Origin of the sequence: Pseudomonas migulae NBRC 103157, from assembly GCF_002091715.1 — a bacterium.
GTDB classification, from domain to species: domain Bacteria; phylum Pseudomonadota; class Gammaproteobacteria; order Pseudomonadales; family Pseudomonadaceae; genus Aquipseudomonas; species Aquipseudomonas migulae_A.
In genome coordinates this window covers 115,344-170,417 of record NZ_BDAG01000003.1, presented here as the reverse complement: position 1 = coordinate 170,417, position 55,074 = coordinate 115,344, and the positions used below count along the sequence as shown (strand labels likewise).

Below are 55,074 nucleotides of genomic sequence, written 5' to 3'. Positions count from 1 at the left end.
GCACAGGCTCATTCATTGGGGGACTCCAGCAGGCCAAGGGACAATGAGTCCGAGTCTCAGGCAAGGCGCTGCGGGTCACAATGAACACAGCTGAGGCTGAATGGTGCTCGATAAGGCTGGGGGATGATGAGTGCGTGGACCGAGTCACGGCCCATCGCCAGCAAGCCGGCGCCTACAGGACCGGGGGGCTCCAAACTCATCTGACACCACAAAAACACTGTAGGAGCCGGCTTGCTGGCGATGGCGATCTGACAGGCACCACAAGCTCCAGCAAGTTTGCGGTGATGCCTACGAGCAGGCCGCCTTCAGCGGCAGCGAAACCAGCCGGTCGCGAAACGCCAGATAGTGTTTCAGCACTTGCGCTGGCGCTTCCGTTTGCGGGTAATGGCCAATGCCGGGCAACAGCACCGTATCCGGTTCAGGGATCAACTCCCGATAGCGCTCGACCATGTGCGCGCCGGAGATCGGATCGTCCTCGCCATCGATGACCCGCAACGGCACATCACCGCGCTGCATCGCGCTGATCCAACGATCGCGCTGGACGCGTCGTTCGGGAATGTAGGCAATCAGTTTATGCAGGATTCGTGGCCCGTGATTGCTGTCCACCAGGCTCCAGAAGTCATCCATCTCACTCTCGGTAGGACGGCTCTGCGGTCCGAAGATCTGTCGGAAACTCTTCACCAGTGCATCCCGGGAAAAGGCTCGGCCGATCATCCATCCCAGCGGGCTGAGCAACAGTTTCTGCATCAGTACCGGGCGGTGGGTTTCCGGAAACAGGCCGCCATTGAGGAACACGCAACTGCCAAGATGAATACGCGACTCGTAATGCCGGGCCAACAGTTCCTGAGCCACGCTGTCACCATAATCGTGGGCCAGCACGTGCACCGTTTGCTCCACATTCAAATGCGCCAGCAATGCCTGTTGCAGATCGGCTTGCTCCAGCAGGCTGTATTCGTGGTCCACCGGTTTGTCGGAATCACCGAAGCCAAGCATGTCGCAAGCGATCAGCCGATAGCGCTGGGCCAGAGGCTGCCACAGGTAATGCCAGTCCCAACTGGCGGTCGGGAAGCCATGGATCAGCAGCAGCGGTTCACCCTGCCCTGCTGTCCAGTAACGAACGGCCCGGCCACGAAATACGAACGTCTGGCCGCGTTTGCGCCAGACACACAGAGGGATCTCGGGAAGTGGCATCAGAGTCTATAACCCGGGTCTTGTTGATCGAGTTTGCGCAGCAACGCTGGCCAGGCCAGTGCGCCGCCCATGCCTTGTGCACTTTTGGTGACGCCGGCGATCATCGCCTTGGCGCCCGCCAGAATCTGCGGTTCGATAGCGATCAGTTCAGCGCCACCGCTCTGCGCCATCACCTGGATATCGCAGGCGCGCTGAAAGGTGAACATCATCAGGAACGTATCGGCGATGGTGCCGCCACAGGTCAGCAGACCGTGGTTGTGCAGCATCAGGAAATTGTTTTCACCGAGGTCGGCTTGCAGCCGCGCCTTCTCTTCATGGTTCAGCGCAACGCCTTCGTAGCCGTGGTAGGCCAGGCTGGACAGGACAAACAGCGACTGCTGACTGATTGGCAGAATGCCTTGCTTCTGCGCCGACACCGCAACCCCCGACGCCGTATGGGTATGCAGCACGCACACCACATCGTGACGAACTTCATGCACGGCGCTGTGGATGGTGTACCCCGCCGGGTTGATCTCGTAAGGGCTGTCCATCAGCTTGTTGCCGGCCTGATCGACCTTCACCAGGCTCGACGCCGTGATCTCGTGAAACATCAGCCCGAACGGGTTGATCAGGAAGTCTTCGGTGCCGGGCACCTTGGCGGAAATGTGGGTGAAAATCAGATCGTCCCAACCATGAAGGGCGACCAGGCGATAACAGGCCGCCAGATCGACGCGGGTCTGCCACTCGGCGGCGCTGACCTGGTCTTTGACGCTGGGGGACGATTGGAGGGGGGCTACGCTCACGGCAGGAACCTCGTTTTTATTATGGAGTGCATCCAATGACTACCGAGTCTAGTCAGCCCTCGAGGTTCGTGTAGTTGCATTGGCAGCCAGCTTGATGACCTAGCGAGTCAGTGCGCAGACAAGCCTGGATCCATGTCAAAACACCGACGCCAGCAACGGCGCAGCGCCCCCGTTCAACCGCCCCGTCAGAACCATGCCCCCCTCTCCGTCAAGCGATCAGCAAGCCTGACTTGCACGGCTCAGCGAACCACCAGTCAACCGCGCAGGGCCGTGACCAGTTCCGCCAGCCAGGGCTCGGCATCGGTTTCCGGTGTAACGCTTTCGCTGGCGTCCAGACGCAACATCGGCAGCACTTCGCGGATGCCCAGCTCGCCGAACAGTTCACGCATCAGTTCGCCACCGCCGCAGAACGTATCGCCATAGCTCGCATCGCCCAAGCCGATGACCGCGCCCGGCAAACCACGCCAGGCCGCCGGCAATTGATCGCGGATGGCGAAATACAAGGGTTGCAGGTTGTCCGGCAGTTCACCCATGCCGGTGGTCGAAGTCACCGCCAGAAAGGCTTCGGGGCCGAAAGCCTGGACATCGGCGAGGCTCGCACGCGGGTTGTGAAAGGTTTCGAATCCCGCAGTTTTCAAAATGTTCGCAGCGTGGCGGGCGACTTCTTCTGCCGTGCCGTACACCGAGCCGGAAAGGATGGCGACTTTCATCAATCTGATCCTGAAGCTGAATAAAAGACCGGGATATTAACAGCACAGACCCCATTGTTCTTTTAGAATGCTGAACGTCAATCAATAAGGAAGGGATTCTTCAATGATCAACGCGCAACTGCTGCAGATGGTGATTAACGCGTCCAACGACGGCATCGTGATCGCCGAAAAGGAAGGCGAACAAGACAACATTCTGATTTACGTCAACCCGGCGTTCGAACGCCTGACCGGTTATACCAGCGAAGAAATCCTCTACCAGGATTGCCGCTTTCTGCAGTCAGGCGACCGCGATCAGGAAGCACTGCCATTGATTCGCGAGGCGCTGGCCAGCGGCGGTTCCTGTCGGGAAATCCTGCGCAATTACCGCAAGGACGGCACCCCATTCTGGAATGAGCTGTCGCTTTCCACGGTGAAAAACCCGAACGACGGTCAGACTTATTTTGTCGGCGTGCAAAAAGACGTGACCGTTCAAGTCAAGGCGCAGCAGCGGGTGACGCAGTTGGAGGCGCAAGTGGCCGAGCTTCAAAAAGAGCTTGCCGCGCTAAAAGCGACGAACGGCGAAAACAAAACCGTGAATTGATTGTCATTAACTACAATCACCGTTGGCTTTGTAACTATTTCTTTCGAGCAGATCATGCAGCGCGACGCACTCCTGACCCAGGATGAGCTGGATTTCATCCAGACCATGCAACATAACCCGCAACTCAATGTGCGGGATGCGACGTCGAGCCTGCTCGTCAACGGTGGTTCGCAAATCCGTGATTTGCTCACGCGCCTTGCCGCACATGAGCAGGTCACCATCCAGGCCAATTTCGAAAATCAGCAAATGACCTTCCCGTTGCATCTGGTGGAAGACGAGTTTCATGCGCTGCATTTACGTCTTGGCGTCCCCAGCATCTATGAAGACGGGCCAATGGTACGACCATGGCGCCTGGTACTCGACGAACCGGTTGCCCTGGAAAATGCCAGTGGCCAGCCCGGTACGATGTGGGTGCACGAAGTGTCGTTCAAAGGCGTCTTGCTGGAAGTTCGCAACAGGACCAAACCGCCCAAACATTTCGCGTTGTGGTTCAGCCCGTCAGGCTATGAACGGATCGCGATGCGTGGCACCTTCGAGAAGGAAACCGACAACGGTTTCTACGCGTATCAGTTGAGTCAGAGCGACACCGACGAAACCGAGCGCCTGCGCCAGTACATCCTTCAGCAGCATCGGCTGACGCATCCCGCCATGCACCTTTGATTCAGGTATCCAGGCTACCCGCCAGGAACTGTTTCAGACGCTGCCGCATCATCATTCCCTCCTTACCCAGACAACCAATGGACGATCCGCTCAGGCTCTCCTGCGCCAGATCGGACGCATCGCCGGCAAGCATCAACTGGCAATCCAGGCTCATGGCCAGCCGATTTAAACGCCGCGCCAGCTCAGGGGCGGGTGCGTGGTTGGACACCAGCACCAACGCCTGGGGCCTGACTCTTTCGCAGACAAGGGTCAATTCGTCGAAGGGCTGACCGAGCGCCAGCACTTGAATCGCCGAATCGACACTGCTCAGAAAAAGCGCCGTGAGGAGCACTTCAAGCTCACGACTTTGATCGTTCAGGGCAGCGACAATCACGCGACGCGGCTGCATGACACGCACCAGCAGCAGGCGCTGCAACACGCGAGAACGCAGGAAGCCATCCAGGAAAAGCCACTCGCTTGTCTGACCGAACCCTTCATGGCGTTGAAGCAATTGCTGCCAGAGCGGAATCAGAATGTCCTGGAACGCCACCGTCAGGGGGTAGCTGGAAAAGATCTGTCCATAGACCTGCTCCAGCTGGACCTCATCGAATGCGCTGACGGCCGCTTTGACCTGTTCCTGCCACTGCGCGTAATCCACTTGCACCAGTTCATTGGGGATGAGGTGCGACAGCGCCTGAAGCGGCGCGGTCCTGGCCAGGATCTTGCCGACCTTGCTGACGGCAACGCCGCGGTCGAGCCAGGCGAGGATACTGTGGACCCGCTCGATATCGGCCACCGCGTATAACCGATGCCCGCTTTCGGTGCGCTTAGGCTGGATCAGGCCATAACGGCGCTCCCATGCCCGCAGCGTAACCGGGTTGACGCCCGTCAGCCGAGATACCTCGCGAATCGGAAACAACTCCTCCTGTTCAATCGGAACAGAGGTCTGAGTACCAGCGACATCGTCAGTCAGGACAGGCATGTGTCAGATCAACGTCCGTATCTAAATTGGATCCTATTCTAACTCTCTTGCCCCATGATCATTCAAGGCTTAGATGAGCAACGATTATCAGGGGCATAACCTGTAGAATCCGGAATAATCCTTGCTTGTTCCGAGACGCAGCCCACCACCCCGGCGCTGCGCCTGGCGAAACTCCTATCCGGAGTGACGCGTTGTCCATACGGAGATACATAATGTCTACCTCACCCGTCACGCTGATGGTTGCGCGCCGCGTCGCCGATGGGCGTTATCAGGACCTGATGGCCTGGTTGCGCGAAGGCGAACAACTGGCTACCGATTTCCAGGGTTATCTCGGCTCAGGCGTGCTCGCCCCGCCGCCCGACGATGACGAATTCCAGATTATTTTCCGCTTCGCCAACGAGCAGACCATGCACGCCTGGGAGCATTCCGCTTCGCGTACCGCCTGGCTTGCACGCGGCAGCGACCTGTTTGCGCATAAGACAGAACATCGCGTGAGCGGCATCGAAGGCTGGTTCGGCGCTGCCGGCCAACGTCCGCCACGCTGGAAACAGGCCGTGGCAATCTGGCTGGCGTTCTTCCCGGTGTCGTTGTTGTTCAACTTTTTGCTGGGGCCGCTGCTCGGCGAAATGAGCCTGCTGCCTCGGGTGTTGATCAGCACGTTGTGCCTGACGCCGTTGATGGTTTACTTCTTCATCCCACTGTCGACCCGGATGTTGGCCAGTTGGCTGCAAGGCGCGCCGACACGGCGATTGCCAGCCAAACCCACCACCCAAAATCAATGAGTTCTCTTGTGGGAGCGGGCTTGCTCGCGAAGGCGGCCTTTCAGTCAAAATATGTAGTGACCGATGCACCGCCTTCGCGAGCAAACCCGCTCCCACACGAGCCGGTTTTGCACAATAGGTGAACGCGGCCGCTCGCTGGTATAGTTTTGCTCTTACCGCGACGCGAGCCGTTCATGACTTCTTCATCCGCCCCGATCCTCATTACCGGTGCCGGCCAGCGTGTCGGCCTGCACTGCGCGCAGCGTTTGCTCGAAGACGGTCATGCCGTGATCTTCAGCTATCGCACTGAACGCCCCGGCGTACAGGCATTGCGTGACCTGGGCGCGACGGCGGTATTTGCGGACTTTTCCACCGAAGCCGGGATCCTGGCCTTCATCAGTGAACTGAAAAACCACACAGACAGTTTGCGCGCGATCATCCACAACGCCTCCGAATGGCTGGCCGAAACGCCGGACACCGACGCCGCAGCGTTTACCCGCATGTTCAGCGTGCACATGCTGGCGCCCTACCTGATCAACCTGCACTGTGCCGACTTGCTGCAACGCTCGACCCCGGCGGACATCGTGCACATCACCGATGACGTCACACGCAAGGGCAGCAGCAAGCACATCGGCTACTGCGCCAGCAAAGCCGGGCTCGACAGCCTGACCCTGTCCTTCGCGGCGAAGTACGCGCCTGACATCAAGGTCAACGGCATCTCCCCCGCCCTGCTACTGTTCAATCCTGACGACGACGCGGCGTACCGCGCCAAGGCTCTGGCCAAATCCGCATTGGGTATCGAACCCGGTAGCGAAGTGATCTACCAAAGCCTGCGTTACTTGCTCGACAACCCTTATGTCACCGGCACGACCCTGACCGTCAACGGCGGACGGCACCTCAAGTAAGGTGCCCCGCGAGGATATTTCATGACGTTATCCCGGCCCCAGAATGCCCTGTCCCAGAACTACCGCGAGATCCTCATCGGCCTCGGTGAAAATCCCGACCGCGAAGGCCTGCTCGATACACCGGCGCGCGCAGCCAAAGCCATGCAGTACCTGTGTCATGGTTATGAGCAATGTGTCGAAGAAATCGTCAACGGCGCGTTGTTCGCCTCCGATAACGATGAAATGATCATTGTCGACAACATCGAGCTGTACTCGCTGTGTGAACATCACCTGTTGCCCTTCATCGGCAAGGCGCATGTGGCTTATATTCCGACGGGTAAAGTGCTGGGCCTGTCGAAGATTGCGCGGTTGGTGGACATGTTCGCCCGTCGTCTGCAAATCCAGGAAAACCTCACCCGGCAAATCGCCGACGCGGTGCAACAGGTGACCGGTGCCGCGGGTGTCGCGGTGGTCATCGAAGCACAGCACATGTGCATGATGATGCGCGGCGTCGAGAAACAGAATTCGACCATGAACACCTCGGTGATGCTCGGCGCCTTCCGCGAGTCGAGCAACACCCGCCAGGAGTTCCTGCAATTGATTGGACGGAGCAAGTAGCAATGCCACAACTTCAACCAGGAATGGCACGCATCCGGGTCAAGGACCTGTGCCTGCGGACGTTCATCGGGATCAACGAGGATGAAATCCTCAACAAGCAGGATGTGTTGATCAACCTGACCATCCTGTACGCCGCTCAGGAAGCGGTGCGTGACAACGACATCGATCACGCGCTCAATTACCGGACCATCACCAAGGCGATCATCGCTCACGTGGAAGGCAATCGCTTCGCCCTGCTCGAGCGTCTGACCCAGGAAATTCTCGACCTGGTCATGGCGAATGAATCGGTGCTGTACGCCGAGGTCGAAGTCGACAAGCCCCACGCCCTGCGTTTCGCCGAGTCGGTGTCGATCACCCTGGCTGCGAGCCGCTGACCGCGTCTGGCGCATCGTGCGCCAGGCTTTTATCATCTCGCGCACGACTTATTCCCACAGAGCCCATCATGACTGACCAACAACGCCTCGAACTTGAAGCCGCCGCTTTCCGCCGGCTGGTCGCGCACCTGGACAGCCGCAAGGATGTGCAGAACATCGACCTGATGAACCTCTCGGGTTTCTGCCGCAACTGCCTGTCCAAGTGGTACAAGGCCGCGGCAGATGAACGCCAGATCGAGGTCAGCCTCGACGACGCCCGCGAAGTGGTCTACGGCATGCCGTACGCCGAGTGGAAAGCTCAATACCAGCAAGAAGCCAGCGCCGAACAACAAGCGGCGTTCGCCAAAGGAAAACCCAATGAGTGATTTGAACACCCTGCGCGCCAGCCTCAAAAGCGGCGAACACGTTTTTGCCGACACCCTGGCGTTCATCGCCACGGGCTACGACTACCAGCCCCAGGCCTTCAACAACGGCGGCGTGGAAAATGCAGCCGGGCAGAACGAAGGTTCGTGCAAGACCTTGGGTCTGGCGCTGCTGGAAGGCCTGAGCGATGAAGAAGCGCTGTTGGCGTTTGGCGAGCATTACCGCTCGGTTGTGGCCACGCCTGAAGGCAGTGATCACGGCAATATCCGTGCGTTGATCGCCCATGGATTGGCTGGTGTGAAGTTCTCGCAGCAACCGCTGACACGCCGCTAAATTGTCACCTGCACCAATCCCGTAGGAGCCGGCTTGCTGGCGATGGGGCCTTGAGCCTTGCATCGCCCCTGCGGACGCCATCGCCAGCAAGCCGGCTCCTACGGGGGTTAACGTTTTTCCATCCACATCCCGACTTTTAAGATTGACCCGCCAACTTTATTTCGTTTGCCGGACACCGCTGCTCGCGGCTTAGATAAAAAGAAGAATCCCTTCTTCAGAGTCGGTCATCCATGAGCAGCGAATCCATCAGTCGGTCGATCAACATCGTTCATCCCGTCACCCTCAGCCACGGCAAGAATGCCGAGGTCTGGGACATCGATGGCAAACGCTACATCGACTTTGTCGGCGGCATCGGCGTGTTGAACCTCGGCCATTGCCACCCGCGCATCGTCGAGGCCATTCGCGAGCAAGCCACCCGGCTGACGCACTACGCGTTCAACGCGGCGCCGCACGTGCCTTACCTCGACTTCATGGATCGCCTGGCCGCGTTCATTCCGGTGGATTACCCGGTCAGCGGCATGCTCACCAACAGCGGTGCGGAAGCGGCGGAAAACGCCTTGAAAATCGTCCGGGGCGCGACCGGTCGTACAGCCGTCATTGCCTTCGACGGCGCCTTTCACGGACGCACACTCGCCACGCTCAACCTGAACGGCAAAGTCGCGCCCTACAAACAGAAAGTCGGCGTACTGCCCGGTCCGGTGTATCACCTGCCCTTCCCCAGCGAAGACAACGGCGTGACCTGCGCCGAAGCGCTGAAGGCGATGGATCGCCTGTTCAGTGTCGAAATCGATGTCGACGACGTGGCGTGTTTTATCGTCGAACCGGTGCAGGGCGAAGCCGGCTTCCTGGCCATGGACGTCGAGTTCGCGCAGGCACTGCGACGCTTCTGCGACGAAAAAAACATTCTGCTGATTGCCGATGAAATTCAGTCCGGGTTCGGCCGCACCGGCCAGCGCTTTGCGTTTTCTCGCCTGGGCATCGAGCCCGACCTGATCCTGCTCGGCAAAAGCATCGCGGGCGGTGTGCCGCTGGGTGCGGTGGTTGGGCGCAAGTCGCTGCTCGACACGTTGCCCAAGGGCGGACTGGGCGGCACTTACTCGGGCAATCCGATTGCTTGCGCTGCCGCGTTGGCGACGCTGGATGAAATGACCGACGCCAACCTGCACGCCTGGGGTTCGCAGCAGGAAGAAACGATCGTCAGCCGCTATGAAGCCTGGCGCACCAACAAGGTTTCCCCTTATCTCGGACGCCTGACCGGTGTCGGCGCCATGCGCGGCATCGAACTGGCCAACGCAGACGGCACACCCGCCCCGGCGCAGCTGACACAACTGTTGGCCCTGGCGCGAGAAGCCGGGTTGCTGCTGATGCCCAGCGGCAAGTCGCGCCACATCATCCGGCTGCTGGCGCCGTTGACCACGGAGCCGGTGGTGCTGGAAGAAGGCCTCGACATCCTGGAGGCGTGCCTGAAAAAGCTGACCTGATCCCTGTAGGAGCCGGCTTGCTGGCGATTCAGTCGACTCGGTATGACAGGAGCACCGCGTCGTCTGGATCGCCAGCAAGCCAGCTCCTACAGGTAAAACCAAATGAGCTGCACAAAAAAACCGGCCGAAGCCGGTTTTTTCATTTCAACAGAATCAGAACGAAGCGTTCTGCAGACCGTCGAGGTAACGCTCGGTGTCCAGTGCCGCCATGCAACCGGCGCCGGCCGAGGTGATCGCCTGACGGTAAACGTGGTCAGCCACGTCACCGGCCGCGAAGATGCCCTCAACGTTGGTCGCCGTCGCATTGCCTTCACGACCGCCGTGCACCACCAGGTAGCCGTCTTTCAACGTCAGCTGACCTTCGAACAACGAGGTGTTCGGGGTGTGGCCGATGGCGATGAACACGCCGTCGACTTTCAGCTCGTCGAAGCTGCCGTCGTTGTTTTTCAGGCGAGCACCGGTCACGCCCATGTTGTCGCCCAGGACTTCGTCCAGGTTCGAATTCAGCTTCAGAATGATCTTGCCTTCGGCAACGCGGGCATTGAGCTTGTCGATCAGGATCTTCTCGGCGCGGAAGGTTTCGCGACGGTGGATCAGGGTCACGGTGCTGGCAATGTTGGCCAGGTACAGCGCTTCTTCGACAGCGGTGTTACCGCCACCGACCACGGCCACTGGCTTGTTGCGGTAGAAGAAACCGTCGCAGGTTGCGCAGGCCGAAACGCCTTTGCCCATAAACGCTTCTTCCGATGGCAGGCCAAGGTAACGAGCGCTGGCGCCGGTGGCGATGATCAGGGCATCGCAGGTGTAGGTCGCGCTGTCGCCAGTCAGGGTGTAGGGCTTGGCAGCGAAGTCCACGGCATTGATGTGATCGAAAACGATCTCGGTTTCAAAGCGCTCGGCGTGCTCTTTCATGCGTTCCATCAGCGCCGGGCCGGTCAGGCCGTGGACGTCGCCCGGCCAGTTGTCGACTTCGGTGGTGGTGGTCAGTTGACCGCCGGCCTGCATGCCGGTGATCAGCAGTGGCTTGAGGTTGGCACGGGCGGCATAGACCGCTGCGCTGTAACCGGCAGGGCCGGAACCGAGAATAATCACTCGCGAATGACGGACTTCAGACATGACCTGCTCCTGTTGACCGGCCCGGAACACCTGGCGCGGAACGCCGGGTTGCCGGCGGGAATAAAAAAGGACCGTTGAAAGCACTTGGGGAAGGCTTGAACTCGACAGTCCTGTAAAAAGATTGGGTGCAGCGTATCGAGGGGGCGAAGATTAAGGAAATACGGTTTAACAATCCAGCTCATAGGCGGTCTCTATCCGGTTGCCGCTTATATATAGGCGCCTTTGTTACAGTTGATGTCGATGCTGCGACCGCGCTTTCGCCCGTCAGGCAAAGCCGGTAAGGTCGGCGCGTTTCCCCTCTGCTCGGAGCACGATATGCCCGCCCCTGTTCTGTCCGGCCCGCAATACCTGCGCGAAGGCCTCAAGCTGGTCCTGAGTCCCAGCCTGCGTTTGTTCGTGTTGTTGCCGCTGGCAATCAATCTGGTGCTGTTCGTCGGATTGATCTATCTGGCCGGCCATCAATTCAGCCTGTGGGTCGATACGCTGATGCCGTCCCTGCCCGACTGGCTGAGTTTTCTCAGTTACGTGCTCTGGCCGATCTTTGTCGTGCTGGTGGTGTTGATGGTGTTCTTCACCTTCACCATGCTGGCCAACGTCATCGCCGCGCCGTTCAATGGCTTCCTGGCGGAAAAAGTCGAAGTGGTGGTACGCGGTACCGACGACTTTCCCTCTTTCAGCTGGGGCGAACTGATCGCCATGATCCCACGCACCCTGGCTCGGGAAATGCGCAAACTCGGCTACTTCCTGCCGCGGGCGCTCGGGCTGTTCATCCTCTCGTTCATCCCCGTGGTGAACATCATCGCCGCGCCGTTGTGGCTGCTGTTCGGGGTGTGGATGATGGCGATCCAGTACATCGACTACCCGGCGGACAACCACAAACTCGGCTGGAACGAGATGCTCGCCTGGCTACGCGAGAAACGCTGGCAGAGCATGAGTTTCGGCGGCAGTGTTTATCTGGTGTTGCTGATTCCAGTGGTCAACATTTTGATGATGCCGGCAGCCGTGGCGGGTGCGACGTTGTTTTGGGTAAGGGAGCGTGGCGCTGAAGCCATCACGGTGGAGCAGCGCTGAAAGGCGCCCTCCAGCCCTGTGGGTGATTCAACGGTGGATAACCCACACGCCGAAAAGAGCCAGTGCCCAAAGCAACGCCCCCGGAACCATAAACAGATAATTCAACGCGCTGAAGCGTGAATTGCTCAGGCCCTCTGGATCATTGGCGGCTAAGTTGATCATCGGTTGCCCTTTGCTCACGACAAAGGCCCTCAACGGGATCATCAACAGCAACCAACCGCCCAGAAATGCGAATTCATCGACGCGCCTTGCTACGGCATCGAGCAGGTTGGCACCGACCGTCAATACGACGAAAACGGTCGCCCACTGCTCAAAGTCCCAGTCAACGGTGCGACCGCCGCCACGAATTTTTTCATTCGCACGACGGTACAACTGGTGAATGAAAAAAATGCACAACAGACCCCGTGCCCACGGCCAGATATCCGCCTGCGTGGCGCGCTTGTACAGGCTCCAGTTCTTGTACGACCAGTAATAAAAATAGAGGCCGAACGTGAGCGTGGCCAGCGTCATGAGCTTGGCGGGCGACACGACATAAAAACCGCAAGGCTGCTCGACGACGCGTTCAAGGGGGGCCAATGGCGGGGCATAAACATTGTCGGACACGGTTGCTTCCCTGATAAATGTGTAGACCAAGGCTAACGACCTGCCGACCGAAAAATTGAGTACGTCGCCCTGGAATCTTCGTCACAAATCCATCATCGAAATGCCACAACGACGACACGGCCTCAGCCGACACTGAGGTCATGACGACAGCTCTGCATATCACCCTGATCACTGAAACTTTCCCTCCCGAAATCAACGGCGTGGCCAATACCCTTGGCCGCTTGTGCGACGGTTTGCGCGCGCGCGGGCATCAGGTGGAACTGGTGCGGCCACGGCAAGGTTGCGATCAGCAACTGGGCAGCGATGATGAATTGCTGCTGTGCCGAGGCTGGCCGTTGCCGGGGTATCCGGGGTTGCAATGGGGCCAGTCGTCGATGCACAAGCTGCTGCGGCGCTGGAAACGTCACCGCCCGGACGTGCTGTACATCGCCACGGAAGGACCGCTGGGCCTGTCGGCGCTGCGCGCGGCACGGCGTCTGGGCATTTCGGTGGTCAGCGGCTTCCACACCAATTTCCAGCAGTACTCCAATCAGTACGGGCTCGGCTTGCTCACCCGCCTGCTGACTCACTACCTGCGCTGGTTTCACAATCGCTCGACCCTGACCCTGGTGCCGAGCGTCAGCCAGCGACTGGAACTGGAGCGCCGGCATTTCGAGCGCCTGGCGTTGTTGTCTCGCGGGGTCGACAGCCAGTTGTTTCACCCGACCAAACGCCTGCCATCGCTGCGCGAACAGTGGGGGCTGGGCGAGAAAGACATTGCGCTGATTCACGTAGGACGTTTGGCGCCGGAGAAAAATCTTGGCTTGCTCAAGCGCTGTTTCGACACGCTGGCAGCGACTTATCCACAGCGAAACATAAAACTGATCATCGTCGGCGACGGCCCGCAACGAGCGGCGCTGGAGCAGGCACTGCCCGGGGCGATTTTCTGCGGTTCACAACGCGGCGAAGCCCTGGCCAGCCACTATGCGTCCGGGGATGTTTTTCTGTTTCCAAGCATGACCGAAACCTTCGGCAATGTGGTGCTTGAGGCATTGGCTTCGGGGCTGGGCGTGGTGGCTTACGATCAGGCTGCGGCGGCGCAGCATATCCGTCACGGCTACAACGGCGTGCTGGCGATGCCAGGGGATGAAGAGGCGTTCAGCGATGCAGCGGCGTGGTTGCTGGAGGAGCGCGAAACCTTGAGGTGCATAAGGCTCAATGCACGTCAGCATGCGAGTCGTCAGGGTTGGGCGGCGATTATCGAGCAGTTCGAGGGGCAGTTGCGGGGGGCTTGCGTTGGGGAGTCAGCGATACCGAATGCACGGACCATCCCCTGAATCTTCGGTGATTTTCAGTCAGTCATCGCGAGCAAGCCCGCTCCCACATTCGACCGTGTATCACTGAAGGAACTCGGTTAAATGTGGGAGCGGGCTTGCTCGCGAAGAGGCCCTTCCAGACGCTACTTAAACCAGCGTCATCAACGCCTCACGGCTGAACGGCAGGATGTCCTCCTCGCGACCATCACGCACTTTCTGCGCCCAGTCCGGGTCCACCAGCAGCGCACGCCCTACCGCCACCAGATCAAACTCATCATTGTTCAAACGCTCCAGCAGCTTCTCCAGGCTGGCCGGCTGCGCGATCTTGTCGGTGTTGACCATGAACTGCAGGAACTCGCCATCCAGGCCAACGCTGCCCACGGTAATGGTCGGCTTGCCGGTCAGTTTGCGCGTCCAGCCGGCCAGGTTCAGCTCCGAACCGTCGAACTCCGGCTCCCAGAAACGGCGCGTCGAGCAGTGGAAAATGTCCACGCCGGCGTCGGACAGCGGCTTGAGAAACTCACCCAACGCTTCCGGGGTTTGCACCAGACGCGCGGTGTAATCCTGCTGCTTCCACTGGGAAAAACGGAAGATGATCGGGAAGCCTTCACCGACCGCTGCACGCACCGCCTGAATCAGCTCGATGGCGAAGCGCGAACGGTTGGCCAGGCTGCCACCGTATTCGTCGGTACGCTGGTTGCTGCCTTCCCAGAAGAACTGATCCACGAGATAGCCGTGTGCACCGTGGATTTCCACACCGTCCATGCCGATGCTTTGCGCGTCTTTGGCGGCTTGGGCGAACGCGGCGATCACGTCCTGGATGTCTTGTTTGGTCATGCCGTGAACCACGACCTGGCCATCCTTCAATTTTTCCGACGGACCGTAACCCGGCACACTCGCGTCCGGCTCGGTGCCGATGCGACGCACGCTGCCGACATGCCACAGCTGCGGAACGATCTTGCCGCCTTCGGCGTGCACCGCGTCGACGACTTTCTTCCAGCCGGCCAGCGCGGCCTCACCGTAGAAGTGCGGCACGTTCGGATAGCCGTTGGAGGCCTTGTGGCCGACAGTGGTGCCTTCGGTGATGATCAAGCCAACGCCTGCAGCGGCGCGACGACGGTAGTACTCGATCACTTTGGAATTGGGTACGCCGCCCGGCGAGAAGGAGCGGGTCATCGGGGCCATGACAACACGAGTCGGCAGTTCGAGGGTGCCGAGGTGGAACGGTTTGAACAGGGCTTTTACTGGCATGGAGCGCTCCACGAAAACGATATCGACGGGATGAGATTTTATGACGGCGATAATATGCGCAGTGGTTAGCGATGCACAGCACTATTGATTTCAGTGATTAAGATCTAAAAGATTAGACGTACTGTAGGAGCCGGCTTGCTGGCGATGGACTCGATAACACCGCGGGGGATCAGGCTGTGCGCGTTATCGTTGACGACCATCGCCAGCAAGCCGGCGCCTACAACGGGGATTTCAGCTCAGGGCTTTTTCAATCGCCTGAATGACACTCGGATCATCCGGCGCCGTACGCGGCGAGAACCGCGCCAATACGCGACCGTCCTTGCCCAGCAGGAATTTTTCGAAATTCCAGGTGATGTCACCCGGGAACTCGGCACCCTCGCCCGCCAGCAGACGGTACAGCTGATGACGATCATGACCGTTGACTTCCAGCTTGCTGGACAACGGAAAGGTCACGCCATAGTTGAGGCTGCAGAACTCCTGGATCTCCTGCTCGGTGCCCGGCTCCTGTCCGGCAAACTGGTTGCACGGCAGGCCCAGCACGCTGAAGCCTTTACTTTTGTATTGTTGGTAGAGGTTTTCCAGCGCCGCGTACTGTGGGGTCAAGCCACATTTGGAGGCAACGTTGACCACCAGCACGACGTTCCCCTTGAAGGGCGCCAGCGGAAGCTCCTGACCATCCAGGGCTGTCAGTTTAAGGTCGTGAAAAGCACTCATGACGAACTCCAAATTCCCGTGTTCTTCTCGAAACAGCCTCTTGGCGGTGTCACCAGGGACAGCCGCGGACTAAAAAGGCGCCCTCGGGCGCCTCTCCAGTTCTCGAAAGCTTAGCGCAGAAAATCAGTGGTGATGGCCACCTTCGCCATGGACGTGACCATGAGCGATTTCTTCCTGGCTGGCGTCACGGATTTCGATGATCTTGACCTGGAAATTCAGGCGCTGACCGGCCAACGGGTGGTTGCCGTCGACGGTGACATCGTCGCCGTCCAGATCACGAATGGTGACGATCTGCATCTGGCCGTCCGGAGCGGAAGCGTGGAACTGCATGCCCACTTCCAGTTCGTCGACGCCTTCGAACATGCTGCGGCTCAGGGTGCTGACCAGTTCGGCAGCGTATTCGCCGTAAGCATCTTCAGGTTCAACGGCTACGGTCAGCTCGTCGCCGACTGCTTTGCCTTCCAGTGCCTTTTCCAGGCCCGGGATGATGTTGCCTGCACCTTGCAGGTAGACCAGCGGCGCGCCGCCGGCGGAGCTGTCGATGACCTCACCAGCGTCGTTGGTCAGGGTATAGTCGATGGAGACAGCCTTATTGGCGGCGATCAGCATGGGGCGAGACCTTTTGCATAAGAATTTAGAAAGACCAAGTTTAGCGAAGCAATCGTCCGAAAGCGAACACAACCCGGACAGACGGATCGCGGCGAAAGACTCGACGGTCACCGGTTTTCATCAGGACGAGGACGGGCACTGGGTGGCCGAGCTTTCCTGCGGCCACACCCAGCACCTGCGCCACCAGCCACCCTGGCAATCCCGGGCCTGGGTGCTGGACCCTTTGCAGCGTAATGAAAAAATAGGCCAGCCCTTTGAATGTGGTTGGTGCGCACAAGGCTCGGTTAGCGATAACCTTGGCGACTGAAGTTCGGTAGATCGTCAAATATAGATGATCACCTGGCGGCCCGTACGGCCTTTGCGTCAGATCAAACTCGGATGCCTGAAGTCCATAGCCAAGGCGCTGTGACGAGTCATAGCTCGCTATGGGGAGGAACAGCAACGCAGGGTATGGATTTCAGGCGCCGAATTTGACTGACAGCAAAGGCCACACGGGCTGCCCACATGCACCCTTAGAGAATCCGCATGCAAACTTTTTTTATCGCGCCCACCGATTTTGGTGTGGGTCTGACCTCCATCAGCCTCGGGCTGGTGCGTACCCTTGAGCGAGCCGGCCTCAAGGTCGGCTTTTTCAAACCGATCGCCCAGCCCCATCCGGGCGACACCGGGCCTGAGCGCTCCACCGAACTGGTGGCACGCACTCACGGTTTGAAACCGCCTCAGCCGCTGGGACTGGCTCACGTCGAGCGCATGCTCGGCGACGGTCAGCTCGATGAACTGCTCGAAGAAATCATCACGCTCTATCAGCAAGCCGCCATCGGCAAGGACGTGCTGATCGTCGAAGGCATGGTCCCGACCCGCAGCGCCAGTTACGCCGCGCGGGTCAATCTGCATTTGGCCAAGAGCCTCGACGCCGACGTGATCCTGGTCTCGGCGCCGGAAAACGAAGTGCTCACCGAACTCTCCGGCCGCGTGGAATTGCAGGCGCAATTGTTCGGCGGTCCGAAAGACCCGAAAGTCCTCGGCGTAATCCTCAACAAGGTCAAGACCGACGAAAGCATGGACGCCTTCGCCGCGCGCCTGAAGGAGCATTCGCCCTTGCTGCGCAGCGGTGATTTCCGTTTGCTCGGCTGCATCCCATACCAGCCGGAACTGAACGCGCCACGTACTCGCGACGTCGCCGACCTGATGGGCGCGCAGATTCTCAATGCCGGCGATTACGAAACCCGGCGCATGACCAAAATCATCATCTGCGCCCGCACCATGCGCAACACCGTGGAGCTGCTCAAGCCCGGCGTGCTGGTGGTGACGCCTGGCGATCGCGACGACATCATCCTCGCCGTCAGCCTCGCCGCCATGAACGGCGTGCCGCTCGCCGGCCTGTTGCTGACCAGCGACACCCTGCCCGACCCGCGCATCATGGACCTGTGCCGTGGCGCATTGCAGGCCGGTTTGCCCGTGTTGTCGGTGAGCACCGGCTCCTACGAGACCGCCAACCAGTTGAATGGCCTGAACAAGGAAATCCCGATCGACGACCGCGAGCGTGCGGAGATCATCACCGACTTCGTCGCCAGCCACCTCGATGCCAACTGGCTGCACCAGCGTTGCGGCACGCCAAGGGAAATGCGCCTGTCGCCGGCAGTGTTCCGCTACCAGCTGATCCAGCGCGCCCAGGCCGCCAACAAGCGCATCGTGCTGCCCGAAGGCAGCGAACCGCTGACCGTGCAAGCGGCAGCGATCTGTCAGGCGCGTGGCATCGCCCGTTGCGTGCTGCTGGCGAAACCGGAAGATGTCGAAGCCGTCGCTCGTGCGCACGATATCGAGCTGCCGCCAGGCCTGGAGATTCTCGATCCGGACCTGATTCGCGAACGCTACGTCGAGCCCATGGTTGCCCTGCGCAAAAGCAAAAGCCTCAATGCGCCGATGGCCGAGCAACAACTGGAAGACACCGTGGTCATCGGCACGATGATGCTGGCGCTGGATGAAGTCGACGGCCTCGTGTCCGGCGTCATCCACTCCACCGCCAACACCATCCGCCCGGCCCTGCAGCTGATCAAGACTGCGCCGGGCTGCACGCTGGTGTCGTCGGTGTTCTTCATGCTGTTTCCCGAAGAGGTGCTGGTCTACGGCGACTGCGTGATGAATCCGCATCCAAGTGCCAGCGAGCTGGCCGAGATCGCCCTGCAAAGCGCTGACTCGGCGGCCGCGTTTGGCATCACCCCGCGCGTGGCGATGATCAGTTACTCCAGCGGCGAATCGGCCAGCGGCGAGGAAGTCGAGAAGGTGCGGGAAGCGACGTTGCTCGCCCACGAACAACAGCACTCGCTGCTGATCGACGGTCCGTTACAGTACGACGCCGCCGCCAACGAAACCGTCGCCCGGCAACTGGCGCCGAACAGTCAGGTCGCCGGTCGAGCCACGGTGTTCGTGTTCCCCGACCTGAACACCGGCAACACCACGCACAAGGCCGTGCAGCGCAGCGCCGACTGCGTGAGCCTCGGGCCGATGCTGCAAGGCCTGCGCAAACCGGTGAACGATCTGCCGCGCGGCGCGCAAGTCGATGACATCGTCTACACCATCGCGTTGACCGCGATTCAAGCTGCCAACCGACCTTTGGATCTTTAAATGCTGGATTCCCTGCCTGCCGCCGTGCGCGGCGTGATTGCATCGTTGTTGCTGGCCCTGAATACGATTTTGCTCTGCTCGTTTCTGTTTTGCGTGGCGATTTTCAAGGTGTTGCCCTTCGCCCTCACCCAGCGCTTCACGCGCTGGCTGATGAGCCATACCCATGAGGCCTGGATCAGCAACAACAAGGCCTGGATGAACCTGGTCTGCCGCACCCGCTGGCACCTCAGCGGTCTTGAAGGTCTGGACTATCAACATTCGTACCTGATCACCAGCAACCATCAGAGCTGGGTCGACATCATGGTGCTGCAGTACGTGCTCAACCGTCGCATTCAGCCGCTGAAATTTTTTCTCAAGCAAGAGCTGATCTGGGTGCCGGTGATAGGTCTGGCATGGTGGACGCTGGGCTTTCCGTTCATGAAACGCTACTCCAAGGCCTACCTGGAAAAGCACCCGGAGAAGAAAGGCAAGGACCTGGAAACCACCCGCAAGACCTGCGCGAAGTTTCGCAACAACCCGGTGGGGATTTTCAATTTCGTTGAAGGCACACGCTTCACCGAAGGCAAACATGCCCAGCAGAAATCACCGTTCAAGTACCTGCTCAAACCCAAGGCCGGCGGCATTGCGTTTGTGCTGGATGCGATGGGCGAGCAGCTGGAGTCGATCGTCAACGTGACGATTCACTATCCCGGCGGGCGTCCTGGGTATTGGGATTTGCTCTGTGGGAACGTGAAAGATGTAGTGGTGCATTTTCAGGAACTGAAGATTCCGCCGCAGTTCATCGGCAAGAACTACGACCAGGATGGGGAGTATCGATTGCAGTTTCAGGGGTGGATCAATCAGCTGTGGCTGGACAAGGATGCGTTGCTTGAGCAGATGCATCGGGAGTATCCCGGAAAGTAATTGGTTGGCTGTACCGGCCTCTTCGCGAGCAAGCCCGCTCCCACATTGGATCTTCATGAGACACCAATGTTGTGTACGACAATAATCCAATGTGGGAGCGGGCTTGCTCGCGAAAGCGTCCTTCCAGTCACAAAAAAAACCGCCGATGATCACTCATCGGCGGTTTTTTTATTGCGCGGCTAACGCTTAGATCGCGCCACGCTTGCGCAGCAGATCCAGCACTTGCTTGACGCTTTCTTCCAGTGTCAGAGACTGGGTGTCGACCACGAGGTCGGCGTCCAGCGGCACGTCGTACGGGAAGGAATCGCCCGGGATGTTATCCCCGCCCGCGGCGTACAGGCCTTGCGGGTCACGTTCGGCACAGACCGTCGGCGAGGCCTGGACGTAGACCGTCAGCAGACGCTCCTTGCCGATCAGCTCCCTGGCTTGCTCACGACCTTCGGCACTCGGCGCAACGAAGGCTGCCAGCGTCAGCAAACCGGCTTCGTTGAACTGACGCGCAACGTGCGCGGCACGGCGCCAGTTCTCGGTGCGCCCGGCGCGATCCTGTGGCAGACCTTTGTTCAGGTCATGACGCAGGTTCTGGCCATCGAGCACGAATACCGCACGGCCCATGTCGAACAGTTTGCGTTCAACCGCGTAGGCCAGGGTGCTTTTGCCTGCGCCCGACAAGCCGCTGAACAACACGGTGGCTGGCTGCTGGCCGAAACGCTGAGCGCGCTCTTCGGTGGCAACGTGCGCCAGTTTGCCGTGGTGCGTGCTGCTGCCATGCGCCAACGGCTGAGCGATGATCATGCCAGCGGCAACGGTGCCGTTGGTCAGACGATCGATGACGATGAACGAACCGGTGGTGCGGTTGCTCGCGTAACCGTCCAGTGCGATGGCGGCGTCGAGGCTGACCTTGACCCGGCCGATCTCGTTCAGTTGCAGCGCACTGGCCGGACCTTCTTCCAGGGTGTTCACGTCAACGCGGTTGACGATGCTGGTGATCGAACCCGGCACGTAACTCGTGGCGCGCTTGATGTCGTACTTCTTGCCCGGCAGCATCGGTTCTTCGGCCATCCACACCAGCATGGCATCGAAGGCGTCAGTCACTTGCGGCTGGTTGTCGGCGTGCACCAGCAAGTCGCCGCGAGAGATGTCGATCTCGTCTTCCATGGTCAGCGTGACCGCTTGACCAGGACCGGCATGCTCCAGCTCACCCTCGAAGGTGACGATGGATTTGACACGGCTGCTCTTGCCCGACGGCAGCACAACGACTTCATCGCCCTTGTGCACGACGCCGCTGGCCAGGGTGCCGGCGAAACCACGGAAGTTCAGGTTCGGACGGTTGACGTACTGCACCGGGAAACGCAGGTCGGTGTAGTTGCGGTCGCTGGCGATCTCGACGGTTTCAAGAATTTCCATCAGCGACTGGCCGGTGTACCACGGCGAGCGATCGGACTTGTTCACCACGTTGTCGCCCTTCAGCGCCGACATCGGCACGAAGGCCATGGTGGTCGGCTTGAACGCGATGCCTTCGGCGAACTTCAGGTAGTCGGCCTTGATCGACTCGAACACGGTTTCATCGAAGCCGTTGAGGTCCATCTTGTTGATGGCGACCACGATGTGCTTGATGCCGAGCAACGAGGCGATGAAGCTGTGGCGACGGGTCTGGGTCTGCACGCCGTAACGGGCGTCGACCAGGATGATCGCCAGGTCACAGGTGGACGCACCGGTGGCCATGTTGCGGGTGTACTGCTCATGGCCAGGGGTGTCGGCGATGATGAATTTGCGCTTGGCGGTGGAGAAATAGCGGTAAGCGACATCGATGGTGATGCCCTGCTCACGCTCGGCCTGCAGGCCGTCGACCAGCAACGCCAGGTCGATGTCTTCACCGGTGGTGCCGACTTTTTTCGAGTCACGGGTAATGGCTTCCAGGTGATCTTCGTAGATCATCTTGGAGTCGTGCAGCAGGCGCCCGATCAGGGTGCTCTTGCCGTCGTCGACGTTGCCACAGGTCAGAAAGCGCAGCATTTCCTTGCGTTCGTGCTGGCCCAGGTAGGCGAGGATGTCCTCGCTGATCAAATCAGATGCGTGCGACATGACAACCCCTTAGAAATAACCCTGACGTTTCTTTTCTTCCATCGAGCCTGCGCCATCGTGGTCGATGACCCGGCCCTGGCGTTCGGAAGTTCGCGTCAGGAGCATTTCCTGAATGATGTCGGTCAGGCTGGTGGCCTCGGACTCGACCGCACCGGTCAACGGGTAGTCACCCAGTGTACGGAAACGGACTTTCTTCTTGACGATGCGCGCCTTGTCTTCGTCGCTCAGGTGATTGAGCAGGCGTTCGTCGTCGATCATGATCCAGGTGCCATTCATCTCGATGACGTCGCGCTCGGCGGCGAAATACAGCGGCACGATCGGGATGCCTTCGAGGTAGATGTACTGCCAGATGTCCAGTTCGGTCCAGTTCGACAACGGGAAAACGCGGATCGATTCGCCCTTGTTGACGTTGCCGTTGTAGACGTTCCACAGCTCAGGACGCTGGTTTTTCGGGTCCCAGCGGTGCTTGGTGTCGCGGAAGGAATACACGCGCTCTTTGGCACGGGACTTCTCTTCGTCGCGGCGAGCGCCACCGAAAGCGGCGTCGAAACCGTACTTGTCGAGAGCTTGTTTAAGGCCTTCGGTCTTCATGATGTCGGTGTGCTTGGCGCTGCCGTGGGTCAGCGGGTTGATGCCCTGCGCGACGCCATCGGGGTTCACGTGCACGATCAGGTCCAGGCCGAGTTCTTCGACCATGCGGTCGCGGAACGCGTACATTTCCTGGAACTTCCACCGGGTGTCGACGTGCATCACCGGGAACGGCAGTTTGCCCGGGAAGAATGCCTTGCGCGCAAGGTGCAGCATCACGGCGGAGTCTTTACCGACGGAGTACAGCATCACCGGGTTATCGAACTCGGCGGCGACCTCGCGGATGATGTGGATGCTTTCGGCCTCCAGCTGTTTCAGATGCGTCAGTTTGTCGACCATGGCTACTCACGAAAACGATCTTATGGACGGCCAGCGGGCCGTGTTCGAGCGAGGAATCCTAGCACAGCGACCTCTTCTAATCAGGACGCCGACTAGATCGAAAGGGTATATGAATATACCCCCTCGTTTGGGCTACACGGCCTACTGCAGGAGCGGAGCTTGCTCGCGATGGCGATCTCCAGGACGCCATCGCCGGCAAGCCGTGCTCCTACAGGGGGAGCGAAAATCAAATCGGGTTGGGACAATCGATAAAGATGTGCTCCAGCGCGAAACGTCGCGCCAGGTAATCGCCTAACGCCTGTACACCATAACGCTCGGTGGCGTGGTGACCGGCGGCGATGAAGCTGATGTCGTTCTCCCGGGCGCTGTGGAAGGTCTGTTCGGACGCTTCACCGCTGAGGTACAGATCGACACCCGCCAACACAGCCTGATCGATGTAACCCTGGCCGCCACCAGTGCACCAGCCGACCCGGCGGATCATCTCGCTGCCTTCGATCAGCAGCGGTTCGCGGCCCATGACTTCCTGTACGCGGCGGGCGAAATCACGCGGCGTCACCGGTTCGCTCAGAGAGCCCACCAGACCGACAATTTTAAGGTTATCCGGATCGAGCGGGCCTTCGACGGTGATGTCCAGCTGACGCGCGAGCTGCACGTTGTTACCAACTTCGGGATGCAGATCCAGCGGCAGATGGTAGGACAGCAGGCTGATGTCGTGCTTGAGCAGAGTTTTCAGCCTGCGCTGCTTCATGCCGGTGATGCACGGGTTCTCGCCCTTCCAGAAATAACCGTGATGCACCAGCACCAGATCGGCCTGGGCCTCGACCGCAGCGTCCAGCAACGCCTGACTGGCGGTGACGCCACTGACGATGCGCATCACCTGCGGCCGACCTTCAACCTGTAACCCGTTGGGGCAATAATCGGCAATCTTTGCACTGTTCAGATAGCGGTCGGCTTCTTCGACCAGGGTGCTCAGGGCGACGGCCATAAAAGACTCCTAAATATCCCGTTCAGAGGCGCGCGCGGCCTCGTATAATGCGCGACATTATGGGCGGTCTCATACCGCCTGCAACCTTCCAGGACGTGCTTAATGCTCAAAGCGCTGCGTTTTTTCGGCTGGCCGCTGTTGGCCGGCGTGCTTATCGCTTTATTGATCATCCAGCGTTACCCGCAGTGGGTCGGGCTTCCGAGCCTCGACGTCAACCTGCAGCAAGCCCCACAAACCACCACGATGCAGCAAGGTCCGGTGTCATATGCCGACGCGGTCACCACCGCCGCGCCGTCGGTGGTGAACCTGTACACCACCAAGGTCATCAACAAACCGAACCATCCGCTGTTCGAGGACCCGCAGTTCCGCCGCTTCTTCGGCGACAATGCGCCCAAGCAGAAGCGCATGGAATCGAGCCTCGGCTCCGGCGTGATCATGAGCCCGGAAGGTTATCTGCTGACCAACAACCACGTGACCAGCGGCGCCGACCAGATTGTGGTCGCGTTGAAGGACGGCCGTGAAACCCTGGCTCGGGTCATCGGCAGCGACCCGGAAACCGACCTCGCCGTCCTTAAGATCGATCTGAAGAACCTGCCGTCGATCACCGTCGGCCGCTCCGACAACATCCGCATCGGCGACGTGGCCCTGGCCATCGGCAACCCGTTCGGCGTCGGCCAGACCGTGACCATGGGCATCATCAGCGCCACCGGCCGTAACCAGCTGGGCCTGAACAACTACGAAGACTTCATCCAGACCGACGCCGCGATCAACCCCGGCAACTCCGGCGGTGCGCTGGTGGACGCCAACGGCAACCTGACCGGCATCAACACCGCGATCTTCTCCAAGTCCGGCGGCTCGCAAGGCATCGGTTTCGCGATCCCGGTGAAACTGGCCATGGAAGTGATGAAGTCGATCATCGAACACGGCCAAGTGATTCGTGGCTGGCTGGGGATCGAAGTGCAGCCGTTGTCGCAGGAACTGGCGGAGTCGTTTGGTCTGTCGGGGCGCCCGGGTATCGTGGTCGCGGGGATTTTCCGTGACGGCCCGGCACAGAAGGCGGGCCTGCAGTTGGGTGACGTGATCCTCACCATCGACGGCGAACCGGCGGGCGATGGCCGTCGCTCGATGAATCAGGTGGCGCGGATCAAGCCGACCGACAAAGTCACGATTCTGGTGATGCGTAACGGCAAGGAGCTGAAGCTGACCGCGGAAATCGGTTTGCGCCCGCCGCCTGCTCCGGTCAAAGAGAAAGAAGAAGAGTAAGCAGTCAACACACACAATCTGTAGGAGCGTGGCTTACCCGCGAAGAACGATAACGCGGTGTACTTGATGCACCGTGTCATCGTTCTTCGCGGGCAAGCCACACTCCTACAGGGTCAGTGTTGGCTTAGAGGTCGCCGAGGCCGTCGATCAACGCCTGATTCTGCTCCGGCGTGCCAATGGAAATCCGCAGGAACTGGGCAATCCGCTCCTGCTTGAAGTGCCGGACGATCACGCCCTGCTCGCGCAGCTTCGCTGCCAGCCCCGCCGCATCGTGCTGCGGGTGACGGGCGAAAATGAAGTTCGCCGCCGACGGCAGCACTTCAAAGCCTTTAACCTGCAACTGCGAAATCACCCATTCACGGTTTTCGATCACCAGACGACACGTCTTGTCGAAGTACTCACGGTCCTCGAACGCAGCCGCTGCGCCGACATTCGCCATGCGATCCAGCGGGTACGAGTTGAAGCTGTTCTTGATCCGCTCCAGCGCCTCGATCAAATCCGGATGTCCGACCGCCAGGCCCACTCGCAGGCCAGCCAGTGAACGGGACTTGGACAAAGTCTGAGTGACCAGCACATTCGGATAACGGTCCACCAGACTGATCGCCGTTTCGCCACCGAAGTCGATGTAAGCCTCGTCCACCACGACCACCGAATCCGGGCTGGCCTTGAGGATTTGCTCAACCGCGTCCAGCGCCAGCAGGCAACCGGTCGGCGCGTTCGGGTTGGGGAAAATGATCCCGCCGTTCGGCTTGGCATAGTCCGCCGGGTTGATCTGGAACTGCTCATCCAGCGGCACCGCGTCGAATGTGATGCCATACAACCCGCAGTAAACCGGGTAGAAGCTGTAGCTGATGTCCGGGAACAGCAGCGGTTTATCGTGCTGCAGCAAACCGTGAAAAATGTGCGCAAGGACTTCATCGGAACCGTTGCCGAGAAACACCTGATTGCTCTGCACGCCGTAATACCTGGCGACTGCGTTCTTGAGCAAATCACTGTTCGGGTCCGGATACAGACGCAGGTTGTCGTTCAGCTCGGCCTGCATCGCCGCCAGGGCTTTTGGCGATGGACCGTAAGGATTTTCGTTGGTGTTGAGCTTCACCAGTTTCGCCAGTTTCGGCTGCTCGCCCGGCACGTAAGGCACCAGATTCTTGACGAACGGGCTCCAGAATTTACTCATGTTCAGTTTCCCTTTTGCTCGTCAACGATACGGTATTCGGCGCTGCGGGCGTGGGCGGTCAGCGACTCGCCACGGGCCAGCACGGAAGCGGTCTTGCCCAGATCGGACGCCCCCTGCTCGGAGCAGAAGATGATCGACGAGCGTTTCTGGAAGTCGTACACGCCCAGCGGCGACGAGAAGCGTGCGGTGCCGGAGGTTGGCAACACGTGGTTCGGGCCGGCGCAGTAGTCGCCCAAGGCTTCGGAGGTGTGACGCCCCATGAAGATCGCGCCCGCGTGACGGATCTGCGGCAACCAGGCTTGCGGGTCGGCGACCGACAACTCCAGGTGCTCCGGCGCGATACGGTTGGCCACTTCGATCGCCTGTTCCATGTCGCGCACCTTGATCAGCGCACCACGGCCATTGATCGAGGTTTCGATGATTTCGGCACGCTCCATGGTCGGCAGCAGTTTGGCGATGCTGGCAGCGACCTGATCGAGGAATTCGGCGTCCGGGCTGACCAGAATCGCCTGGGCATCTTCGTCGTGTTCGGCCTGGGAAAACAGGTCCATGGCGATCCAGTCCGGATCCGTCTTGCCATCGCACACCACGAGGATTTCCGACGGACCGGCGATCATGTCGATGCCGACCTGGCCAAATACGTGGCGTTTGGCGGTGGCCACATAGATGTTGCCCGGACCGACCACCTTGTCGACCTTCGGCACGCTTTCGGTGCCGTAAGCCAGCGCGGCGACGGCTTGTGCCCCGCCGATGGTGAAGACGCGGTCAACGCCGGCGATGCAGGCGGCGGCCAGCACCAGCTCGTTGAGTTCACCACGCGGGGTCGGCACCACCATGACCACTTCGGTCACGCCGGCAACCTTGGCCGGAATCGCGTTCATCAGTACGGACGACGGGTAAGACGCCTTGCCGCCAGGCACGTACAGACCGGCGCGATCCAGTGGCGTGACCTTCTGGCCGAGCACGGTGCCATCGGCTTCGGTGTAGCTCCAGGAATCCTGTTTTTGCTTCTCGTGGTAGCTGCGCACGCGGGCCGCGGCTTTTTCCAGGGCTTCGCGCTGAGGCACGGTGATTCGGGTCAGGGCCAGTTCCAGGCGTTCGCGCGGCAGGATCAGGTCGGCCATCGAGGCGACGTCCAGGCCGTCGAACTGCCGGGTGAACTCCACCAGCGCCGCATCGCCACGCTCACGCACGGCTTTGATGATGTCCAGCACCCGCTGATTGACCGAGTCGTCAGACACACTTTCCCAGCTCAGCAGATGATCCAGATGATGTGCGAAATCCGGGTCAGCAGCGTTGAGTCGGCGAATTGCAGTCAGTGCGGTCATAGCGAGAGCCTCATAGGATTGGCAAAAACTCAGGCGCCCGAAGCTAACATTCGATCCGCTTGGGCACCTGAGAATTCTGGCTATGAGGCGGATAGACGGCGCGCCTTGCGGTCGCGCAGGTGAATCAGCCGCGGTGTCGAGACTCCACTGCCTTGCGCAGGGTGTCGATCAACGCCTGGATACGGGCGTGCTGCATTTTCATCGAAGCTTTGTTGACGATCAGCCGGGAGCTGATGTCGGCAATGAAATCCTGAGGTTCCAGGCCATTGGCGCGCAGCGTATTGCCGGTGTCGACCACGTCGATGATCTTGTCCGCCAGACCGATCAGCGGCGCCAGCTCCATCGAGCCGTAGAGCTTGATGATGTCGACCTGACGACCCTGTTCGGCGTAATAGCGCTTGGCAACGTTGACGAACTTGGTTGCCACGCGCAGACGGCCCTTGGGCTCGACATCGCCGACGCGGCCAGCGGTCATCAGCTTGCAGAGGGCAATTCGCAGGTCCAGAGGCTCGTACAGGCCCTGGCCACCGTATTCCATCAGCACATCTTTACCGGCGACGCCCAGGTCAGCGGCACCATGCTCGACGTAAGTCGGCACGTCGGTGGCGCGCACGATCAGCAGGCGCACATCGGCCTGGGTCGTGGGGATGATCAGCTTGCGGCTTTTGTCCGGATTCTCGGTCGGCACGATGCCAGCTTCAGCCAGAAGCGGCAGGGTGTCGTCAAGGATGCGGCCCTTGGACAGTGCGATGGTCAACATGGGAAACGTCAGTCCTTATCAGGCTACTGATGCCCGGTCGCAAATGGCGCCGGACACACATCGAGGGCTCTCTCAATAAATGAAAAGACGCCCCCGACTTGAAACGAATTCAACGGGCACATCCTTATGCCCATGCAGCAAAAAAACTAGCCCGGTACGCGACGGATCTTCGCGCCGAGCATCTGCAGTTTCTCTTCGATGCACTCGTAACCACGGTCGATGTGGTAGATGCGGTCGATCAGAGTGTCGCCTTCAGCGATCAGGGCCGAGATCACCAGGCTGGCCGAAGCTCGCAGGTCGGTCGCCATGACTGGCGCGCCTTTCAGCTTCTCGGTGCCGGTAACGATAGCGGTGTTGCCTTCGACCTGGATCTTGGCGCCCATGCGGTGCAATTCGTACACGTGCATGAAACGGTTTTCGAAGATCGTCTCGATCACCGCACCGGTGCCTTCGGCAATGGCGTTGAGCGAGATGAACTGCGCCTGCATGTCGGTCGGGAACGCCGGGTACGGAGCGGTCCGCACGTTGACGGCTTTTGGCCGCTTGCCGTGCATGTTCAGCTCGATCCAGTCTTCGCCGCAGGTGATTTCGGCACCCGACTCACGCAGCTTTTCCAGAACGGCTTCGAGGATGGTCGGATCCGTGTCCTTGACCTTCACGCGACCGCCGGTCACGGCGGCAGCCACCAGGTAGGTGCCGGTTTCGATACGGTCAGGCATCACTTTGTAAGTGGTGGTGTGCAGACGCTCGACGCCATCGATGGTGATGGTGTCGGTGCCGGCGCCAGTGATCTTGGCACCCATGGCGATCAGGAAGTTCGCCAGGTCGACGACTTCAGGCTCGCGCGCGGCGTTGGCCAGAACGCTGCGGCCCTTGGCCAGAGCGGCGGCCATCATGATGTTTTCGGTACCGGTCACGCTGACGGTGTCGAAGAAGAAGTGCGCACCGCGCAGGCCGCCTTCAGGGGCCTTGGCCTTGATGTAGCCGCCTTCGACGTCGATGACCGCGCCCATGGCTTCAAGACCACGGATGTGCAGGTCCACCGGACGCGAACCGATGGCGCAACCGCCAGGCAGTGCGACTTCGGCTTCACCGAAACGGGCAACCATCGGGCCCAGTACCAGGATCGACGCACGCATGGTTTTCACCAGTTCGTACGGGGCGATCAGGGTCTTGATGGTGCGCGGATCGATTTCGACGCTGAGCTTCTCGTCGATCACCGGCTCGATGCCCATGCGACCGAACAGTTCGATCATGGTGGTGATGTCATGCAGGTGCGGCAGGTTGGCAACGGTAACCGGGCCATCGCACAGCAAGGTTGCAGCCAGGATCGGCAGGGCAGAGTTCTTTGCCCCGGAAATGCGGATCTCGCCATCAAGACGAGCGCCACCGGTAATAATCAATTTATCCATAAGAATCTCGACGCCCTTGGGCTCAGGTGCGCTCGGCCCAGGCCGCGCTGCTGAAAAATTTCATAGTGACCGCATGGATGCTGCCATCGGTGATCCATGGGTTCAAATGGGCATAGACCTGCTGCTGACGCTTCACCGGGCTCAACGCCGCCAGTTCATCGCTAATCACGTTCAGCTGAAAGTTGCAGCCTTCGCCTTCAACTTCCACCTGTGTGTTCGGCAGCTTTGCTTCAAGGAAGCTCTTCACTTCTACGGCCTGCATGCTCAACCTCAATCGGCGCCCTGTGCGCGCGGGTCGGACATCATACAAAAAAGCCCCGCGCCTGCGAACCCCGCGAAGCAGGACTCTGACGGGGGGCCTTCTTATCGATGCGGTTAGGGATGCGCCAACAGCTCGGTCAATTCGCTGACCTGAGCAATTTCACGCATGTCTTCGGGCATTGCACGGATGCTCAGCGGCTTGCCGACCTCCTGGGCATCACGCATGAAACACAGCAGCAGCGACAAGCCGACACTGCTGGACTTCAACACCGCCGAACAATCCACCACCAATGCGGCGGCCTTGCTGGCCTTGATCAGCGCCTGGCCCTGCTTGCGCAGGCCCGGGCCAGTGCGGTAGTCCAGCATCCCGCTGAGCATCAGCTCGCCGGATTCGCTCATGCGAATGGCCGATACACTCATTGGGCTTGCTTCTCGGGGGTTTGCTTCTCGCTGGCTTCCTTGGCTTTGGCGACTTCACCGGCCCAACCATTGATGGTCTTGTCCAGGTCGTTGCCATTGCGCTGCATCGCATCAGCGAACTGATCACGGAACAGCTTGCCGATGTTGATGCCATTGATGATCACGTTGCGCAGCTTCCACTCGCCATTGATCTTTTCGAGCGTGTAGGACACAGGATAGATCGCGCCGTTGCTGCCCTTGACCGTCATGCCAACGCTGGTGCGGTCTCCCGACTCGTCTTTGGCCGGATCAACGGTGATGCCCTGGTTGTTGTACTCAAGCAAAGCATTGCCATAGAACTGGAACAGGCCCTTCTTGAAGTTTTCTTCGAAGGTTTTCATCTGTGCCGGCGTGGCCTTGCGCGAATATTTGACCGTCATGATGCTCTTGGAGATGCCCTCGGCATCCACCACAGGGCCGACGATGGTGTTCAGCGCCGTGTAAAAGTCCTGCGGATCCTGTTTGTACTTCTCTTTGTTGGCGGACAGATCAGCCAGCAAACGGGTCGTGGTGTCCTGTACCAGTTCGTGCGCGGAAGGCGCCGCCACGGCGTTAGCCACCAACGGCAGAGCCGTGAGTAATACCAACAGGCCACGTCGCAAGGTAGAGATCATTCAAAAGCTCCTCATTTGGCGTCTTTGCTAACGGTATTGAGCAGGAATTTACCGATCAGGTCCTCAAGCACCAGCGACGACTGGGTGTCGTGGATGGTTCCACCATCCTTGAGCAGGCCTTCTTCGCCGCCCACGCTGATACCGATGTATTTCTCGCCCAACAGGCCAGCAGTCAGAATAGATGCAGTGGAGTCAGTCGGCAGGTTATCTACGCGCTTTTCCAGTTGCATCGTCACCCGACCGGTGAAGCTGTCGCGGTCCAGATCGATCGCCGTGACCTTGCCGATGGTCACGCCGGCCATGGTCACTTTAGCTCTGACCGTCAAACCGGCGATATTGTCGAAATAGGCATAAAGTTTATATGTATCGGTGGTTGCGCTCGGGGACAGGCCACTCACCCGCAACGCCAGCAACAGCAAAGCCAGGATGCCAGCCAGCAAGAAAAGGCCGACACCGATTTCCAGGGTGCGGTTTTGCATCAGAAATCTCCAAACATCAAGGCGGTCAGAATAAAGTCCAGGCCGAGTACAGCCAACGAGGCATACACAACGGTCTTGGTAGTGGCACGACTGATCCCCTCGGATGTGGGCTCGCAGTCATAGCCTTGGAATACGGCGATCCAGGTCACGACAAAGGCGAAGACGATACTTTTGATGATGCCGTTGAGCACATCGTCAGTGAACGTCACGCTGTTCTGCATGTTGGACCAGTAGGAACCTTCATACACACCCAGCCAGTCGACAGCCACCCACGAACCGCCCCAGATACCCACCACGCTGAAAATCATCGCCAGCACCGGCAGGGAAATGAAGCCGGCCCACAGGCGCGGGGCAATGATGTACTTGAGCGGGTCGACACCAATCATTTCCAGACTGGACAGCTGTTCGGTGGATTTCATGTTGCCGATTTCAGCCGTCAGGGCCGAACCGGCGCGTCCGGCGAACAGCAATGCCGTGACCACAGGCCCCAGTTCGCGCAGCAAGGTCAGGGCAACCATCTGCCCGACCGCCTGTTCAGAACCGTAGCTGGACAGAATGTTGAAGCCTTGCAGCGCCAGCACCATGCCGATGAACACCCCGGAGACCACAATGATCACCAGGGACATCACGCCCACCGAATGCAGTTGCTTGATCAGCAGGCCGAAACCGCCGCCGATGCCGCCTCGACCGAGCAAGGCATGAAACAGGAATATCGTCGAACGGCCGAACACCGCCAGCACGTCGATGCCGGCGTGGCCGAACCGGCGCACGCGTTCTATGAGTGAAATCTTGCGCATCAACGCTTCCCCAGAAGATCTGCGCGGAAATCCGTCGCTGGAAAGTGGTATGCGACCGGGCCGTCAGGTTCGCCGGTCATGAATTGGCGAATCCGTGGCTCCTGCGAGTTCATCAGCTCCTCGGGCGTGCCCTGCCCCAACACCTGGCCTTCGCCGACCACGTAGATGTAGTCAGCGATGCTCGCGGTCTCGGCCAGGTCGTGGGAGACCACGATGCTGGTGATGCCCAGGGCATCGTTGAGCAGGCGAATCAAACGCACCAAGACGCCCATGGCGATCGGGTCCTGACCGACGAATGGTTCGTCATACATGAGAATCTGCGGATCCAGGGCAATCGCCCGGGCCAGTGCGACACGACGCTTCATGCCGCCGGACAGCTCGTCAGGCATCAGGTCGATGGCGCCACGCAGGCCCACGGCCTGTAATTTGAGCAGGACAATGTCCCGGATCATTTCTTCCGGAAGCTCGGTATGAACGCGCAGGGGAAAGGCAACGTTCTCGAACACGTCGAGATCGGTAAACAGTGCGCCACTCTGAAACAGCACACCCATGTGTTTACGCGCATCGAACAAATCACTGCGCGACAGTTTCGGCAGGTTCTGACCGTTGACCCAGACTTCACCCTTGGTCGGACGCAATTGGGCGCCCATCAAACGCAACAGCGTGGTCTTGCCACACCCGGAAGGCCCCATGATGCCGGTGACCTTGCCGCGCGGAATACGGATATCGACGTTATTGAAAATGCTGCGCGCACCGCGCTTGAAGGTCAGTCCCTTCAGCTCGACCGCGTAGGCGTTATCGGCACTCATCTAAACTCCTTGCGATGCAGCCTCTCACTCGGACGCCTGACTTTCTGACGAAAGCACATACCTCCCCGGGCAGGCCGAACTGGCGGCGAACTATATCACTGCAAAGGCAAAGCGCCCAAGGGCCAAGCCGGGTCATGTTCAGCGACATGGCGTGCAAATGCTTCATTTAAAGGGATTCGGTAACAGGGAATGTCAAAGCGCGACGAACTTGCGTGAGGGTTTCGATCATTACCGCTATAATCGCCGCCTTTTCATCAGGCTATACGATTTCTGACATGAGCCAATCCAGCGACCTGATTCAATCAGCACAACGCACCATCCGCCTCGAACTGGAAGCCGTACAAGGCTTGCTGCCCCATATCGACGCAGATTTCGTACGCGCTTGCGAGATGATTCTGGGCAGCAAAGGCCGCGTGGTCGTGGTCGGCATGGGCAAATCGGGGCACATCGGCAACAAGATTGCCGCCACCCTGGCCAGCACCGGCACCACGGCGTTCTTCGTGCACCCGGCCGAAGCCAGCCACGGCGACATGGGCATGATTACCCGCGACGACATCATCCTGGCCCTGTCGAACTCCGGTTCCACCAATGAAATCGTCACCCTGCTGCCGCTGATCAAACGCCTGGGCATCAAATTGATCAGCGTGACCGGCAACCCCGACTCCCCGCTGGCCAAGGCTGCCGAGGTCAATCTCAACGTGCATGTCGAACACGAAGCCTGCCCGCTGAACCTGGCACCGACATCGTCGACCACCGCCGCCCTGGTCATGGGCGATGCCCTGGCCGTTGCGCTGCTCGAAGCCCGCGGCTTCACCGCTGAAGACTTCGCCTTTTCCCACCCCGGTGGCGCGCTGGGCCGACGCCTGCTGCTGAAAGTGGAAAACGTCATGCACGCCGGGCAGGAGTTGCCGCAAGTCCAGCGCGGGACGCTGCTCAAGGACGCGCTGATGGAAATGACCCGCAAGGGCCTGGGCATGACCGTTATTCTGGAAGCCGACGGCAAACTCGCCGGGATCTTCACCGACGGCGATTTGCGCCGCACCCTGGATCGCAGCATCGATATTCACAGCGCCACGATCGACCAGGTCATGACCGCCCACGGCAAGACTGCCCGCGCCGAGATGCTCGCCGCCGAGGCCTTGAAAATCATGGAAGACCATAAAATCAACGCACTGGTCGTGGTCGACAGCGAAGACCGCCCGGTCGGCGCCTTGAACATGCACGACTTGTTGCGTGCGGGAGTAATGTAATGAGCACGGACCTGCTGCAACGCGGCAAACAGATCAAACTGGCGGTATTCGACGTCGACGGCGTCCTGACCGACGGACGCCTGTACTTCCTTGAAGACGGCAGCGAATTCAAGACCTTCAACACACTCGACGGCCAAGGCATCAAGATGTTGATGGCAGCCGGCGTGCAGACCGCTATCATCAGCGGCCGCAAGACCCCGGTAGTCGAGCGCCGGGCGAAGAACCTCGGCATTCCCCACCTGTATCAGGGTCGCGAAGATAAACTGGTGGTGCTGGACGAACTTCTCGCCCAACTCAACCTAAGCTATGAGCAAGTCGCCTACCTCGGTGACGACCTGCCAGACCTGCCGGTGATTCGCCGCGTCGGCCTGGGCATGGCGGTGGCCAATGCCGCCAGCTTCGTGCGCGAACACGCCCATGGCATCACCCAGGCCCGTGGCGGCGAGGGTGCCGCCCGCGAATTCTGCGAACTGATCTTGCGCGCCCAAGACCGCCTCGATGCGGCCAACGCTGCGTACCTGTGAGCCAACTATGCTGAGCAAGAAATTTCGCAACATCCTGGTGTTCGGTTGCATCGCAGCGATTTTTGCGGCGGTCGGCTACTGGAACATCAGCCCGGAACGCTTCCTCGACAAGCCGGCAGTCAAGGTCGACGAGACCAGGATCGACTGGTACGCGACCAACACGCACACGCTCCAGTATCTCGAAGACGGCAAATTGCAGTACGAAATGACGTCTGACAAAGCCGAGCACTTGAAAGCGACCGATGTCACCCTGGTCACCAAGCCGGACCTCAACATGTTCCGGGGCACCGAGTTCCCGTGGCACGTGACCAGCGAGCACGCCGAGGTGAACTCCGGTGGCACTGAAGTCGAGTTGATCGACAACGTGCGCGTGAAGCGTACCGACGAAAAGAATCGCGACACCCTGATCACCAGCACCCGCATGACAGTGTTCCCGCAACAGCAATATGCGCAGACCGATCAACCCGTTAGAATCGACGGCGCTGGTGGTGTCTCGACTGGCAAGGGAATGAAAGCGTATTTGAAAGAAAGCAGGATACACCTGCTATCGAACGTAAGAGGACAGTATGAGGCTCGTTAAAACTCTCCCTATTTTGCTCGGTCTGGGCGCAGCACTGGGAAGCGTGAGCGCCTGGGCTCTGCCGAACGATCAACAGCAGCCTATCCGTATCCAGGCCGACGATGCCCAACTGGACGACAAGAATGGCGTTGCCACCTACACCGGCGACGTGATCATCACCCAGGGCTCGATGAAGGTTACCGGCAACAAGGTCACCATCACCCGCACCGCGGCCGGTGACATTGACGTGGTGACTTCGGTGGGCAACCTGGCCTACTTCGAGCAGCTGCAGACCGCTGGCGACACCAAGCCGGTTCAGGGCTACGGCGTCACTATCCAGTATCACGCCTCGCAAGACCGCGTCGTGCTGATCGACAAGGCGAAAGTCATCGACAAGGACGGCAACGTTACCCAAGGCGAGAAAATCGTCTACGACACCAACAAAAAGCTTGCCAGCGCCGGCCGTGCCACAGGCACCAACGTGACCGAGTCGCGTCCGCGCATCGACATGGTGATCCAGCCGAAAAAGAAAACCGAAGAGCAAAAGGCCCCGTAATGGCAACTCTGAAAGCTCAGCATCTGGCCAAGAGCTACAAGAGCCGTCAGGTCGTGCGCGACGTCAGCCTGTCCATCGACAGCGGTCAAATCGTCGGCCTGCTTGGCCCTAACGGTGCCGGCAAGACCACTTGCTTCTACATGATCGTCGGCCTGGTCCAGGCCGATCAGGGCCGCGTCCTGATCGACGATCTGGACGTCAGCCACCAGCCGATGCACGGTCGTGCGAAGGCCGGTATCGGCTATCTCCCGCAAGAAGCGTCGATCTTCCGCAAACTCTCGGTCGCCGACAACATCATGGCGATCCTCGAGACCCGCAAGGAACTCGACAAGGCCGATCGTCGCAAAGAACTGGAAAGCCTGCTGCAGGAATTCCACATCAGCCACATCCGCGACAACCTCGGCATGAGCCTGTCCGGTGGTGAACGCCGCCGCGTGGAAATCGCCCGGGCACTGGCAACCAACCCGAAATTCATCCTCCTCGACGAACCCTTCGCCGGCGTGGACCCGATTTCGGTGGGCGACATCAAGCAGATCATCTACCACCTCAAGGCCAAGGGCATTGGCGTGCTGATCACTGACCACAACGTCCGTGAAACCCTGGATATCTGCGAAACCGCCTACATCGTCAACGATGGCCAGCTGATCGCCGAAGGTGACTCTGCCACCATCCTGGCCAACGACCTCGTGAAAGAAGTCTATCTGGGCCATGAGTTCCGCCTTTAAGCACTGAGGTGTCTGGCTGGTTGCCCGAGCGCCTGTCTCGATAAAAAATCAATACTTTTTTATTGTTACAGCGCTCTAGGCAAACGCTGCAGTTTCGGGCATATAATTTGCTTATGTTTGGCGCTCCGGCGCCCTGTAGTGGATGGCGCATGTGCGCCGGCGAATAAGGTGTTTAGCCCCTGCCATGAAACCATCGCTAGTCTTGAGAATGGGCCAGCAGCTGACGATGACACCGCAGCTGCAACAGGCCATCCGCCTGCTCCAATTGTCGACCCTGGACCTGCAACAGGAAATCCAGGAGGCCCTGGAGTCCAATCCGATGCTCGAACGCCAGGAAGAAGGCGACGACTTCGATAACGCCGACCCTTTGGCCGACAAAGCCGAACAGCAACCCAACGCCGACGTCTCAGAACCTTCCTACCAGGAAACCGCCCCGACGGTGGACAACCTCGATGAGGGCGACTGGAACGAGCGTATTCCCAACGAACTGCCCGTCGACACCGCATGGGAAGATGTCTACCAGACCAGCGCCAGCAGCCTGCCGAGCAACGATGACGACGAGTGGGATTTCACCACCCGCACATCGGCCGGTGAAAGCCTGCAAAGCCATCTGCTGTGGCAACTGAACCTCGCGCCGATGTCTGACACTGATCGTCTGATCGCCGTGACCTTGATCGACTGCATCAACAATCAAGGCTATCTGGACGAAACCCTCGAGGAAATCCTCGAAGCCTTCGATCCGGAGCTCGACATCGAACTGGACGAGATCGAAGCCGTCCTGCATCGCATTCAGCAATTCGAACCGGCCGGCATCGGTGCCCGCAACCTCGGTGAATGCCTGCTGTTGCAATTGCGCCAACTGCCCGCCAACACACCTTGGCTGGCCGAGGCCAAGCGCCTGGTCACCGACTACATAGACTTGCTCGGCAGCCGCGACTACAGCCAGCTGATGCGCCGCATGAAGCTCAAGGAAGATGAACTGCGCCAGGTGATCGAACTGGTCCAGAGCCTCAACCCACGCCCTGGCTCGCAGATCGAGTCCAGTGAAGCCGAATACGTCGTTCCCGACGTGATCGTGCGCAAGGACAACGAGCGCTGGCTGGTAGAACTGAATCAGGAATCGGTGCCCCGCCTTCGGGTCAACGCCCAATATGCCGGTTTCGTGCGCCGCGCCGACACCAGCGCCGATAACACTTTCATGCGCAATCAGTTGCAAGAGGCTCGCTGGTTCATCAAGAGCCTGCAGAGCCGTAACGAAACCCTGATGAAAGTTGCCACCCAGATCGTCGAGCATCAGCGGGGTTTTCTGGAATACGGCGACGAAGCGATGAAGCCGTTGGTGTTGCATGACATCGCCGAAGCCGTGGGCATGCACGAATCGACGATTTCCCGGGTGACCACGCAAAAATTCATGCATACCCCTCGGGGCATATATGAGCTGAAATACTTTTTCTCCAGCCACGTCAGCACCTCCGAAGGCGGCGAATGCTCGTCCACGGCGATCCGCGCGATCATCAAAAAACTGGTTGCGGCGGAAAATCAGAAAAAGCCGTTGAGTGACAGCAAGATCGCTGGTTTACTGGAGGCACAAGGCATTCAGGTGGCTCGCCGCACCGTCGCCAAGTACCGCGAATCCCTCGGGATCGCGCCTTCGAGCGAACGCAAGCGGTTGATGTAGAGCCACGCCACAGCGTTCCAGTGGTAGATCATCTGATCTACCGCTTTATGCACTGGCAACGAAGGAGAAGCTGTATGCAAGTCAACATCAGTGGACACCAACTGGAAGTGACCGAACCTCTTCGCACCTACATCGGCGAAAAACTCGAACGATTAGAGCGGCATTTCGACAAGATCACCAACGTGCAAGTCACGATGACGGTCGAGAAGCTGAAGCAGAAAATCGAAGCCACGCTGCATATTCCCGGCAATGAAGTGGTCGCAAACGCGGAACATACCGACATGTACGCGGCGATCGACGCGCTGACCGACAAGCTGGATAAACAACTCAAAAAGCATAAGGAAAAGACCCAGAGCCTCCTCCAGGGCGCGACCGGTCGTTAACACTCCCAACCCATGATCCGACTTGAAAGCATCCTGACCCCCGGCCGTTCCCTCGTGAACGTGCCGGGCGGCAGCAAAAAGAAAGCCCTCGAGCAAATTGCCAACCTGATCGCCCGGGAAGTGCCGGATCTGGAGATGCAAGATGTCTTCGAGGCTTTGATTGCCCGTGAAAAACTTGGCTCGACCGGTTTTGGTAACGGTATCGCTATCCCCCACTGTCGGTTGAAAGGTTGCACCTTGCCCATCAGTGCCTTGATGCACCTGGATGCTCCCATCGATTTCGACGCCATCGACGGCGCTCCGGTTGACCTGCTGTTCGTTCTGCTGGTCCCGCAAGCGGCCACCGATGCGCACCTGGAATTGCTCCGCCAGATCGCCAGCATGCTTGATCGCAAGGAAGTCCGTGATCGCCTGCGTAGCGCCGCGAGCAATGAAGCCTTGTACCAGGTTGTCCTGGACGAGCAAAACAGGCACTAATCATGCGCTTGATCATCGTCAGTGGCCGCTCCGGCTCAGGTAAAAGTACCGCACTCGATGTTCTCGAGGACAACGGCTATTACTGCATAGACAACCTGCCTGCCGGGCTGCTGCCGGAACTGGCCGAACGTGCGTTGATTCATACCGAGCTGGCTCAGCCGCTGGTTGCCGTCTCCATCGACGCACGCAACTTGCCGAGTCACCTGAGCCGTTTTCCGGAACTGCTCGCAGAAGTTCGCAGCCGGCATATCCAGTGCGATGTCCTGTACCTGGATGCCGACGAAGAAACCTTGCTCAAGCGCTTTTCGGAAACCCGCCGTCGTCACCCGCTAAGCAGCGCCAATCGCTCGCTGGCCGAGGCGATCAACGACGAAACCAACCTGCTCGGGCCGATTGCCGACCTCGCCGATCTCAAGGTCAACACCACCAACCTGAACCTGTATCAGCTTCGCGATACCATCAAGCTGCGCCTGCTGAACCAGCCGGAACCCGGCACCGCGTTTCTGGTGGAGTCCTTCGGGTTCAAGCGCGGCATGCCGGTGGACGCCGATCTGGTGTTCGACGTGCGCTGCCTGCCGAATCCCTATTGGAAGCCGGAGCTACGCGACCAGTCCGGACTTGATCAACCGGTTGCCGATTACCTGGCAGCCCAGCCGGACGTCGAGGAGATGTTCCAGGACATCTCCACGTACCTGCTTAAATGGCTGCCCCGCTTTGCCGCCAGCAACCGTGCTTATGTCACCATTGCCATTGGCTGCACCGGCGGGCATCACCGCTCCGTCTACCTGACCGAACGTCTGGGTCAGGTCCTGCAAAAATCCCTGAAGAACGTCCAGGTCCGCCACCGCGACCTCAGCTAAAGGATTCACATCGCGATGCCTGCTCTGGAAATCGAAATCATCAACAAGCTGGGCCTGCATGCCCGCGCTTCTGCCAAGTTCGTTGGAGTCGCCGGCGAGTTCAAAGACTGCACGATCAGAGTAGGACGGACGCCGGAATCCACGGTCGACGGCAAAAGCATCATGGCAATGATGATGTTGGCGGCTGGCAAGGGCACCAAAATTTACCTGAGCACCGAAGGCGAGAAAGCTGATGAGGCGCTAAAGGCATTGGTGGACTTGATCAATGACTACTTCGGCGAAGGCGAATAAAAAGATCGCAGCCTTCGGCAGCTCCTGCGTGTGAATGCAATCTCATGCAGGAGCTGCCGAAGACTGCGATCTTTTCAGGCGAGCGCGGTATCCATCACCATCATCAAACAAAACCCGATCAGCAGCCCGAGGCTGGCCAGCTTGTCGTGATCATGGCGGCGCGACTCGGGAATGACTTCATGGGTCACCACCAACAACATGGCCCCGGCCGCCAGTGCCAGGCCCAACGGCAAGAGCAACTCCGCCAGGCTCACCAGCCAGGCGCATAACAGCGCAAAGACCGGCTCGACCAATCCTGACGCCGCACCGATCAGGAACGCCTTGACCCGCGACATCCCTGCCCCGGCCAACACCAACGCAATCACCAGCCCTTCGGGCACATCCTGCAACGCAATGCCCATGGCCAGACTGTCGGCGTCAGGCATGCCACCGCCCGCCGAGACACCGACCGCCATGCCTTCTGGAATGTTGTGGGCAATGATGGCAAACACGAACAACCAGATCCGTGGCGGAATGACCGGCCGTTCCAGCGTGCCGACGAGCATTTCCGGCGATGCGCCAGATACCTTTCGATCCACCAGAAACAACCCGAACGCCCCCAGCATGATGCCGAAACTGATCAGCCCGCTGGCCGCCCAAGGCGTCAGCCCCAGGCTTTCAGCCGCAGCGATACCCGGTACGATCAGCGAAAACGCCGTCGCCGCGAGCATCACCCCGGCACCGAAGCCGAGCAGCGCATCGTTGACCGCCTGGGGCATGCGCCGAATCACCAGCACCGGCACCGCGCCCAAGGCCGTACCCAGTGCACAGATCGCTCCGCCCTGTAAGGCGCGCAGCAGTTTTGGTTCAAGATCCAGCCACGCCAGGCCCTGGGCGACCAACAAGCTCATACCCGCCAACAGTAACAGCGACCCCAATGCGTAACGAAACATCCGCCCACTTCCGATCGCCAGTGTTTCAGTGCCCATAGTCAGCCCAGTATTTTTTTATAGAAGACTTAAACCAGTGCAGCCTGATAGCGCGCAGCGACTTCAGGCCAATTGATCACGTTGTAAAACGCGTTGATGTATTCCGGGCGACGGTTTTGATATTGCAGGTAATAGGCGTGCTCCCAGACATCCAGGCCGAGGATGGGGGTATTGCCGCTCATCAACGGACTGTCCTGGTTACCGCTGCTTTCCACGACCAGGGTCTTTTGCGGCGTCACACTCAGCCAGGCCCAGCCGCTGCCGAAACGGGTCAGCGCGGCTTTGGTGAACGCTTCTTTGAAACGGTCGAGACCGCCCAGTTGGTCGTCGATCGCCTTGGCCAGCTCGCCGTCCGGCTGACCGCCGCCGTTGGGCACCATGACTTCCCAGAACAGCGAATGGTTGGCATGACCGCCCCCCTGATTGATCACTGCTGCGCGGAGTTTTTCCGGCAGTTGCTGAACGGCAGCCACCAGTTTTTCCACCGGCCACTCGGCAAACTCGGTGCCTTCGACCGCAGCGTTCAGGTTGTTGATGTAGGTCTGGTGATGCTTGGTGTAGTGGATTTCCATGGTCTGCGCATCGATGTGCGGTTCCAGGGCATCGTAGGCGTACGGCAAGGCAGGCAAGCTAAAAGCCATTTCAATGAACTCCGTGATGTAGAGGTGCTGCGGGCGACGCGGCATCGGTGTGCAGCAAACGATGAGTACGCGGGTATTCGCCGTGCTCGCTGATGAAATTCAGCAGTTCGACGTAGGTTTTGCTGCTCTGACGCAGCGCTGCTTCGCGTAATGCCGGCGCCAGTCGCGGGTCCTGCATGGTCTTCAACAGCCGCTGGTGGATGGCGCACAGGTATTCGGCGCTCTCCTCCGGCTGGTTCAGACGCAAATGCAGGTCCGCCAGGTTGTGGTGGGAAATGACGCAGGCCGCCACCGCTTCGTCGGCGTCCACCCAGCGCTCGAATAACACCTGGGCCAGGGCCAATGCCTGCAGATAAGCCTCGCGGGCATCCACCAGTTCGCCCAGCATGAAACAGCGGTTTGCCCTTTCGATCGTGCGTTTCCAGTGCTCCATGGTGAGCCTCCAAAGCGGTTGAGGTGATTACACGCCGCCTGCGGTGAGTTTTTCCGGATTGAGCAACTCTTCCAGTTCGCTACGCGTCAGGTCGGTGTGTTCCAGAGCGACATCGATCACCGGCCGGCCTTGCTGATAAGCCTTCTTGGCGATTTCAGCAGCTTTTTGGTAACCAATGATCGGGTTGAGTGCAGTGACCAGAATCGGGTTGCGCGACAGCGCTTCCTTGAGCCGGGCTTCGTTGACCTTGAAGCTGGCGATAGCCTTTTCACCCAGCAGATGGCTGGCGTTGGCCAGCAACTCGATGCTGCTCAGCAGGTTCTGGGCAATGATCGGCAGCATCACGTTCAGCTCGAAGTTGCCCGACTGGCCAGCGATGGTGATGACGGTGTCATTGCCGATGACTTGGGCGGCGACCATGGCGGTGGCTTCCGGGATCACCGGATTGACCTTGCCGGGCATGATCGACGAGCCCGGCTGCAAGGCTTCGAGTTCGATTTCACCGAGACCGGCCAGCGGACCGGAGTTCATCCAGCGCAAGTCGTTGGCGATTTTCATCAGTGAAACAGCGGTGGTTTTCAGTTGCCCGGAGACCGCAACGGCGGTGTCCTGGGAGCCAATCAGTGCGAACAAATCGATGCCCGGCGTGAATCGCACCTGCGTCAGTTGGGTCAGCTGCTGGCTGAAAAGCCCGGCAAACTCGGGATGCGCATTGATACCGGTGCCCACCGCCGTGCCGCCTTGCGCCAGGGATTGCAGGCTCGGCAGCAGGTCCTGCAGATGGCCGATATTGGCCTTCAGCTGTTGCGCCCAACCGTTGAGCACCTGGCTCATGCGCACTGGCATCGCATCCATCAAATGAGTGCGGCCGGTTTTGACGTGGTGATGAACCTCTTCGGCCTTGTGCTCGATCACCTGCACCAGACGCACCAGCGCCGGCAGCAGTTGTTCATGCAACGCCAGCGCAGCGCTGACGTGGAGGGTGGTCGGAATGATGTCGTTGCTGCTCTGCCCGCAGTTAACGTGATCGTTGGGGTTCACCGGCTCACCGAGCAGACGGCTGGCGAGGGTCGCGATCACTTCGTTGGCGTTCATGTTGGAACTGGTGCCGGAACCGGTCTGGAAGATATCCACCGGGAAGTGCTGCATGAAGTCGTCCTTGAGCAAACCCAACGCCGCTTCGACGATGGCATTGCCCTGGGATTCGCTGATCTGCTTGAGTTCGACGTTGGCGCGGGCAGCGGCGGCCTTGGCCAGGATCAGTGCGCGGATGAATTGCTCCGGCATCGGCTTGCCACTGATCGGGAAGTTATTCACCGCACGCTGGGTCTGTGCGCCATAGAGGGCGTCCACCGGGACCTGGAGCTCGCCCATGCTGTCGCGCTCAATACGAGTCTTGTTCATCAGAAAATCCTTGCACCTGTTCTATGAGAGGAATCGAAGGCTGCAACTCGCAGGTCGCCAGTTGCCAGGTGTAGCTTTGCCAGCGCTTGAGGCGGCATTTGCACAGAGAGAGGCGTTCGAGTTCGCGCAGCGGGCGCCACGCCTGATCCAGGCAATAAGTCCGCCAGTGCCAGGGCAGCGCGACATCGGCGGCGGTGTCGATCAGCAAACGGAAGGAAGTTTCGGCGATGGTCCAGGGTGAGGTCGCCGTGCAGCACGCCAGATACCGGCCTTCAGCCAGGTAATGTTCGATCAGGCGAGGCTCGTCGGGATCCATCGCACAGCGGATCTGGCGACTCATCCAGCGCCAGTTTTCGAGGTAGGGCTGCTCGTGCAAGGCAGAACTCATGATCCGGGGCTCATTCGGTAATGAGATTTATTATTAGATGATAATGATAACCAACACAAGCCCGGAGTATGGTCCCTTGTAGGAGCTGACTTGCTGGCGATTGCGATCTGGCATTCAGCATTGATGTCGACTGATTGACCGCAATCGCCAGCAAGCCGGCTCCTACAGGTGTGCTATGCGGGCACAAAAAAAGGCGCGCCCCCCCATTGGGTGGCGCGCCTTTTGTGTAGCGGTCGTGGGTTAGCTGCCTGCGACTGTCATCCGCTCGATCAGCACCGAACCCGTGCGAATGTTGCTGCGCAATTCCAGGTCATTACCCACCGCAACGATCTGTTTGAACATGTCGCGCATGTTGCCGGCGATGGTCACCTCCTGGACCGCGAACTGGATCTCGCCGTTCTCGACCCAATAGCCCGCCGCACCACGAGAGTAATCGCCGGTGACCATGTTCAGGCCCTGGCCCATCAACTCGGTGACCAGCAAGCCACGGCCCATGCGCCGCAGCAAGGCCGCCTGATCTTCTTCGCCGTGGGTAACGAACAGGTTGTGCACGCCGCCAGCGTTGGCGGTGCTCGGCATACCGAGCTTGCGACCGGAATAGGTGCCGAGGATATAGGACACCAACTCACCCTTTTCGACGAACGGCTTGGCATACGTCGCGAGGCCATCGCCATCGAACGCCGAACTGCCCATGGCGCGCATCAGGTGCGGGCGCTCATCGATCGTCAACCATTCCGGGAACAACTTCTGCCCAAGGGTGCCTTCCAGGAACGACGATTTGCGATACAGGCTGCCGCCGGAAATCGCTGAGAGGAAACTGCCGAACAAACCGCCGGCCAGTTCCGCGGAGAACAAAACCGGCACTTCACAGGTCGGCACCGGACGCGCGCCCAGACGGCTCGCTGCACGCTGTGCTGCACGCTGGCCGATGCTCACCGGGTCAGTCAGCAAATTGCCCTGGCGGTTAACGTCGTACCAGTAATCTCGCTGCATCTGGCCATCGGCCTCGGCGATCATCACGCAGCTCAGGCTGTGACGAGTCGAGGCGTAACCGCCAATGAAACCGTGGCTGTTGCCATAAACGCGGCAGCCCTGGTGAGTGCTGAGGGTAGTGCCGTCGGCGTTCTTGATCCGGCTGTCGGTGGCAAACGCTGCCGCCTCACAGTTCAAGGCCATCTCGATGGCTTGCTCCGGTGTAATGTCCCATTGATGGAACAGGTCGAAATCCTGCAGATCCTTGGCCATCAGCGCAGCATCCGCCAGGCCGGCGGCTTCGTCTTCGGAGGTGTGTTTAGCGATGGCCAGCGCTGCAGCGACGGTTTCACGGATCGCGTCCGGGCCACTGGCCGAAGTGCTGGCCGAGCCCTTGCGCTGGCCAACATACAAGGTGATGCCGAAGCCCTGATCGCGGTTGAATTCAACGGTTTCGACTTCGCGCTGGCGTACAGAGGTCGACAGGCCCTGTTCCAGGGACACCGCCACTTCACAGGCACTGGCGCCCTGGCGCTTGGCTTCAGCGATGATCTGCTCGACTTGTTCTTGCAGTGCCGGCAACGCTTGTGGGCCGACGCTTTCAACTGCACTCATGCTGTTCTCCACTCAAATTCTGCTTTCGGTAAAGGCCTTCGAGCGACCGGGCCGGACAAGCGGCCCCCGACTGGTTATCATGGCGGCGTTTCTTTGCGGACGGCAACCATGGTTGATTCTTACGACGACTCCCTCGATACGGGAGAAAAAAGCAAATCCCAGGTTAAACGCGAGCTGCATGCTCTGGTTGACCTCGGCGAACGCCTTACAACGCTCAAGCCTGACTTGCTGGCAAAACTGCCGTTGACCGACGCCATGCGCCGGGCACTGGCCGATGCGCCCAAGCACACCGCGAATATCGCGCGTAAACGGCACCTTATGTTCATCGGCAAACTGATGCGCGATCAGGACACTGACGCCATTCTGACGTTGCTCGATCAACTCGATGCCTCTACCCGGCAGTACAACGAACGTTTCCATGGTCTGGAACGCTGGCGCGATCGCTTGATCGCGGGCGACGATGCAGTCCTGGAGAAGTTCGTGCTCGACTACCCGGAGGCTGATCGTCAGCAGTTGCGCTCCCTGATCCGTCAGGCCCAGCACGAACTGGCGACCAACAAGCCGCCGGCATCGAGCCGTAAAATCTTCAAGTACATCCGTGAGCTGGACGAGACTCAACGCGGTCTGCGTTAAGTCCCTTCTCGGGTGAGTCGCCACGCGGCTCACCCGAAGCTCCATCCCTTACGATCCTGTGCCACCCACAGTGATCGCATCGATTTTCAGCGTTGGCTGGCCGACACCCACCGGCACCGACTGCCCGTCCTTGCCGCACGTGCCCACGCCGCTGTCCAGCGACAGATCGTTACCGACCATCGACACCTTGCTCATCGCTTCAGGCCCGTTGCCGATCAACGTCGCGCCTTTGACCGGCGCTGTAATCTTTCCGTCTTCGATCAGGTACGCCTCACTGGTGGAGAACACGAATTTGCCGCTGGTGATGTCCACCTGACCACCGCCAAGGTTGGCGCAGTAGATGCCGCGTTTCACCGACGCAATGATTTCCGCCGGATCGCTTTCGCCCGCCAGCATGTAGGTGTTGGTCATGCGTGGCATCGGCAGGTGCGCGTAGGACTCGCGACGACCATTGCCTGTGCGGGCCACGCCCATCAGGCGCGCATTGAGCTTGTCCTGCATGTAGCCTTTGAGTACGCCGTTTTCGATCAGCGTGGTGCACTCGGTTGGCGTGCCTTCGTCGTCGACGCTCAGCGAGCCGCGGCGACCGGCCAGCGTGCCGTCATCGACGATGGTGCAGAGTTTGGATGCGACCATCTCGCCCATACGCCCACTGTAAGCGGAGCTGCCCTTGCGGTTGAAATCACCTTCCAGACCGTGGCCGACCGCTTCGTGCAGCAGCACACCGGACCAGCCCGAACCCAGTACCACCGGCAACGTACCGGCCGGCGCGGGAATGGCTTCAAGGTTGACCAGCGCCTGACGCAGCGCCTCGCGGGCGTAGCTCATCGCGCGGTCTTCGGCGAGGAAATAACGGTAATCGGTACGACCGCCGCCGCCATGACCGCCACGCTCGCGGCGACCGTTCTGCTCAACGATCACGCTGACATTGAAACGCACCAACGGCCGCACATCCGCCGCCAGGCTGCCGTCAGTCGAAGCAACAAGAATGCGTTCCCAGACACCGGCCATGCTCACGGTCACTTGCTGGATACGCGGATCGAGGGCGCGAGTGGCGACGTCGATACGCTTGAGCAGCTCGACTTTCTCTGCACGGGTCAGCACTTCCAATGGGTTATCCGGCCCGTACAACTGGGCGACATCCTGAGTGGTGAACGCCTGCACCGTGCCGTTCTGCCCGGCGCGGGAGATCGAGCGCGCGGCACGCGCCGCTGCGCCCAAGGCTTCCAGGGTGATCGCATTGCTGTAGGCAAAACCGGTTTTTTCACCCGATTGCGCGCGAACGCCAACGCCTTGGTCAAGGTTGAAGCTGCCTTCCTTGACGATCCCGTCTTCCAGCGCCCACGACTCGGAAATCTGCCCCTGGAAATACAGGTCGGCGGCATCGATACCCGGGCCGGCCAGATCGCCGAGCACACCTTGCAGGCTCTCGATAGTGACGCCGCCGGGCGCCAAGAGGTGTTCACTGACTGAGGACAACAACTCGCTCATATGCTTTACGCCTTAAATTCGTCGTTCTGAGGCAGGTCGCTGCGCGCCCTGCGAGAAAAAGCGCCGATGACTGGACACCGGCATCCGCGCCCGGATGGACGCCTGTTCGCTGCTATCGCGTTCGGCCAGCAGCACGGCCTCGCCTTGATCCTGTTGCGCGAGCACTCGCCCCCACGGGTCGATGATCGCGGCATGGCCGAAGGTCTCTCGCGGCCCCGGATGCGTTCCGCCCTGGGCAGCCGCGAGCACATAACACTGAGTCTCGATGGCCCGCGCACGGATCAGCACATCCCAATGCGCCGCGCCGGTCACGGCGGTAAAGGCCGACGGCGCGGTAATCAACTCCGCACCGGCAGCGCGCAATTCGCTGTACAGCTCCGGGAATCGCAGGTCATAACATACCGTCAGGCCGACCCGACCGACGGGTGTGTCGGCGACCACCACGCCACTGCCGTAAGCATAGTCATCGGACTCACGATAACGCCCGCGGTTGTCCGCCACGTCCACATCAAACAGGTGCAGCTTGTCGTAGCGCGCCACCGTTTCGCCCTGATCGTCGACCAGAAGCGAGCAGGCATGCACTTTGGCCGTCGGTTGATCCACCGGCGGCAACGGCAAGGTGCCTGCCACTATCCATAACTTGAGGTCGCGGGCGGTCTGTTTCAACCAGGGCAGGATCGGACCTTCGCCAGACGCCTCGGCGCGACCGATGTCAGCGATGTCACGGCGACCCATGGCGGCAAAATTTTCCGGCAGCACAGCCAGCTTCGCGCCACCGGCCGCCGCTTGCTCGAGCAGCCGACGAGCCTGGGCCAGATTGGCCAGCACATCGCTCTGGCTGACCATTTGAATCACCGCTAAAGACATGGCCTTACCCTTTTCTGAATCAACACATACCCGTAGGAGCCGCCGCAGGCTGCGATCTTTTGATATTGAATTTTGCAGATCAAAAGATCGCAGCCTGCGACAGCTCCTACAGGGGGCTTACGGCCATGCTACTCCATAGGCCTGGAGAGTGGGCTCGGAAAAAAAGCGTCAAAAAGGTTTGTCGAAAGTGATTTTCGGCTCTTTCCACGGGCCTTTGACGGTGTACTTCACGCTGGCGAAGCGCGCCACACGGTCACCGATCAGCTTGTCGATCAGGAACAAGGCACCGCCAATCGCCGGTGCGCCGACGATCAGCGCGGCAATCGGCAGGTTGTTGGTCACCGGCAAGGTCACCAGCAGCTTCGCATCGACCTGATCGTTCACCAGATCCAGCTTGCCATTGAGTTCCAGATTACTCGACGGGCCGGTCAGCACGATCGGCTCACGAGTGTCATACACCCCGTTGGTCGCGACCAGCAGCCCCTTGACCCGGTCATAACTCAGACCCTTGCCGAACAGGTCGGAGAAGTCCAGACGCAAGCGCCGGCCGATGGAGTTGAAGTTGAGCAGGCCGAATACCCGCAACGCCTGGGCGCCGCCCTCGACTTCAACGAACTGGCCCTTATTGAGCGACGCATCGAGAGTGCCGGAGAAACGCTTGGTGGCCAGCCACGCCGGTGAACCGGGCCAGCGACCGTCAACATCCATGTGGAATTCTTCACTGGTGACACTGGGCGCAAAGCCCCAGCCTTTCAGCACATCCGCGAGGTTCTTGCCGCTGACCCGCCCCTTGAACCAACTGCTGGATGCGCCAGGCACACCTTCCCAGCCGCCGTTGCCCTGCAACAAAATGCCTTTGAGGCCCAGATCCAGTGTATTGAGCGCTATGCCCTTGGCGGTCGGACGCACTTTCAGCGACCAGCCCCCGACCAGATCCTGGCCCTGGAACAGTTGATTGATGGTGACATCCAGCGCCGGGATTTTGGTCGGATCGACAGTGGCCAGTGGATCCGGCGAGTTTTCATCGGCCAGGACCGTCGGGTCCGGCGCCGGCAAACGCACGTATTGCAGATTGATCGCAATCGGTGCGGCTTTCGCATCAGGGATAGCGGCAGTGCCCTTGACCTGCTGGCTGTCGAGCTGCAACGCCCACGTCGTCGGTTTGCGGTTCAACTGCACCGACGCCTGATCCAGGGTGGTACCGATGCCGCTGAGCTTGCCGACCTTGAAGTCCGCGCTGCTGAGCAGTTGCTTGGCGCTGCCACCCGGATCCTGGCCGGCATATTTGTCTACCAGGTCTTTCCAGGGGCTGACATCCAGCTCCGACAACACGCCGCGCACCCGCAGGCCTTTGGCGCCGGGCAACACCGCATCGCCGCCACCGAGGAACAATTCGCCGCGACCGTCGGCGAAGTTGCCGGGCGGTGCTGCAAACGTGAAACTCGCCAGATCGCCATATTTGACCCAGTAACGCCGCTCCTGGCCTTGCAGGGTCATGCGGAACATCGTATCGCGCCCCACATCGGCCGTCATGCCGAACGGGGCCGGCAAATCCACCGCCACACCTTGAAGGTTCGAGTTGACCGTCAACTGGCTGTCGAGGCCATCCAGGGTGAGTTGCAACTGATAAGGGATCAGGCCGGACACCGGTAACGGCTGGGTAACGCTCAACCAGTCGGTGAGTTTCTTTACCTCGACCTGACCCGAGGCGGTGACACGGGTCTTGATGTTGCCCGGGCTACCCTCGGCGAAAATCTGCGCAGTGACCGGTTTGTCAAAGGCGCGAGCGCTGATGTTCTGGCCACTTAAACCCTTGGTGCTGTCAAAGCGGAAATCGCCCTTCAGCTGGGTCAGTTCAAGAACGGGCTCGGCCAGTTTCAAGCGCGCCTTGGCGGTCTTGAAATCGACGAGAATATTCGGCTGCTCGCCTTTGGCCAGTGGAATATCCAGTTTCACCTTGCCCTTCAGATCGCCCTCACCCTCCCATCCGGCAAAGGTCGTGGCGGTGCCGATCGGCGCTTCCTGGAGAATTTTCAGGCCATCGCCCAACCCGCCAGCGAAAGCGCCATCGAGTAACAGGTGAGGGTTTTGCCCGGCGGGCGCGTGGGGAATATTGACGTAAATATCGCTGACTTGCGTGTCGAGCAACTGGCCTTTGCTGGCCACAATACGCACGCCACTGTCCTCGATGAACACGTCGCCGCTGACATTGCTGACATGCGGCCAACCCGGCTGGAACGCCAGCTCCGCATCGTGAACCTTGAAGAACAGGCTGATGCTGCGAGCGGTGTCGACAGCGCCATGATTCAGCGAGCCTTGATACTGGAAGAAGCCCTGGTCCACCGCGCCTTTGAGAATGGCCGTACGCAGCCATTCGTCCAGCGCCGGGCTGAGCACTTGCGGCAGGTACTTGGCGGTGTACTTGCCGTCGCCGTCCACCAGGCCGACCCGCAGGTCCATGTAATCTTCCTGGGTATGGTCGAAATGCAGGCGGATCAGGAAGTCGCCGGCAATCTTGCCCTCCTCGCCCAACACTTTCAGGTACGGGGCGATCAGGGTGAAGCCTTCTTTATCCAGCTTCCAGGTCAGCCGGGCGTTGGCCTGAATGTATTGCCATGGCTTGGCAAAAATCGGGGCGAGGTGCAGGACAAAATCCTTGCTGTCCATTCGCAGTTCGCCGTGACCGAGGTCACCGCTGATGCTGCCGCTGACATTTCGCGCTGCCGGAGCACCGTGATAGGCATCAAAGCCGACCTGGTCGAGGTTGGCGGCGAAGCTGACCTTGCTGTCGTCGGTGGCGCTGGGACGGAAGTCGACCAGCACGTTGCGCAAACCACCGGTCACCTTGAGTCGCTCCACGGCGGTGGCGACACCTTCGGGCAGTGGCCCCAGCGCATTCAGCAACGGCGTGAGCGGCGTGAGGTCGAGGCGATCGGCTTGCAGATGCCAGAGTTCTTCGGCCTTGTCGGTGGCCAGGCTTTGTTTGAGTTGCAGATGCGATTCCCAGCGGGTCTCGCCGAAGTTCATGGACAGCGAGTCCACCGTCACCAGGAAGCCTTCGGCACTGCGCTGGAAATAGCTGTTGAGCGCCAGGTTGTTGATCTGGATCGGCTTGCGCTCGGCGTAGGCGCCCTTGATCTGCGGCGAGTTCAAGCGGATCGCGGCGCTTTGCAGCGCGCCTTGGCTCCAGTTGATCCACAGCTCGCCACCGGCCTTGATCTCGGAAAAATTCCATTGTCGGGTCAGGCGTTCGGGAAGCCATTTCGACCAGTCGCTTTGCGGCAGGCTCACGTAAGCCTGCGCTTCGCCATCCTTCCACTGGCTGGCGCGAATGCGAGTGCGCAGGCTCATGGCCACTGGCTGACCGTCGGGCAGGGTCAGCCGCGCGTCGAGTCGCTGACGGGAGACGCCGGTTTTCAGGTTCAGGCCAACGTAGGTAAAGGTCAGTGGCGGATGGTCCAGCGGTTGCAGGGTCACCTGGCTGTCGAGCACCGACAGTTGCTGGACCATTTGCAGGCGATTGAGCAACTGTTCCGGGTCCAGTGGCTGATCCTGCTGCACCGGCAAGCCTTCCAGCGCCCAATGACCGTCCTCGCCTTCCTTGAGGCTGATCTTCAAACCATTGAGTTCAAGGTGGGCGATGCGCACTTCACGCGCCAGCAGACTGCCCCACAGATCCGGCACCGCACGTACCTGATCCAGACGCAGGGTATTGGCGCCCTCGCCGACCATTACGTCGTGAGCCAGCAGAATCGGCACGAAGCCGCGCCAGTTACCTTCCAGTTCACCGATGTGCAGCGGCATGCCCAGGGCAGCGCCGGCTTTGGCTTCGACGTCGGCCCGATACTCGGCCACCAGCGGCGTCAGCTCGCGGCCGAGACTGACGTAAAGCGCCATCAGCACCAAAGCCAACGCGCACAGGCCCAGACCCCAGCGGGTCAGTGCGGCCAAAATGCGTGTCAGACGCTCCATGTCAGTTGGCTCCCATGGCAAAAATACTGCAAAAAGCTGAGGCCAGCCGTTCTAGTTGGGGTGAAGCACAGCGATTCAGAGCAGCACCACGTCGTATTGTTCCTGGGAATACATGGTTTCCACCTGAAACCGAATGGTGCGTCCGATAAAACCTTCGAGCTCAGCCACGTTGCCCGACTCTTCATCCAGCAGGCGATCGACGACTTTCTGGTTCGCCAATACACGATAGCCTTCCGCCTGATAGGCACGAGCCTCACGGAGAATTTCGCGGAAAATTTCGTAGCAAACGGTTTCCGGCGTCTTGAGCTTGCCGCGACCCTGGCAGCTGCTGCAGGGCTCGCACAACACCTGTTCGAGACTTTCGCGGGTGCGCTTGCGGGTCATCTGCACCAGGCCCAACTCGGTGATGCCGATGATGTTGGTCTTGGCGTGATCGCGCTCCAGTTGTTTCTCAAGCGTGCGTAACACCTGACGCTGGTGCTCTTCGTCTTCCATGTCGATGAAGTCGATGATGATGATCCCGCCCAGGTTGCGCAGGCGCAGCTGGCGAGCGATGGCGGTCGCGGCTTCCAGGTTGGTCTTGAAGATGGTTTCTTCAAGGTTGCGATGGCCGACGAACGCCCCGGTGTTGACGTCGATGGTGCTCATGGCCTCAGCCGGATCCACCACCAGGTAACCGCCGGACTTCAGGGGTACTTTGCGTTCGAGGGCTTTCTGGATTTCGTCTTCGACGCCGTACAGGTCGAAAATCGGCCGCTCACCCGGGTAATGCTCCAGACGATCGGCAATTTCCGGCATCAGTTCGGCGACGAACTGCGTGGTTTTCTGGAAGGTTTCCCGCGAGTCGATGCGGATCTTCTCGATCTTCGGGCTCACCAGATCGCGCAAGGTCCGCAGCGCCAGGCCGAGGTCTTCGTAGATCACACTCGGCGCGCTGATGGTTTTGATCTGCTCGTTGATCTGATCCCAGAGCCTGCGCAGGTAGCGGATGTCCATGAGAATTTCATCGGCGCCCGCGCCTTCAGCGGCGGTACGCAGGATGAAGCCGCCGGCCTCCTTGATGCCTTCTTTGGCCACGCAATCGGTGACCACTTGCTTGAGGCGTTCGCGCTCGGCTTCGTCTTCGATCTTCAGGGAAATGCCGACATGCGCGGTGCGTGGCATGTACACCAGATAACGCGAAGGAATCGACAGCTGCGTGGTCAGGCGTGCGCCTTTGGAACCGATCGGGTCTTTGGTGACTTGCACCACCAGGCTCTGGCCTTCATGAACCAGCGCGCTGATGCTCTCGACCGCAGGGCCCTCGCGCAGGGAAATTTCCGAAGCATGAATGAACGCGGCACGATCCAGGCCGATGTCGACGAAGGCCGCCTGCATCCCCGGCAATACCCGCACGACTTTGCCTTTATAAATGTTGCCGACGATCCCGCGCTTTTGCGTGCGCTCGACGTGGACCTCTTGCAGGACACCGTTTTCAACCACCGCCACGCGCGATTCCATCGGCGTGATGTTGATCAGGATCTCTTCACTCATGGCAGGGTCTCGTTCAGGCATGTTCACGATAATGGCCGCATCTTGTCAGTACGACGCTCAGCGCGCGTTAAGGGTTTGCCAACAGGGTATGCCGAAATGGCCGAGCAGCTCAGCGGTTTCGCACAGCGGCAGTCCGACCACCGCCGAGTAGCTGCCATTGAGCCCGGCGACAAACACCGCGCCCAGTCCTTGAATGCCATAGCCACCGGCCTTGTCCCGAGGTTCGCCGCTGGCCCAGTAGGCCGCCGCTTCATCAGGATCGATGGGGCGAAAACGCACCAGGCTGCGCACAACCCGCGACTCACAGCGCTCACCGTCAAGCACGGCAATGGCGGTCAGCACTTCGTGCTCTCGACCGGCCAGCATCATAAGCATGGCGCACGCATCGGCTTCGTCCACCGGTTTGCCGAGAATTTTCCCGTTGAGCACCACGGCGGTATCGGCGCCCAGCACGCAGAATGCTGCGTCGGACACGACCGCACCACGCCCGGCTTCGGCCTTGCCGCGCGCGAGGCGCTCGACATAGGCCGACGGCGATTCATGATTAAAAGGGGTTTCGTCGATGTCTGCGCTGATGGTGGAGAACGGCAAGCCGATCTGCGTGAGCAGTTCA

Annotated in this window: 60 protein-coding genes (2 of these 60 running past the window's edge); 26 read left to right on the top strand and 34 right to left on the bottom strand. The window is 59.8% G+C overall.

All coding sequences use genetic code 11. The annotated features are described in order from the left end of the window. The 4 genes from PMI01S_RS04345 to PMI01S_RS04330 all read right to left on the bottom strand — a co-directional run. A protein-coding gene (locus PMI01S_RS04345; RefSeq protein WP_084318145.1) for an SDR family oxidoreductase crosses the window boundary here: on the bottom strand, positions 1 to 16 show its 5' portion. The gene continues 896 nt to the left of window position 1, outside the view; 16 of the gene's 912 nt are visible here — the first part of the coding sequence; it begins with the start codon at positions 14 to 16; the stop codon falls past the left edge of the window. A 272-nt stretch (positions 17 to 288) separates the two neighbouring features. Next, on the bottom strand, positions 289 to 1,191 hold the full coding sequence (locus tag PMI01S_RS04340; protein ID WP_084318144.1) for an alpha/beta fold hydrolase: 903 nt from the start codon (positions 1,189 to 1,191) through the stop codon (positions 289 to 291). Beyond that, positions 1,191 to 1,973: a class II aldolase/adducin family protein gene (locus PMI01S_RS04335; protein WP_084318143.1), complete on the bottom strand. Its 783-nt coding sequence runs from the start codon at positions 1,971 to 1,973 to the stop codon at positions 1,191 to 1,193. Before PMI01S_RS04335 ends, PMI01S_RS04340 begins: the two co-directional genes overlap by 1 nt. Before the next feature lie 254 nt (positions 1,974 to 2,227). Then, complete coding sequence (locus PMI01S_RS04330) at positions 2,228 to 2,683, bottom strand: flavodoxin (RefSeq protein WP_084318142.1); 456 nt, start codon at positions 2,681 to 2,683, stop codon at positions 2,228 to 2,230. Positions 2,684 to 2,786: 103 nt separating this feature from the next. Here PMI01S_RS04330 and PMI01S_RS04325 point away from each other — a divergent pair, with 103 nt between their 5' ends. Together PMI01S_RS04325 and PMI01S_RS04320 are read left to right on the top strand one after the other, a co-directional pair. After that, the gene (locus tag PMI01S_RS04325) at positions 2,787 to 3,263 is read left to right on the top strand and encodes a PAS domain-containing protein (protein ID WP_084318141.1); all 477 of its coding nucleotides are present in this window, start codon (positions 2,787 to 2,789) and stop codon (positions 3,261 to 3,263) included. Between the two features lie 54 nt (positions 3,264 to 3,317). Beyond that, on the top strand, positions 3,318 to 3,923 hold the full coding sequence (locus PMI01S_RS04320) for a hypothetical protein (protein ID WP_084318140.1): 606 nt from the start codon (positions 3,318 to 3,320) through the stop codon (positions 3,921 to 3,923). 1 nt (position 3,924) lies between these two features. Here the strand turns inward: PMI01S_RS04320 and PMI01S_RS04315 are convergent, their stop codons facing one another. Beyond that, complete coding sequence (locus PMI01S_RS04315) at positions 3,925 to 4,884, bottom strand: MerR family transcriptional regulator (protein ID WP_084318139.1); 960 nt, start codon at positions 4,882 to 4,884, stop codon at positions 3,925 to 3,927. 212 nt (positions 4,885 to 5,096) lie between these two features. On the opposite strand from PMI01S_RS04315, the gene PMI01S_RS04310 reads away from it, so the two are divergent. From PMI01S_RS04310 to PMI01S_RS04280, 7 genes are all read left to right on the top strand, one after another. Further along, positions 5,097 to 5,666 (top strand): putative antibiotic biosynthesis monooxygenase, encoded by a 570-nt coding sequence (locus PMI01S_RS04310; protein ID WP_084318138.1) that lies wholly within the window; start codon positions 5,097 to 5,099, stop codon positions 5,664 to 5,666. A gap of 173 nt (positions 5,667 to 5,839) precedes the next feature. Further along, the gene (gene folM, locus PMI01S_RS04305) at positions 5,840 to 6,550 is read left to right on the top strand and encodes a dihydromonapterin reductase (protein ID WP_084318137.1); all 711 of its coding nucleotides are present in this window, start codon (positions 5,840 to 5,842) and stop codon (positions 6,548 to 6,550) included. A 21-nt stretch (positions 6,551 to 6,571) separates the two neighbouring features. Then, complete coding sequence (folE, locus tag PMI01S_RS04300; RefSeq protein WP_008026971.1) at positions 6,572 to 7,147, top strand: GTP cyclohydrolase I FolE; 576 nt, start codon at positions 6,572 to 6,574, stop codon at positions 7,145 to 7,147. A gap of 2 nt (positions 7,148 to 7,149) precedes the next feature. Then, positions 7,150 to 7,521 carry a dihydroneopterin triphosphate 2'-epimerase gene (gene folX, locus PMI01S_RS04295; RefSeq protein ID WP_008026970.1) on the top strand — a complete coding sequence of 124 codons (372 nt, stop codon included), beginning with the start codon at positions 7,150 to 7,152 and terminating at the stop codon, positions 7,519 to 7,521. Between the two features lie 68 nt (positions 7,522 to 7,589). Next, positions 7,590 to 7,886, top strand: a complete 297-nt coding sequence (locus PMI01S_RS04290) for a DUF1244 domain-containing protein (RefSeq protein WP_008026968.1) — start codon at positions 7,590 to 7,592, stop codon at positions 7,884 to 7,886. After that, on the top strand, positions 7,879 to 8,217 hold the full coding sequence (locus PMI01S_RS04285) for a HopJ type III effector protein (RefSeq protein WP_084318136.1): 339 nt from the start codon (positions 7,879 to 7,881) through the stop codon (positions 8,215 to 8,217). The genes PMI01S_RS04290 and PMI01S_RS04285 overlap by 8 nt, the downstream gene beginning before the upstream one ends. Before the next feature lie 230 nt (positions 8,218 to 8,447). Continuing rightward, positions 8,448 to 9,698 carry a 2-aminoadipate transaminase gene (locus tag PMI01S_RS04280; protein ID WP_084318135.1) on the top strand — a complete coding sequence of 417 codons (1,251 nt, stop codon included), beginning with the start codon at positions 8,448 to 8,450 and terminating at the stop codon, positions 9,696 to 9,698. Positions 9,699 to 9,851: 153 nt separating this feature from the next. Here PMI01S_RS04280 and trxB read toward each other — a convergent pair whose 3' ends face one another. Then, positions 9,852 to 10,814, bottom strand: a complete 963-nt coding sequence (gene trxB / locus PMI01S_RS04275) for a thioredoxin-disulfide reductase (RefSeq protein ID WP_084318134.1) — start codon at positions 10,812 to 10,814, stop codon at positions 9,852 to 9,854. A gap of 315 nt (positions 10,815 to 11,129) precedes the next feature. On the opposite strand from trxB, the gene cysZ reads away from it, so the two are divergent. Next, a complete protein-coding gene (gene cysZ, locus PMI01S_RS04265; RefSeq protein ID WP_084318133.1) occupies positions 11,130 to 11,885 on the top strand; it encodes a sulfate transporter CysZ in 756 nt (251 codons plus the stop codon). Positions 11,886 to 11,912: 27 nt separating this feature from the next. Here cysZ and PMI01S_RS04260 read toward each other — a convergent pair whose 3' ends face one another. Then, positions 11,913 to 12,488 carry a hypothetical protein gene (locus tag PMI01S_RS04260; RefSeq protein ID WP_084318132.1) on the bottom strand — a complete coding sequence of 192 codons (576 nt, stop codon included), beginning with the start codon at positions 12,486 to 12,488 and terminating at the stop codon, positions 11,913 to 11,915. Positions 12,489 to 12,628: 140 nt separating this feature from the next. Here PMI01S_RS04260 and PMI01S_RS04255 point away from each other — a divergent pair, with 140 nt between their 5' ends. After that, on the top strand, positions 12,629 to 13,804 hold the full coding sequence (locus tag PMI01S_RS04255) for a glycosyltransferase family 4 protein (protein ID WP_084318131.1): 1,176 nt from the start codon (positions 12,629 to 12,631) through the stop codon (positions 13,802 to 13,804). Positions 13,805 to 13,930: 126 nt separating this feature from the next. Here the strand turns inward: PMI01S_RS04255 and PMI01S_RS04250 are convergent, their stop codons facing one another. The 3 genes from PMI01S_RS04250 to PMI01S_RS04240 form a co-directional block, all read right to left on the bottom strand. Further along, the gene (locus PMI01S_RS04250) at positions 13,931 to 15,034 is read right to left on the bottom strand and encodes an NADH:flavin oxidoreductase (RefSeq protein WP_084318130.1); all 1,104 of its coding nucleotides are present in this window, start codon (positions 15,032 to 15,034) and stop codon (positions 13,931 to 13,933) included. A gap of 231 nt (positions 15,035 to 15,265) precedes the next feature. Next, entirely contained in the window at positions 15,266 to 15,748 is a 483-nt protein-coding gene (locus tag PMI01S_RS04245) for a glutathione peroxidase (RefSeq protein ID WP_084318129.1), read from the bottom strand. 123 nt (positions 15,749 to 15,871) lie between these two features. Then, positions 15,872 to 16,357: an FKBP-type peptidyl-prolyl cis-trans isomerase gene (locus PMI01S_RS04240; RefSeq protein ID WP_084318128.1), complete on the bottom strand. Its 486-nt coding sequence runs from the start codon at positions 16,355 to 16,357 to the stop codon at positions 15,872 to 15,874. Here PMI01S_RS04240 and PMI01S_RS04235 point away from each other — a divergent pair. From PMI01S_RS04235 to yihG, 3 genes are all read left to right on the top strand, one after another. Continuing rightward, positions 16,326 to 16,664, top strand: a complete 339-nt coding sequence (locus PMI01S_RS04235; protein ID WP_084318127.1) for a DUF3565 domain-containing protein — start codon at positions 16,326 to 16,328, stop codon at positions 16,662 to 16,664. The two genes, PMI01S_RS04240 and PMI01S_RS04235, sit on opposite strands and share 32 nt — an antisense overlap. 218 nt (positions 16,665 to 16,882) lie before the next feature. Beyond that, a complete protein-coding gene (pta, locus tag PMI01S_RS04230) occupies positions 16,883 to 18,982 on the top strand; it encodes a phosphate acetyltransferase (RefSeq protein ID WP_084318126.1) in 2,100 nt (699 codons plus the stop codon). Continuing rightward, the gene (gene yihG, locus PMI01S_RS04225) at positions 18,983 to 19,885 is read left to right on the top strand and encodes a 1-acylglycerol-3-phosphate O-acyltransferase, YihG family (RefSeq protein WP_084318125.1); all 903 of its coding nucleotides are present in this window, start codon (positions 18,983 to 18,985) and stop codon (positions 19,883 to 19,885) included. Between the two features lie 186 nt (positions 19,886 to 20,071). Here the strand turns inward: yihG and cysN are convergent, their stop codons facing one another. The 3 genes from cysN to PMI01S_RS04205 form a co-directional block, all read right to left on the bottom strand. Next, positions 20,072 to 21,970, bottom strand: coding sequence for a sulfate adenylyltransferase subunit CysN (gene cysN / locus PMI01S_RS04220; protein ID WP_084318124.1), 1,899 nt, complete (start codon positions 21,968 to 21,970; stop codon positions 20,072 to 20,074). Between the two features lie 9 nt (positions 21,971 to 21,979). Next, on the bottom strand, positions 21,980 to 22,897 hold the full coding sequence (gene cysD / locus PMI01S_RS04215; protein WP_054049875.1) for a sulfate adenylyltransferase subunit CysD: 918 nt from the start codon (positions 22,895 to 22,897) through the stop codon (positions 21,980 to 21,982). A gap of 226 nt (positions 22,898 to 23,123) precedes the next feature. Further along, the gene (locus tag PMI01S_RS04205; protein ID WP_008026945.1) at positions 23,124 to 23,882 is read right to left on the bottom strand and encodes a Nif3-like dinuclear metal center hexameric protein; all 759 of its coding nucleotides are present in this window, start codon (positions 23,880 to 23,882) and stop codon (positions 23,124 to 23,126) included. Positions 23,883 to 23,984: 102 nt separating this feature from the next. Here PMI01S_RS04205 and algW point away from each other — a divergent pair, with 102 nt between their 5' ends. Then, the gene (gene algW / locus PMI01S_RS04200; protein ID WP_084318122.1) at positions 23,985 to 25,145 is read left to right on the top strand and encodes a Do family serine endopeptidase AlgW; all 1,161 of its coding nucleotides are present in this window, start codon (positions 23,985 to 23,987) and stop codon (positions 25,143 to 25,145) included. Between the two features lie 124 nt (positions 25,146 to 25,269). Here the strand turns inward: algW and hisC are convergent, their stop codons facing one another. The 10 genes from hisC to PMI01S_RS04150 form a co-directional block, all read right to left on the bottom strand. Next, complete coding sequence (gene hisC, locus PMI01S_RS04195; protein WP_084318121.1) at positions 25,270 to 26,322, bottom strand: histidinol-phosphate transaminase; 1,053 nt, start codon at positions 26,320 to 26,322, stop codon at positions 25,270 to 25,272. 2 nt (positions 26,323 to 26,324) lie between these two features. After that, positions 26,325 to 27,650 carry a histidinol dehydrogenase gene (hisD, locus tag PMI01S_RS04190; RefSeq protein WP_084318120.1) on the bottom strand — a complete coding sequence of 442 codons (1,326 nt, stop codon included), beginning with the start codon at positions 27,648 to 27,650 and terminating at the stop codon, positions 26,325 to 26,327. Positions 27,651 to 27,774: 124 nt separating this feature from the next. Beyond that, a complete protein-coding gene (hisG, locus tag PMI01S_RS04185; protein WP_007901570.1) occupies positions 27,775 to 28,410 on the bottom strand; it encodes an ATP phosphoribosyltransferase in 636 nt (211 codons plus the stop codon). A 146-nt stretch (positions 28,411 to 28,556) separates the two neighbouring features. Next, entirely contained in the window at positions 28,557 to 29,822 is a 1,266-nt protein-coding gene (murA, locus tag PMI01S_RS04180) for a UDP-N-acetylglucosamine 1-carboxyvinyltransferase (protein ID WP_017336551.1), read from the bottom strand. 22 nt (positions 29,823 to 29,844) lie between these two features. Next, positions 29,845 to 30,084 carry a BolA family protein gene (locus PMI01S_RS04175; RefSeq protein WP_084318119.1) on the bottom strand — a complete coding sequence of 80 codons (240 nt, stop codon included), beginning with the start codon at positions 30,082 to 30,084 and terminating at the stop codon, positions 29,845 to 29,847. Positions 30,085 to 30,197: 113 nt separating this feature from the next. Then, a complete protein-coding gene (locus PMI01S_RS04170; protein ID WP_084318118.1) occupies positions 30,198 to 30,503 on the bottom strand; it encodes an STAS domain-containing protein in 306 nt (101 codons plus the stop codon). Then, a complete protein-coding gene (locus PMI01S_RS04165) occupies positions 30,500 to 31,156 on the bottom strand; it encodes an MlaC/ttg2D family ABC transporter substrate-binding protein (protein WP_084318117.1) in 657 nt (218 codons plus the stop codon). Before PMI01S_RS04165 ends, PMI01S_RS04170 begins: the two co-directional genes overlap by 4 nt. Before the next feature lie 11 nt (positions 31,157 to 31,167). Then, a complete protein-coding gene (gene mlaD / locus PMI01S_RS04160) occupies positions 31,168 to 31,635 on the bottom strand; it encodes an outer membrane lipid asymmetry maintenance protein MlaD (protein WP_010463308.1) in 468 nt (155 codons plus the stop codon). Continuing rightward, a complete protein-coding gene (gene mlaE / locus PMI01S_RS04155; RefSeq protein WP_084318116.1) occupies positions 31,635 to 32,432 on the bottom strand; it encodes a lipid asymmetry maintenance ABC transporter permease subunit MlaE in 798 nt (265 codons plus the stop codon). Before mlaE ends, mlaD begins: the two co-directional genes overlap by 1 nt. Next, positions 32,432 to 33,241, bottom strand: a complete 810-nt coding sequence (locus PMI01S_RS04150) for an ATP-binding cassette domain-containing protein (RefSeq protein ID WP_084318115.1) — start codon at positions 33,239 to 33,241, stop codon at positions 32,432 to 32,434. Before PMI01S_RS04150 ends, mlaE begins: the two co-directional genes overlap by 1 nt. A gap of 275 nt (positions 33,242 to 33,516) precedes the next feature. Between PMI01S_RS04150 and PMI01S_RS04145 the strand changes: the two genes are divergently transcribed. From PMI01S_RS04145 to PMI01S_RS04100, 10 genes are all read left to right on the top strand, one after another. Beyond that, entirely contained in the window at positions 33,517 to 34,491 is a 975-nt protein-coding gene (locus PMI01S_RS04145) for a KpsF/GutQ family sugar-phosphate isomerase (protein WP_084318114.1), read from the top strand. Beyond that, positions 34,491 to 35,015, top strand: a complete 525-nt coding sequence (locus PMI01S_RS04140) for a KdsC family phosphatase (RefSeq protein WP_084318113.1) — start codon at positions 34,491 to 34,493, stop codon at positions 35,013 to 35,015. The genes PMI01S_RS04145 and PMI01S_RS04140 overlap by 1 nt, the downstream gene beginning before the upstream one ends. A gap of 7 nt (positions 35,016 to 35,022) precedes the next feature. Continuing rightward, the gene (gene lptC / locus PMI01S_RS04135) at positions 35,023 to 35,595 is read left to right on the top strand and encodes an LPS export ABC transporter periplasmic protein LptC (RefSeq protein WP_084318112.1); all 573 of its coding nucleotides are present in this window, start codon (positions 35,023 to 35,025) and stop codon (positions 35,593 to 35,595) included. Then, on the top strand, positions 35,582 to 36,130 hold the full coding sequence (lptA, locus tag PMI01S_RS04130) for a lipopolysaccharide transport periplasmic protein LptA (protein ID WP_017336542.1): 549 nt from the start codon (positions 35,582 to 35,584) through the stop codon (positions 36,128 to 36,130). Before lptC ends, lptA begins: the two co-directional genes overlap by 14 nt. Then, positions 36,130 to 36,855: an LPS export ABC transporter ATP-binding protein gene (gene lptB / locus PMI01S_RS04125; protein WP_017336541.1), complete on the top strand. Its 726-nt coding sequence runs from the start codon at positions 36,130 to 36,132 to the stop codon at positions 36,853 to 36,855. The genes lptA and lptB overlap by 1 nt, the downstream gene beginning before the upstream one ends. Before the next feature lie 184 nt (positions 36,856 to 37,039). Further along, positions 37,040 to 38,533, top strand: coding sequence for an RNA polymerase factor sigma-54 (locus tag PMI01S_RS04120; protein WP_084318111.1), 1,494 nt, complete (start codon positions 37,040 to 37,042; stop codon positions 38,531 to 38,533). A 74-nt stretch (positions 38,534 to 38,607) separates the two neighbouring features. Further along, positions 38,608 to 38,916 carry a ribosome hibernation-promoting factor, HPF/YfiA family gene (gene hpf, locus PMI01S_RS04115; RefSeq protein ID WP_007941242.1) on the top strand — a complete coding sequence of 103 codons (309 nt, stop codon included), beginning with the start codon at positions 38,608 to 38,610 and terminating at the stop codon, positions 38,914 to 38,916. A 12-nt stretch (positions 38,917 to 38,928) separates the two neighbouring features. After that, a complete protein-coding gene (gene ptsN / locus PMI01S_RS04110; RefSeq protein ID WP_084318110.1) occupies positions 38,929 to 39,393 on the top strand; it encodes a PTS IIA-like nitrogen regulatory protein PtsN in 465 nt (154 codons plus the stop codon). Positions 39,394 to 39,395: 2 nt separating this feature from the next. Then, positions 39,396 to 40,253 carry an RNase adapter RapZ gene (rapZ, locus tag PMI01S_RS04105; RefSeq protein WP_084318109.1) on the top strand — a complete coding sequence of 286 codons (858 nt, stop codon included), beginning with the start codon at positions 39,396 to 39,398 and terminating at the stop codon, positions 40,251 to 40,253. 15 nt (positions 40,254 to 40,268) lie between these two features. Then, entirely contained in the window at positions 40,269 to 40,544 is a 276-nt protein-coding gene (locus PMI01S_RS04100) for an HPr family phosphocarrier protein (RefSeq protein WP_084318108.1), read from the top strand. Positions 40,545 to 40,618: 74 nt separating this feature from the next. Here PMI01S_RS04100 and PMI01S_RS04095 read toward each other — a convergent pair whose 3' ends face one another. The 6 genes from PMI01S_RS04095 to pmbA form a co-directional block, all read right to left on the bottom strand. Further along, on the bottom strand, positions 40,619 to 41,512 hold the full coding sequence (locus PMI01S_RS04095) for a ZIP family metal transporter (protein ID WP_084318107.1): 894 nt from the start codon (positions 41,510 to 41,512) through the stop codon (positions 40,619 to 40,621). Between the two features lie 29 nt (positions 41,513 to 41,541). Next, the gene (locus PMI01S_RS04090) at positions 41,542 to 42,153 is read right to left on the bottom strand and encodes a superoxide dismutase (protein WP_084318106.1); all 612 of its coding nucleotides are present in this window, start codon (positions 42,151 to 42,153) and stop codon (positions 41,542 to 41,544) included. 1 nt (position 42,154) lies between these two features. Continuing rightward, entirely contained in the window at positions 42,155 to 42,586 is a 432-nt protein-coding gene (locus PMI01S_RS04085; RefSeq protein ID WP_084318105.1) for a DUF2753 family protein, read from the bottom strand. A 27-nt stretch (positions 42,587 to 42,613) separates the two neighbouring features. Continuing rightward, complete coding sequence (locus PMI01S_RS04080) at positions 42,614 to 43,990, bottom strand: class II fumarate hydratase (RefSeq protein WP_084318104.1); 1,377 nt, start codon at positions 43,988 to 43,990, stop codon at positions 42,614 to 42,616. Continuing rightward, a complete protein-coding gene (locus PMI01S_RS04075; protein WP_084318103.1) occupies positions 43,971 to 44,378 on the bottom strand; it encodes a FagA protein in 408 nt (135 codons plus the stop codon). Before PMI01S_RS04075 ends, PMI01S_RS04080 begins: the two co-directional genes overlap by 20 nt. A gap of 240 nt (positions 44,379 to 44,618) precedes the next feature. After that, on the bottom strand, positions 44,619 to 45,965 hold the full coding sequence (gene pmbA, locus PMI01S_RS04070; RefSeq protein ID WP_084318102.1) for a metalloprotease PmbA: 1,347 nt from the start codon (positions 45,963 to 45,965) through the stop codon (positions 44,619 to 44,621). A gap of 108 nt (positions 45,966 to 46,073) precedes the next feature. Here pmbA and yjgA point away from each other — a divergent pair, with 108 nt between their 5' ends. Continuing rightward, positions 46,074 to 46,598 carry a ribosome biogenesis factor YjgA gene (yjgA, locus tag PMI01S_RS04065; protein WP_007901505.1) on the top strand — a complete coding sequence of 175 codons (525 nt, stop codon included), beginning with the start codon at positions 46,074 to 46,076 and terminating at the stop codon, positions 46,596 to 46,598. A 48-nt stretch (positions 46,599 to 46,646) separates the two neighbouring features. On the opposite strand, the gene tldD is transcribed toward yjgA, so the two are convergent. The 5 genes from tldD to PMI01S_RS04040 all read right to left on the bottom strand — a co-directional run. Beyond that, positions 46,647 to 48,089, bottom strand: coding sequence for a metalloprotease TldD (gene tldD / locus PMI01S_RS04060; protein ID WP_017336530.1), 1,443 nt, complete (start codon positions 48,087 to 48,089; stop codon positions 46,647 to 46,649). 12 nt (positions 48,090 to 48,101) lie between these two features. Beyond that, complete coding sequence (locus tag PMI01S_RS04055; protein WP_084318101.1) at positions 48,102 to 48,956, bottom strand: carbon-nitrogen hydrolase family protein; 855 nt, start codon at positions 48,954 to 48,956, stop codon at positions 48,102 to 48,104. Positions 48,957 to 49,124: 168 nt separating this feature from the next. Continuing rightward, on the bottom strand, positions 49,125 to 52,928 hold the full coding sequence (locus PMI01S_RS04050; RefSeq protein ID WP_084318100.1) for a YhdP family protein: 3,804 nt from the start codon (positions 52,926 to 52,928) through the stop codon (positions 49,125 to 49,127). Between the two features lie 75 nt (positions 52,929 to 53,003). Further along, positions 53,004 to 54,461 carry a ribonuclease G gene (gene rng, locus PMI01S_RS04045; protein ID WP_008008603.1) on the bottom strand — a complete coding sequence of 486 codons (1,458 nt, stop codon included), beginning with the start codon at positions 54,459 to 54,461 and terminating at the stop codon, positions 53,004 to 53,006. A 57-nt stretch (positions 54,462 to 54,518) separates the two neighbouring features. Beyond that, positions 54,519 to 55,074: the 3' portion of a Maf family protein gene (locus PMI01S_RS04040; RefSeq protein WP_084318099.1), read on the bottom strand. It continues 41 nt past the right edge of the window; only the last 556 of its 597 coding nucleotides appear in the window; its start codon lies off the right edge, out of view — the gene reads right to left on this strand; its stop codon occupies positions 54,519 to 54,521.

Bases quoted from the DNA above. Each gene is read 5' to 3' on its own strand.
- algW (WP_084318122.1), top strand. From the start codon at position 23,985: ATGCTCAAAGCGCTGCGTTTTTTCGGCTGGCCGCTGTTGGCCGGCGTG.
- PMI01S_RS04080 (WP_084318104.1), bottom strand. From the start codon at position 43,990: ATGAACAAGACTCGTATTGAGCGCGACAGCATGGGCGAGCTCCAGGTC.
- hisC (WP_084318121.1), bottom strand. From the start codon at position 26,322: ATGAGTAAATTCTGGAGCCCGTTCGTCAAGAATCTGGTGCCTTACGTG.
- PMI01S_RS04310 (WP_084318138.1), top strand. From the start codon at position 5,097: ATGTCTACCTCACCCGTCACGCTGATGGTTGCGCGCCGCGTCGCCGAT.
- PMI01S_RS04285 (WP_084318136.1), top strand. From the start codon at position 7,879: ATGAGTGATTTGAACACCCTGCGCGCCAGCCTCAAAAGCGGCGAACAC.
- PMI01S_RS04330 (WP_084318142.1), bottom strand. From the start codon at position 2,683: ATGAAAGTCGCCATCCTTTCCGGCTCGGTGTACGGCACGGCAGAAGAA.
- cysN (WP_084318124.1), bottom strand. From the start codon at position 21,970: ATGTCGCACGCATCTGATTTGATCAGCGAGGACATCCTCGCCTACCTG.
- PMI01S_RS04055 (WP_084318101.1), bottom strand. From the start codon at position 48,956: ATGTCTTTAGCGGTGATTCAAATGGTCAGCCAGAGCGATGTGCTGGCC.
- cysD (WP_054049875.1), bottom strand. From the start codon at position 22,897: ATGGTCGACAAACTGACGCATCTGAAACAGCTGGAGGCCGAAAGCATC.
- PMI01S_RS04085 (WP_084318105.1), bottom strand. From the start codon at position 42,586: ATGGAGCACTGGAAACGCACGATCGAAAGGGCAAACCGCTGTTTCATG.
- PMI01S_RS04235 (WP_084318127.1), top strand. From the start codon at position 16,326: ATGGAGACAGCCTTATTGGCGGCGATCAGCATGGGGCGAGACCTTTTG.
- PMI01S_RS04255 (WP_084318131.1), top strand. From the start codon at position 12,629: ATGACGACAGCTCTGCATATCACCCTGATCACTGAAACTTTCCCTCCC.
- rapZ (WP_084318109.1), top strand. From the start codon at position 39,396: ATGCGCTTGATCATCGTCAGTGGCCGCTCCGGCTCAGGTAAAAGTACC.
- rng (WP_008008603.1), bottom strand. From the start codon at position 54,461: ATGAGTGAAGAGATCCTGATCAACATCACGCCGATGGAATCGCGCGTG.
- hpf (WP_007941242.1), top strand. From the start codon at position 38,608: ATGCAAGTCAACATCAGTGGACACCAACTGGAAGTGACCGAACCTCTT.
- lptB (WP_017336541.1), top strand. From the start codon at position 36,130: ATGGCAACTCTGAAAGCTCAGCATCTGGCCAAGAGCTACAAGAGCCGT.
- PMI01S_RS04340 (WP_084318144.1), bottom strand. From the start codon at position 1,191: ATGCCACTTCCCGAGATCCCTCTGTGTGTCTGGCGCAAACGCGGCCAG.
- PMI01S_RS04315 (WP_084318139.1), bottom strand. From the start codon at position 4,884: ATGCCTGTCCTGACTGACGATGTCGCTGGTACTCAGACCTCTGTTCCG.
- folX (WP_008026970.1), top strand. From the start codon at position 7,150: ATGCCACAACTTCAACCAGGAATGGCACGCATCCGGGTCAAGGACCTG.
- PMI01S_RS04075 (WP_084318103.1), bottom strand. From the start codon at position 44,378: ATGAGTTCTGCCTTGCACGAGCAGCCCTACCTCGAAAACTGGCGCTGG.
- hisD (WP_084318120.1), bottom strand. From the start codon at position 27,650: ATGACCGCACTGACTGCAATTCGCCGACTCAACGCTGCTGACCCGGAT.
- PMI01S_RS04140 (WP_084318113.1), top strand. From the start codon at position 34,491: ATGAGCACGGACCTGCTGCAACGCGGCAAACAGATCAAACTGGCGGTA.
- yjgA (WP_007901505.1), top strand. From the start codon at position 46,074: ATGGTTGATTCTTACGACGACTCCCTCGATACGGGAGAAAAAAGCAAA.
- folE (WP_008026971.1), top strand. From the start codon at position 6,572: ATGACGTTATCCCGGCCCCAGAATGCCCTGTCCCAGAACTACCGCGAG.
- PMI01S_RS04290 (WP_008026968.1), top strand. From the start codon at position 7,590: ATGACTGACCAACAACGCCTCGAACTTGAAGCCGCCGCTTTCCGCCGG.
- PMI01S_RS04090 (WP_084318106.1), bottom strand. From the start codon at position 42,153: ATGGCTTTTAGCTTGCCTGCCTTGCCGTACGCCTACGATGCCCTGGAA.
- PMI01S_RS04325 (WP_084318141.1), top strand. From the start codon at position 2,787: ATGATCAACGCGCAACTGCTGCAGATGGTGATTAACGCGTCCAACGAC.
- PMI01S_RS04170 (WP_084318118.1), bottom strand. From the start codon at position 30,503: ATGAGTGTATCGGCCATTCGCATGAGCGAATCCGGCGAGCTGATGCTC.
- trxB (WP_084318134.1), bottom strand. From the start codon at position 10,814: ATGTCTGAAGTCCGTCATTCGCGAGTGATTATTCTCGGTTCCGGCCCT.
- pmbA (WP_084318102.1), bottom strand. From the start codon at position 45,965: ATGAGTGCAGTTGAAAGCGTCGGCCCACAAGCGTTGCCGGCACTGCAA.
- PMI01S_RS04165 (WP_084318117.1), bottom strand. From the start codon at position 31,156: ATGATCTCTACCTTGCGACGTGGCCTGTTGGTATTACTCACGGCTCTG.
- yihG (WP_084318125.1), top strand. From the start codon at position 18,983: ATGCTGGATTCCCTGCCTGCCGCCGTGCGCGGCGTGATTGCATCGTTG.
- hisG (WP_007901570.1), bottom strand. From the start codon at position 28,410: ATGTTGACCATCGCACTGTCCAAGGGCCGCATCCTTGACGACACCCTG.
- PMI01S_RS04100 (WP_084318108.1), top strand. From the start codon at position 40,269: ATGCCTGCTCTGGAAATCGAAATCATCAACAAGCTGGGCCTGCATGCC.
- PMI01S_RS04205 (WP_008026945.1), bottom strand. From the start codon at position 23,882: ATGGCCGTCGCCCTGAGCACCCTGGTCGAAGAAGCCGACCGCTATCTG.
- ptsN (WP_084318110.1), top strand. From the start codon at position 38,929: ATGATCCGACTTGAAAGCATCCTGACCCCCGGCCGTTCCCTCGTGAAC.
- lptC (WP_084318112.1), top strand. From the start codon at position 35,023: ATGCTGAGCAAGAAATTTCGCAACATCCTGGTGTTCGGTTGCATCGCA.
- folM (WP_084318137.1), top strand. From the start codon at position 5,840: ATGACTTCTTCATCCGCCCCGATCCTCATTACCGGTGCCGGCCAGCGT.
- PMI01S_RS04320 (WP_084318140.1), top strand. From the start codon at position 3,318: ATGCAGCGCGACGCACTCCTGACCCAGGATGAGCTGGATTTCATCCAG.
- pta (WP_084318126.1), top strand. From the start codon at position 16,883: ATGCAAACTTTTTTTATCGCGCCCACCGATTTTGGTGTGGGTCTGACC.
- PMI01S_RS04095 (WP_084318107.1), bottom strand. From the start codon at position 41,512: ATGGGCACTGAAACACTGGCGATCGGAAGTGGGCGGATGTTTCGTTAC.
- PMI01S_RS04280 (WP_084318135.1), top strand. From the start codon at position 8,448: ATGAGCAGCGAATCCATCAGTCGGTCGATCAACATCGTTCATCCCGTC.
- PMI01S_RS04050 (WP_084318100.1), bottom strand. From the start codon at position 52,928: ATGGAGCGTCTGACACGCATTTTGGCCGCACTGACCCGCTGGGGTCTG.
- cysZ (WP_084318133.1), top strand. From the start codon at position 11,130: ATGCCCGCCCCTGTTCTGTCCGGCCCGCAATACCTGCGCGAAGGCCTC.
- lptA (WP_017336542.1), top strand. From the start codon at position 35,582: ATGAGGCTCGTTAAAACTCTCCCTATTTTGCTCGGTCTGGGCGCAGCA.
- PMI01S_RS04145 (WP_084318114.1), top strand. From the start codon at position 33,517: ATGAGCCAATCCAGCGACCTGATTCAATCAGCACAACGCACCATCCGC.
- murA (WP_017336551.1), bottom strand. From the start codon at position 29,822: ATGGATAAATTGATTATTACCGGTGGCGCTCGTCTTGATGGCGAGATC.
- PMI01S_RS04240 (WP_084318128.1), bottom strand. From the start codon at position 16,357: ATGCTGATCGCCGCCAATAAGGCTGTCTCCATCGACTATACCCTGACC.
- tldD (WP_017336530.1), bottom strand. From the start codon at position 48,089: ATGAGCGAGTTGTTGTCCTCAGTCAGTGAACACCTCTTGGCGCCCGGC.
- PMI01S_RS04250 (WP_084318130.1), bottom strand. From the start codon at position 15,034: ATGCCAGTAAAAGCCCTGTTCAAACCGTTCCACCTCGGCACCCTCGAA.
- mlaD (WP_010463308.1), bottom strand. From the start codon at position 31,635: ATGCAAAACCGCACCCTGGAAATCGGTGTCGGCCTTTTCTTGCTGGCT.
- mlaE (WP_084318116.1), bottom strand. From the start codon at position 32,432: ATGCGCAAGATTTCACTCATAGAACGCGTGCGCCGGTTCGGCCACGCC.
- PMI01S_RS04245 (WP_084318129.1), bottom strand. From the start codon at position 15,748: ATGAGTGCTTTTCACGACCTTAAACTGACAGCCCTGGATGGTCAGGAG.
- PMI01S_RS04120 (WP_084318111.1), top strand. From the start codon at position 37,040: ATGAAACCATCGCTAGTCTTGAGAATGGGCCAGCAGCTGACGATGACA.
- PMI01S_RS04175 (WP_084318119.1), bottom strand. From the start codon at position 30,084: ATGCAGGCCGTAGAAGTGAAGAGCTTCCTTGAAGCAAAGCTGCCGAAC.
- PMI01S_RS04150 (WP_084318115.1), bottom strand. From the start codon at position 33,241: ATGAGTGCCGATAACGCCTACGCGGTCGAGCTGAAGGGACTGACCTTC.